This window comes from Massilia sp. CMS3.1, from assembly GCF_051262535.1.
GTDB lineage: Bacteria > Pseudomonadota > Gammaproteobacteria > Burkholderiales > Burkholderiaceae_D > Telluria.
This window is the reverse complement of sequence record NZ_JBIMES010000021.1, coordinates 1-43,036: the sequence shown is the minus strand read 5'-3', so window position 1 is coordinate 43,036 and position 43,036 is coordinate 1. Positions and strand designations below refer to the sequence as shown.

Annotated in this window: 54 protein-coding genes; 16 read left to right on the top strand and 38 right to left on the bottom strand. The window is 61.0% G+C overall.

What is annotated here, in order from left to right:
- Positions 1-175: 175 nt before the first annotated feature.
- Positions 176-412, top strand: coding sequence for a hypothetical protein (locus tag ACHAC9_RS22405; RefSeq protein ID WP_435763649.1), 237 nt, complete (start codon positions 176-178; stop codon positions 410-412).
- A 47-nt stretch (positions 413-459) separates the two neighbouring features.
- On the opposite strand, the gene ACHAC9_RS22400 is transcribed toward ACHAC9_RS22405, so the two are convergent.
- The 34 genes from ACHAC9_RS22400 to ACHAC9_RS22235 all read right to left on the bottom strand — a co-directional run bounded on the left by ACHAC9_RS22400 (position 460) and on the right by ACHAC9_RS22235 (position 32,662).
- Positions 460-708 (bottom strand): hypothetical protein, encoded by a 249-nt coding sequence (locus ACHAC9_RS22400; protein ID WP_435763647.1) that lies wholly within the window; start codon positions 706-708, stop codon positions 460-462.
- Between the two features lie 120 nt (positions 709-828).
- Complete coding sequence (locus tag ACHAC9_RS22395; RefSeq protein ID WP_435763645.1) at positions 829-1,227, bottom strand: DUF1353 domain-containing protein; 399 nt, start codon at positions 1,225-1,227, stop codon at positions 829-831.
- Entirely contained in the window at positions 1,224-1,871 is a 648-nt protein-coding gene (locus ACHAC9_RS22390; protein WP_435763643.1) for a glycoside hydrolase family 19 protein, read from the bottom strand. The genes ACHAC9_RS22395 and ACHAC9_RS22390 overlap by 4 nt, the downstream gene beginning before the upstream one ends.
- 452 nt (positions 1,872-2,323) lie before the next feature.
- Positions 2,324-2,857, bottom strand: a complete 534-nt coding sequence (locus ACHAC9_RS22385) for a hypothetical protein (RefSeq protein WP_435763641.1) — start codon at positions 2,855-2,857, stop codon at positions 2,324-2,326.
- Positions 2,857-4,146, bottom strand: coding sequence for a phage head spike fiber domain-containing protein (locus tag ACHAC9_RS22380; protein ID WP_435763639.1), 1,290 nt, complete (start codon positions 4,144-4,146; stop codon positions 2,857-2,859). The genes ACHAC9_RS22385 and ACHAC9_RS22380 overlap by 1 nt, the downstream gene beginning before the upstream one ends.
- A gap of 8 nt (positions 4,147-4,154) precedes the next feature.
- A complete protein-coding gene (locus ACHAC9_RS22375; protein ID WP_435763637.1) occupies positions 4,155-4,799 on the bottom strand; it encodes a hypothetical protein in 645 nt (214 codons plus the stop codon).
- 17 nt (positions 4,800-4,816) lie between these two features.
- Positions 4,817-5,629, bottom strand: coding sequence for a hypothetical protein (locus ACHAC9_RS22370; protein ID WP_435763635.1), 813 nt, complete (start codon positions 5,627-5,629; stop codon positions 4,817-4,819).
- Entirely contained in the window at positions 5,626-5,970 is a 345-nt protein-coding gene (locus ACHAC9_RS22365; RefSeq protein WP_435763633.1) for a hypothetical protein, read from the bottom strand. The genes ACHAC9_RS22370 and ACHAC9_RS22365 overlap by 4 nt, the downstream gene beginning before the upstream one ends.
- On the bottom strand, positions 5,967-7,949 hold the full coding sequence (locus ACHAC9_RS22360) for a hypothetical protein (protein WP_435763631.1): 1,983 nt from the start codon (positions 7,947-7,949) through the stop codon (positions 5,967-5,969). The genes ACHAC9_RS22365 and ACHAC9_RS22360 overlap by 4 nt, the downstream gene beginning before the upstream one ends.
- Complete coding sequence (locus tag ACHAC9_RS22355) at positions 7,946-9,439, bottom strand: hypothetical protein (RefSeq protein WP_435763629.1); 1,494 nt, start codon at positions 9,437-9,439, stop codon at positions 7,946-7,948. Before ACHAC9_RS22355 ends, ACHAC9_RS22360 begins: the two co-directional genes overlap by 4 nt.
- Complete coding sequence (locus ACHAC9_RS22350) at positions 9,436-14,472, bottom strand: tape measure protein (protein WP_435763627.1); 5,037 nt, start codon at positions 14,470-14,472, stop codon at positions 9,436-9,438. Before ACHAC9_RS22350 ends, ACHAC9_RS22355 begins: the two co-directional genes overlap by 4 nt.
- A gap of 13 nt (positions 14,473-14,485) precedes the next feature.
- A complete protein-coding gene (locus ACHAC9_RS22345) occupies positions 14,486-14,827 on the bottom strand; it encodes a DUF1799 domain-containing protein (protein WP_435763625.1) in 342 nt (113 codons plus the stop codon).
- Positions 14,828-14,841: 14 nt separating this feature from the next.
- The gene (locus ACHAC9_RS22340; protein ID WP_435763623.1) at positions 14,842-15,201 is read right to left on the bottom strand and encodes a hypothetical protein; all 360 of its coding nucleotides are present in this window, start codon (positions 15,199-15,201) and stop codon (positions 14,842-14,844) included.
- A gap of 72 nt (positions 15,202-15,273) precedes the next feature.
- Complete coding sequence (locus ACHAC9_RS22335) at positions 15,274-16,245, bottom strand: phage tail tube protein (RefSeq protein ID WP_435763621.1); 972 nt, start codon at positions 16,243-16,245, stop codon at positions 15,274-15,276.
- A gap of 3 nt (positions 16,246-16,248) precedes the next feature.
- Positions 16,249-16,392, bottom strand: coding sequence for a hypothetical protein (locus ACHAC9_RS22330; RefSeq protein WP_435763619.1), 144 nt, complete (start codon positions 16,390-16,392; stop codon positions 16,249-16,251).
- Positions 16,389-16,826, bottom strand: coding sequence for a hypothetical protein (locus tag ACHAC9_RS22325; protein WP_435763617.1), 438 nt, complete (start codon positions 16,824-16,826; stop codon positions 16,389-16,391). Before ACHAC9_RS22325 ends, ACHAC9_RS22330 begins: the two co-directional genes overlap by 4 nt.
- Complete coding sequence (locus tag ACHAC9_RS22320; RefSeq protein WP_435763615.1) at positions 16,823-17,119, bottom strand: head-tail joining protein; 297 nt, start codon at positions 17,117-17,119, stop codon at positions 16,823-16,825. The genes ACHAC9_RS22325 and ACHAC9_RS22320 overlap by 4 nt, the downstream gene beginning before the upstream one ends.
- A 6-nt stretch (positions 17,120-17,125) precedes the next feature.
- Positions 17,126-17,458, bottom strand: coding sequence for a DUF2190 family protein (locus ACHAC9_RS22315; RefSeq protein ID WP_435763613.1), 333 nt, complete (start codon positions 17,456-17,458; stop codon positions 17,126-17,128).
- 36 nt (positions 17,459-17,494) lie between these two features.
- Positions 17,495-19,552 (bottom strand): prohead protease/major capsid protein fusion protein, encoded by a 2,058-nt coding sequence (locus ACHAC9_RS22310; RefSeq protein ID WP_435763611.1) that lies wholly within the window; start codon positions 19,550-19,552, stop codon positions 17,495-17,497.
- Positions 19,553-19,613: 61 nt separating this feature from the next.
- Positions 19,614-19,817 carry a hypothetical protein gene (locus ACHAC9_RS22305; RefSeq protein ID WP_435763609.1) on the bottom strand — a complete coding sequence of 68 codons (204 nt, stop codon included), beginning with the start codon at positions 19,815-19,817 and terminating at the stop codon, positions 19,614-19,616.
- On the bottom strand, positions 19,817-20,152 hold the full coding sequence (locus ACHAC9_RS22300; protein ID WP_435763607.1) for a hypothetical protein: 336 nt from the start codon (positions 20,150-20,152) through the stop codon (positions 19,817-19,819). Before ACHAC9_RS22300 ends, ACHAC9_RS22305 begins: the two co-directional genes overlap by 1 nt.
- Positions 20,152-20,892: a hypothetical protein gene (locus ACHAC9_RS22295; protein ID WP_435763605.1), complete on the bottom strand. Its 741-nt coding sequence runs from the start codon at positions 20,890-20,892 to the stop codon at positions 20,152-20,154. The genes ACHAC9_RS22300 and ACHAC9_RS22295 overlap by 1 nt, the downstream gene beginning before the upstream one ends.
- Entirely contained in the window at positions 20,892-22,229 is a 1,338-nt protein-coding gene (locus ACHAC9_RS22290) for a hypothetical protein (RefSeq protein ID WP_435763603.1), read from the bottom strand. Before ACHAC9_RS22290 ends, ACHAC9_RS22295 begins: the two co-directional genes overlap by 1 nt.
- Positions 22,226-22,666, bottom strand: a complete 441-nt coding sequence (locus ACHAC9_RS22285; protein ID WP_435763601.1) for a hypothetical protein — start codon at positions 22,664-22,666, stop codon at positions 22,226-22,228. Before ACHAC9_RS22285 ends, ACHAC9_RS22290 begins: the two co-directional genes overlap by 4 nt.
- A gap of 11 nt (positions 22,667-22,677) precedes the next feature.
- Positions 22,678-23,148, bottom strand: coding sequence for a phage tail fiber protein (locus tag ACHAC9_RS22280; protein ID WP_435763599.1), 471 nt, complete (start codon positions 23,146-23,148; stop codon positions 22,678-22,680).
- A gap of 24 nt (positions 23,149-23,172) precedes the next feature.
- Positions 23,173-24,639 carry a phage portal protein gene (locus ACHAC9_RS22275; protein ID WP_435763597.1) on the bottom strand — a complete coding sequence of 489 codons (1,467 nt, stop codon included), beginning with the start codon at positions 24,637-24,639 and terminating at the stop codon, positions 23,173-23,175.
- Positions 24,639-24,851, bottom strand: a complete 213-nt coding sequence (locus ACHAC9_RS22270) for a phage head-tail joining protein (protein WP_435763595.1) — start codon at positions 24,849-24,851, stop codon at positions 24,639-24,641. The genes ACHAC9_RS22275 and ACHAC9_RS22270 overlap by 1 nt, the downstream gene beginning before the upstream one ends.
- A gap of 640 nt (positions 24,852-25,491) precedes the next feature.
- Complete coding sequence (locus ACHAC9_RS22265; protein WP_435763593.1) at positions 25,492-25,854, bottom strand: Mor transcription activator family protein; 363 nt, start codon at positions 25,852-25,854, stop codon at positions 25,492-25,494.
- Entirely contained in the window at positions 25,785-27,785 is a 2,001-nt protein-coding gene (locus ACHAC9_RS22260; protein WP_435763591.1) for a phage terminase large subunit family protein, read from the bottom strand. The genes ACHAC9_RS22265 and ACHAC9_RS22260 overlap by 70 nt, the downstream gene beginning before the upstream one ends.
- A complete protein-coding gene (locus ACHAC9_RS22255) occupies positions 27,782-28,348 on the bottom strand; it encodes a hypothetical protein (RefSeq protein ID WP_435763589.1) in 567 nt (188 codons plus the stop codon). Before ACHAC9_RS22255 ends, ACHAC9_RS22260 begins: the two co-directional genes overlap by 4 nt.
- A gap of 150 nt (positions 28,349-28,498) precedes the next feature.
- Positions 28,499-29,254, bottom strand: a complete 756-nt coding sequence (locus tag ACHAC9_RS22250) for a hypothetical protein (RefSeq protein ID WP_435763587.1) — start codon at positions 29,252-29,254, stop codon at positions 28,499-28,501.
- A 278-nt stretch (positions 29,255-29,532) separates the two neighbouring features.
- On the bottom strand, positions 29,533-31,992 hold the full coding sequence (locus tag ACHAC9_RS22245; RefSeq protein WP_435763585.1) for a PriCT-2 domain-containing protein: 2,460 nt from the start codon (positions 31,990-31,992) through the stop codon (positions 29,533-29,535).
- Positions 31,979-32,173, bottom strand: coding sequence for a hypothetical protein (locus ACHAC9_RS22240; protein ID WP_435763583.1), 195 nt, complete (start codon positions 32,171-32,173; stop codon positions 31,979-31,981). The genes ACHAC9_RS22245 and ACHAC9_RS22240 overlap by 14 nt, the downstream gene beginning before the upstream one ends.
- 45 nt (positions 32,174-32,218) lie before the next feature.
- Complete coding sequence (locus ACHAC9_RS22235) at positions 32,219-32,662, bottom strand: phage regulatory CII family protein (protein WP_435763581.1); 444 nt, start codon at positions 32,660-32,662, stop codon at positions 32,219-32,221.
- Between the two features lie 132 nt (positions 32,663-32,794).
- Here ACHAC9_RS22235 and ACHAC9_RS22230 point away from each other — a divergent pair, with 132 nt between their 5' ends.
- Entirely contained in the window at positions 32,795-33,025 is a 231-nt protein-coding gene (locus tag ACHAC9_RS22230; protein WP_435763579.1) for a hypothetical protein, read from the top strand.
- Between the two features lie 73 nt (positions 33,026-33,098).
- Here the strand turns inward: ACHAC9_RS22230 and ACHAC9_RS22225 are convergent, their stop codons facing one another.
- Entirely contained in the window at positions 33,099-33,440 is a 342-nt protein-coding gene (locus tag ACHAC9_RS22225) for a transcriptional regulator (protein ID WP_435763577.1), read from the bottom strand.
- A gap of 85 nt (positions 33,441-33,525) precedes the next feature.
- Here ACHAC9_RS22225 and ACHAC9_RS22220 point away from each other — a divergent pair, with 85 nt between their 5' ends.
- The 14 genes from ACHAC9_RS22220 to ACHAC9_RS22155 all read left to right on the top strand — a co-directional run bounded on the left by ACHAC9_RS22220 (position 33,526) and on the right by ACHAC9_RS22155 (position 40,043).
- On the top strand, positions 33,526-34,242 hold the full coding sequence (locus tag ACHAC9_RS22220) for a S24 family peptidase (RefSeq protein ID WP_435763575.1): 717 nt from the start codon (positions 33,526-33,528) through the stop codon (positions 34,240-34,242).
- Between the two features lie 39 nt (positions 34,243-34,281).
- Positions 34,282-34,857 carry a hypothetical protein gene (locus tag ACHAC9_RS22215; protein ID WP_435763573.1) on the top strand — a complete coding sequence of 192 codons (576 nt, stop codon included), beginning with the start codon at positions 34,282-34,284 and terminating at the stop codon, positions 34,855-34,857.
- A gap of 268 nt (positions 34,858-35,125) precedes the next feature.
- The gene (locus tag ACHAC9_RS22210) at positions 35,126-35,278 is read left to right on the top strand and encodes a hypothetical protein (protein WP_435763571.1); all 153 of its coding nucleotides are present in this window, start codon (positions 35,126-35,128) and stop codon (positions 35,276-35,278) included.
- Positions 35,278-35,565, top strand: a complete 288-nt coding sequence (locus ACHAC9_RS22205; RefSeq protein WP_435763569.1) for a hypothetical protein — start codon at positions 35,278-35,280, stop codon at positions 35,563-35,565. Before ACHAC9_RS22210 ends, ACHAC9_RS22205 begins: the two co-directional genes overlap by 1 nt.
- Positions 35,562-35,906, top strand: a complete 345-nt coding sequence (locus ACHAC9_RS22200; protein ID WP_435763567.1) for a hypothetical protein — start codon at positions 35,562-35,564, stop codon at positions 35,904-35,906. The genes ACHAC9_RS22205 and ACHAC9_RS22200 overlap by 4 nt, the downstream gene beginning before the upstream one ends.
- 95 nt (positions 35,907-36,001) lie before the next feature.
- Positions 36,002-36,190, top strand: a complete 189-nt coding sequence (locus ACHAC9_RS22195) for a hypothetical protein (protein WP_435763565.1) — start codon at positions 36,002-36,004, stop codon at positions 36,188-36,190.
- A gap of 56 nt (positions 36,191-36,246) precedes the next feature.
- Complete coding sequence (locus ACHAC9_RS22190; protein WP_435763563.1) at positions 36,247-36,591, top strand: hypothetical protein; 345 nt, start codon at positions 36,247-36,249, stop codon at positions 36,589-36,591.
- A 13-nt stretch (positions 36,592-36,604) separates the two neighbouring features.
- Positions 36,605-37,093, top strand: a complete 489-nt coding sequence (locus tag ACHAC9_RS22185) for a hypothetical protein (RefSeq protein ID WP_435763561.1) — start codon at positions 36,605-36,607, stop codon at positions 37,091-37,093.
- A gap of 118 nt (positions 37,094-37,211) precedes the next feature.
- Positions 37,212-37,535, top strand: coding sequence for a dATP/dGTP diphosphohydrolase domain-containing protein (locus tag ACHAC9_RS22180; protein WP_435763559.1), 324 nt, complete (start codon positions 37,212-37,214; stop codon positions 37,533-37,535).
- Entirely contained in the window at positions 37,532-37,801 is a 270-nt protein-coding gene (locus ACHAC9_RS22175) for a hypothetical protein (RefSeq protein ID WP_435763557.1), read from the top strand. The genes ACHAC9_RS22180 and ACHAC9_RS22175 overlap by 4 nt, the downstream gene beginning before the upstream one ends.
- Before the next feature lie 3 nt (positions 37,802-37,804).
- Positions 37,805-38,248, top strand: a complete 444-nt coding sequence (locus tag ACHAC9_RS22170; protein ID WP_435763555.1) for a hypothetical protein — start codon at positions 37,805-37,807, stop codon at positions 38,246-38,248.
- A 109-nt stretch (positions 38,249-38,357) separates the two neighbouring features.
- Positions 38,358-38,807: a hypothetical protein gene (locus tag ACHAC9_RS22165; protein ID WP_435763553.1), complete on the top strand. Its 450-nt coding sequence runs from the start codon at positions 38,358-38,360 to the stop codon at positions 38,805-38,807.
- Positions 38,807-39,028: a DUF4224 domain-containing protein gene (locus ACHAC9_RS22160; RefSeq protein WP_435763551.1), complete on the top strand. Its 222-nt coding sequence runs from the start codon at positions 38,807-38,809 to the stop codon at positions 39,026-39,028. The genes ACHAC9_RS22165 and ACHAC9_RS22160 overlap by 1 nt, the downstream gene beginning before the upstream one ends.
- Positions 39,003-40,043, top strand: a complete 1,041-nt coding sequence (locus ACHAC9_RS22155; RefSeq protein WP_435763549.1) for a tyrosine-type recombinase/integrase — start codon at positions 39,003-39,005, stop codon at positions 40,041-40,043. The genes ACHAC9_RS22160 and ACHAC9_RS22155 overlap by 26 nt, the downstream gene beginning before the upstream one ends.
- A gap of 847 nt (positions 40,044-40,890) precedes the next feature.
- On the opposite strand, the gene ACHAC9_RS22150 is transcribed toward ACHAC9_RS22155, so the two are convergent.
- Genes ACHAC9_RS22150 through ACHAC9_RS22140 form a run of 3 tightly spaced genes read right to left on the bottom strand, consistent with a single transcriptional unit; the run spans position 40,891 to position 42,858 of the window.
- Positions 40,891-41,481, bottom strand: coding sequence for a hypothetical protein (locus tag ACHAC9_RS22150; protein ID WP_435763547.1), 591 nt, complete (start codon positions 41,479-41,481; stop codon positions 40,891-40,893).
- 7 nt (positions 41,482-41,488) lie between these two features.
- Entirely contained in the window at positions 41,489-42,052 is a 564-nt protein-coding gene (locus ACHAC9_RS22145) for a hypothetical protein (RefSeq protein ID WP_435763545.1), read from the bottom strand.
- A gap of 8 nt (positions 42,053-42,060) precedes the next feature.
- Positions 42,061-42,858, bottom strand: a complete 798-nt coding sequence (locus ACHAC9_RS22140) for a TIGR04255 family protein (RefSeq protein ID WP_435763543.1) — start codon at positions 42,856-42,858, stop codon at positions 42,061-42,063.
- Positions 42,859-43,036: the final 178 nt, after the last annotated feature.

The following is a 43,036-nucleotide window of genomic DNA, read 5'->3' as shown; positions in this document are numbered from 1 at the left end:
AGTAGAAGAACGGCTCAACCATGCGGGCCTTAGACTGCTTTCTGCCCCACAAAAACGGTGCTTTTAACATCGTAAGAGCCACTATCCATGCGGGGCAATCCCGTTTTGTGGAGCAAAGTTCGGTATCATGACGCTTCGATAAAATTAGCTCAGGCTGAGGTGCAACGTGGACAGGATGCTCGACTATTACACGGCAGTTGCGGAGAAAGAAACGGGGTTTTGGGTCGGCCTGCCAGTTGCTACTGGCCAAATGGTCTCACGTGCTGAATGGCTGTGCCTCATGAACGACGACCCGGACCATTTCCAGCTCGTAACATTAACGGAGGAGGATCTGACTGGATACTCGCTTGCCGTCGAAGATGCCGTTGAGCGGGCAGTGTTCGTTACTTGGTCGGACGAGGAGCTGCATTAGTTTCGCTAATGCTCGGCGAGAACTGACAACTGACCGGCCTCCCTCGCTCATGCCCCAGGTGGTAGCCGCGGAAACTCTTTCACGCAGGGTTCGTCGCGCAACTTCTCCCGCAGTGCATCCAAGATGGCGCCCTGGGGGCCAGGCAGCGTAGTGAGCATGCGCTGCAGCTGATCGGCGTAGAGAACGAGCGATCGCAGGCGCGCCACCTCCCACAGCAGCGCGCGCACATCAGGGTCGGCAGCGCGGTCCTGTATCTCCTGCAACGCAGCCTTCGTCAGCGGATCCTTGAATCTCATGCCCAGCTTTCACTGTATGGATATCCAGTATAGCAGCGGGAAAGCTGACGCTCCGGCCGTCTTCAGTACTGAACAGGTGCAGGTCGCCGTTCGAAGTTGCAAGGTGGAAGTCCATTCTCATCACCACTCGATTGCAGGGTCTACGCCAGTACGCTCTGGAGCGTAGTGTGATGAACCGCCAACACGTACCCCTGCCCACATCAGCCAACGACGCCAGGCTGGCACACCGATTGCTGCCGAGGCCTCACGGAATACCGCGTCCGCCACGCTACGGGACGCGCGGCCCGAGGTGTACAGATAGTCGTGCACCACTGCTGCGCGACGGGCCACGCCCCCACAGAGGCCGTACACAATCGGCAGGCGGGGCACGCTGGCCAAGTCCGTCGGAAACCCGGCTGGAACCGTGATCACACGGCCGGCGACGTCCGACTCGTACATCAGCGGTGCGAGAAGAATCCATTTTTCATCGGCCACCCCCTCGTTATCGCGCATGTCCAGCGGCGTCAGGAACCTGCTCATGCCATCGCCTCTATGAAGCGATCCGTAATGCCGCAGCGCTCGGCAAGTCCAGTGTCACCACCATTCACGACGCGCGATATCGCAATGATTCTGCCCGCGTCGGCCAGCGCGTTGAGGCTGTTGCCAGTCCGGTTGCCCTCGTGCCAGAACCAGGCGGCCGCGAGACAGCCGACGTCCGGACGGGAAAGCAAATCGGGCGAGGTCACAAGGTCATAACCGATGGCCAGGCCACAGCGGCGGTAGTTGTCCTTGCCCGTCAGCTGGATCGGTCCGCGACCGCGGTACCGCCAGCCGTCGCCAGAATGGATGGGGCCATTGCCGAGGCGGCTGCCATAGGCGATGTTCGCGATCATCTCTTGGTCGGCTTTCTGCTCACCAGGGATGTATCCCAGTCTGTCTGCCTGGGCGCGGGTGAAACGCCCCTTGAACCCGGAGACCGTCATGAGCGCGTCAGGCCGATAGCTCAGGCTTTCAACCATCCGCGTGAGGCCTGCCGACTCGTGCAGCAGCTGGCTGACGAAGGCGGCTTGGCGCTTCGCTGTGCTGATGCTGAACCGCGCCATTGCGTTATTCAGCGGGTCGATGAAGAGAGTTGCCGTGCCTGGGCGGACGTGGCCGATGGCGATCAGTTGTTCGAGCTTCATCAGCCCCTCCAGTGCGAAATGATCCAGCTCGCTACACTCCCCAATGAGCCAGCAGCACCGCCGACCAGCATCAACGTCCGCCAACCGCCTTTGGCCTCAGCCAACTGTGCCAGGACTCGGTCGAGCTTTTCGTTTTGGTGAGCACTCGTTGCACGCAGGTCTGCCAATGCGGCCTTTAGGTGCTCAACTTCAACCTGGACGGTTGCTACCGCGATCGCGGTTTGGTGGTCGTTTAAATGCATTGGCGCCATATCTCGAAGGGATCGGAAAGGCGGCCATAAGTAGAAAAACGACGCCTCGGATTAGAGACGAGTTTACGAAATTGCCCTGTCTCAAGTCTCGGAAAATTGAGACAATCGTTCGAGCTGCGTCCTACATGCGCTCCCATTCACGCGTGGTATTCGGTCGAGATGGTGTGTGCGCCGGGTTGCACCGGCGGCTTGGTATTTTGATCAGGGATTGATGGCAAGGAGCGCAGTTTCCCCGACGTGCGAGAGCTCATCGAACAACTGCCGGCCGCACGCCCGCATAAACCCGCCAGCGAACTCATAGCAGAACCAGTCCTCCTCGTCTGCCCAGTTGCGTCCAGGCGCGAGGCCGAGGCCGAGGGCGCCGCCCCAGTCATAGTTGTTGTGCATGAGCAGCTGGGCGGCGCAGTACACACCGCATGCCCACGCCGGCACCCAGGACGCCGGCTGAGCCGTGTATGTGCACAGTTGCAATCGTGCCCATGCAATGCCGGCGTCCAGATCAGGAACCGAATGCTCGCGCCGCCGGACAATGATTTGGCCTTTGAGAGCGACGGCTTCCTCGACCTCGCGCACTCCGGCGCCCATCGTCGCCTCGAAATATCTGCCGCGCGCGAGGACGATGACATGGGACGAGAGCCCGAGGGCAAATCGGCTGCGCGGCATGGCCCAGCGGATCAGGAATGAGACCGGGTGGCTTCGGTTTCGCGTGTACAGCAGGGTGACCTGTTCTTGCATCAGACTTCCTTGAATGTGACTTTCGTTTGATAGGCCGCTGCATGCCGGATGCCTAATTCGCTCCACTTGGATGGCGTGACGTATGCCATGTAGTCGAGCTCCTTCGCAGGGTCCGCATCCGAAGGGAAGATGCTGATGAGCATCGGGTACACCGAGCTGCTGCGAGCCATTCGCATGACTGTCGCTCTCTCCTCAGCAGTCAAGCTGGTCAAGTCGATCCCGATCTCCTTCGAGATGAAGCCAGCCTCGCCCACCGTATCCCCTCCCCCCGACATGTTGTTCTGGGAGCTGTCGAGCGGTACCAGCGGTGCTGCAGACGCGTTGTACTTCGGGGACCAGTAGGGACCGGCGACCATGCACGCCGCTTCGAGGTAGCCCTGCACGTTGTCCGCCGGGTCTGCGATGTCGACTGCGAGCCCGCGCGCCTCGATCTCGGCTGGCAGCCAGTGCCGCGCGTAGGTGCCGCCACCGTAGGCGTAGGCGCTCGCCGCCTGCACCGCCGTGTAGCCGCGCAGCTTGGCCGCTGGCCACGGGCAGGCTGGCACCCAGCCGCTGTCGTAGTCGTAGCTCTGCCAGGCGTCGATGTAGCCGGCCGGGCGAGTGGCAGCAGCCGCACCGGTCGGGTAATAGCTGGTGCACACGGCGCTCGTCTCTAGCTGCGCACCCCAGACCTGAATGTCGCGCGCGGTGGCGCCGCCGTTGGTCGTGATCGCGAACACGTTGCTCGTCGAGGTTTTGCCCTGTGCCTTCAGGCGCTGCCAGGCGGTGCTGATGCCGATGACCTGGTCGACGCCGCCGGACGTCACGGTAATGGTCTGGTTTGCGACTCCCTTCACCCAGACCGAGCCGGAACAGAGCACGCCGGTGCCCAGGCCAGTGGCCTGCGATACCGATTGCCCAGTCGCCGTGAACAGGATCCGGCACGCCGCGTTCGAACCATCCGGCGCCGGGCCGTAATTGGCCGTCACCGTGGCGCCCGTCTTGGTCCATGCCGCGTTGTCGAACGCCGGGCTGTATCGCACCAGGTTCGTGGCTGCGGCCTCTTCGCTGGCGCGCACGCGGATGGTGGCCGTTGGCGACCAGTTGCAGAACGGGAAGCCGGCGAACTGGATCGGCTCGGGCGTCGCGAACAGCGCGGTGATGCGTGCAGTGGTCCCGGTGGCGCGCCAGAGGCTCGACTTCTTCCAATTCAGCAGGTTGGCCTCGACCAGGGCGCCGGCCCGGCTGGAGGCGGTGAACGATGTGGCGCGCTCGAGCGCGTTGTCAGATACGATTCTCAGGTTTGGCATGCGCCCTCTTACCAGGTGATTGCTGCGACTTGTTCAGGCGTTGTCGCGACCGCCAGCTGGTTCTTCAGAGCCTGCGAGCGCTGGAAATTATTGATGCCGGCGTCGTACATCGCACAGAAGAACGTGTCCCATTCAGCAACAGTCGAGATCGGAACATCGCTGTCGTCCATCGTTTTCCAGCCGCCTGGCCAGTTGATTGGCTTGCCCTTACGCCAGCGCGCGTCCGCGATCAGCAAGTCCACGATGTCCTTGTCGGCGGTGCGGATGGCCCTCTCGCCAAACTTGAAATGATCCGAGTCGGCCGAGAGTCGCGCGCGCGTAATCTCTGCCCGCTTGCGGGTCTTTGCCTCGGCTAGAGTCAGGGTACGGTCAATCACCACGGTACCGCCGGACAGCGGTGATGCCGGATCGCTGGTCAGCGCATGCTCAATTTCAGCAGCGATAGTTGGCTGATCCCCTGCGAGCAGGCTAGTCGGGACAGCCACGCGCCACTGCTGGGCGATGGGCAGACTGTCGAGCGCGGCTTGCTCGGAAGCGTACGAGTTGATCGTCACCGTGGCGACGTTCTCCGCGAGATTAACCACCAGCTGAAACGGCTTGTGGTATTCGATGCTGGCGCCGTTATCGGCTGTAATTTTGCGGCTGATTGCCATGTTCTTTCCCTTCGGATTTATGGGTACATCGCATTGTCGATAACGGACAGCTGCGTGTACACGGCGCGCGCGCTGCCGGAAACGTTTAGCGTGCTGTACTCGGTGGTTGAGTAGAAGCCAACGCCTATGCGGCGCGCCTGCAATTGCGACCCAGTCGAGTAATACAATGTGTTGAACTGCACAACGTCGTAGTTGTATATCCATGAACCGTCGAAGTACGTCGATGCGGTCTCGTATGGGTAGTTGAACGTACCGCGCGAATTTGCGCAGATCGATTTATTCGTCATGTCGAACGGAAGGTTGTACTGACGGTCGTACAGGTTATTTGGCTGGTTGCCCGGCGCTGGCACCTCGGCGGGTAGCTCCATTTCCAGATTGTAGGTATTGCCCGCCAGTTTTAGCATGCGCAAACCGGAGTCCCAGACCACCCGATTCATTCCGGCGCTACGGATGCGCAGTGCAGGATTCACGCCTGATCCATTCGGGTAGTTCTGGTGGACGTACCCGAACACACGCAGGTACAGCCCCTGTGCGGCGTTGCCCGGATTGGTCACGGCGATGTCGGCGTACCACTGGTTCGCCGCGTGCTGCACCACTTTAAGAATGGCGGCGCCGAATCGATTGCGCTCGCTCCCCCAGACGTTCGATCCGGTCGTATCTCCAAAGTTATGCGGAACGTTAAAGAACAACAGCGGTTGCGCCACGCAGTTGAAATAGACGCGGCCCCCGTTGGCCGGGATGGCGACCTTACCCAGATAGCAGTAGTACATGCTGTCGGAATCAATGGTGATCCCTCCAGTAGCGGTGTTGGTGGTGCGTAGGCCGATCACAGGTTTCCCCCGGTCTTGATGACGCTCAGCATCCCGTCGCACACCGGAATGCCCGGCCGTGACTCGTCGCCGAACACGGCAACGGTTGGGATACCATTTGGATAACTGACCCGACAGCTCAGGACCGACCACCCGTCCACTTCGCCGTTGTTGTAGGGGGAGTACATGAAGGCTTGGACGCGCTTCCCCGCCAGCTCCGGGAAGCTGTAGGTAACCCCGGCCCCGGTGCCGACGTTGCCGCCGTAGATAATGCCGTCCCAATGCACGGCGAGGACGTGTTCGACCGTGCTGTCGAAGGTGACAGCACCGGTCGCGACATCGCGGATGATCACTCGGCTCATAGGTTGGTGTCTCCGATTTCAACGACCGCGACACCATTGCTGGCAAACAATCGAATGATGTTGTCCTTGATCTCGGTGCGGGCGCCTGAGGAAGCCGTGCGCAGCATCCCGATCCTTGCCGTCATGGCGTCTAGCTGCACGACCGACATTTTGCTGGCCGTGACCGCGCCGTCTTTAATCAAGACCGAGTCAGATACGCGGGTGAGAGTAAAGCTTCCAAGTTCGAGATACCCCGCTGTCACATAGCTGGTGATGCGCAGCTGTACTTCATATGGGACGGTTTTACCGTCACCGCCGACAACTGGTATCGTGAACGTCTGGCCAACATCGCGCGTTCCTTTGGCACTGATGGAAGCGAATTGCGGCAGCATTCCAGTCTCGGCAAATGCCCACCCGGGGATATCTGCCGCGCCCATGTTGTACCAATTCACTTGCGGGATGTGAAGGTAAATGCCTACTTGTCCTTGGAAATCGCCTGACATAAAAGACTGATATTCCACCCGGTATGTGGCCCCAGGCGTCACTGTGAACATGGGCGTAAACGAATCCTTGAAGGCACCCTGTGACGCATTGAGCGTCGTGTCCAGTACCATCGTGCATCCGAGTCGCCAGTAATTGGCTACCCCGCCGTACTGCTGAACCGGATGGCCCGGACGGCCCCACCACGCCAAGTCCTTGAAGCGCGGGTCAGGAATGAGGTTATCGCCGTTACCAGAAACCACAAGACTGCTCGTCTTTACTGCGCCCGCCGCGATGTGCTTGGCCTGAACGGCATTGGCCGCTATGGACGAAGTCAGAATCGAGTCTGGGACGATCAACTTGCCGTTGATGACGACACCGTTGTCCACCCAGGCAGAGCCGGTCCAGCGCTTCTCCATTACGAAGGTGCCGCTCGAAATGGTGACGACGTCGCCCACGACGTTGCCGTCTGGGGTGGCCGCGTCGGCGACACCGTCCGACCAGGCGCCGCCTGCTGCGTAGTAGTGGCCAGCGCCGCGCGCGCCTGGTGTGCCGCTGCCCGTCGCGCCAGCCTTGCTCTTGGTGACGTTGAAGCGCTTCACGACGTTCGCGTGTCCGGACTTTGTCGCAGTGATGTCGACAAAGGCGGCGTCCACGCCGGCGGCCATGCCGGTGATGGTGACCGTGCCGCCGGCGGTCGTGTACGCCAAGGACGCCGCGTTGGTCACTGGAGCGAAGCTGAACGCCCAGCCGGTGTCCTCGGTGATGCCCTTGTAGATCTTCAGCGTACAGTCGGCGCCGGTGTAGCTCGAGACGGCGCCCGCGTTGTTGGCCGGCAGTGCCACAAGCTCGTTAGTCAGCACGCCGGTGATGGCGTCTATTCCATCCGCCCCCTCTCGCAATTTGGTGATCGTGACCCGGTCGGTTTGGCCGTCCTGTGCGACCTGAATGGTGACGCTGTCGGACGCCATGTTGGCGAACGTTAGGATCTTCTGCGAGCCGTTGGCCCCCGCCGTCAATGTGGCGGTACCGACCGGGATCGTGAAGTTGGGCGAGCTGCCTAAGTTCTGGCCCGACGCGGTGAGCGTGATGGACGCCGGCGAATTTGCGCCGGCCTTGGTGATCTTGAAAACCTCTTCCGACGCTTCCAGCCTGACGATCTTCGCCGTAGCGCCTGAGCTGCCGTCGCGCAGCACGGGGATGACGCACGAGCGCGTGAACTCCTCGCCCCCGCTCACCACCGTGGCGGTGACGATAGCCGTCGACCCGGTATAGGTGACGTCGACGCTCTTGCCGTTTGCGTTCGAAAGCGTGCCGCCAACGACGGAAAACGAAACTGCATCGTCCAGCCCGACCAGGTCGGCGGTAACCGTCACCACCGCCAGGTCGGCCACGCCGGTGCTCGTCAGGTGGAACCCAGGCGCGCTCGTGTCCAAGTTGATCCACGCGTTCGCTGGGTTCAAGACGCGCACGGAGGCGGCCTGCAGCAGCGCATCGCAGTCGTTCAGTACACCGCTCATACGAGAAATCCTACTTTGACGCGCCCGGTGTTCCAGTCAGGCGCGAGTGAAATGACGATGCCCGGCACGCCGGCGGCCATGCCGAAGCGCGGGTTGTAGACAGTGACGGCCTGGCCCAGCTCGAGCTGCAGCAGTTCCGGCACGCCGTCGAACTCGTACGTGGTGCGCGGCACCTTCCACAGGTCCAGGCGGCGCTGCGCTTCTACTTCAGCTTCGGCGCGCGTGAGCAGCAGCGTGTCCTGCTGGACCGGCTCGGCGTTGAGCTTGAACTTCGCCAGGGTGGCCGCGTCCGTTTTGGTCGTGGTGCGCCACTCGTTCGCGAACAGATCCTTGTGTCGATCGGGGATGCCCGCCAGCGTGCCGGCCTCCTGCACGGTCCAGTTCTTGCAGAAACCGAGCTTCACCGCGCCTACCGCGGCCGTGCGCCCGGTCGGCGCCAGGGTGCTCTCGCCCTCCTTCGTGTGCACGACGTGCTCGGACCGGATGACGAACGGCGTGCCGGTACCGGGCAGCGCAACCTTGATGATGCGGAGTAGACCCAGGCGCGACATGACGAGCTGAGCGCCCAGGCTGCCGGCCAGCATCTGGCACCCGTTCAGCACATTGAGCCGATCGGTCGCATACAGCCCTACGCCCTGCTGGTTTGCCGAGTCGAAAGTAGCCAAGCCGGACAGATCGAGGTCGGCGTCAGTGAAGCGATCGGACACCTTCCCGTACGCCGTGACGATGCGCTTGACGATCGAGGCGACCGTCTCGCGATAGCCGCCTGCGCTGTCGCCACGAAAGGACAAGGTGACAGCGCCGGCCGGGGAATCGGTCAGGGTGATAACGCCGGTTGCGGCATTGGTCGTGTATTCAACCGGTGCCGCGTTGTCGCGCGCCTCGATTGCGCCATCAATCTGGCCATGGTGGCCCTGATACTCCAGCGTCCCGGTGCTGATCCGGACTGGGGTCACGTTGAACAGCTGGCCGAACCCCACTGGGCGGAGAACGTCCTGGTTCTCAGCGGTGCCGCCCAGCTTTGCCTCGCTGATTGCCGTGTTCAGGCGCTGCAGCTTGTCGCGCAGCTTCAGGGCCAGCGTGCTGCGGCCGCGCGGTGCGATGTCGGCCACGATCCCATTGAAGATCATGCGGAAGTCGGCGCGCGGCCACCGCAGGTCGCCGATGTACGCCTTGATCGAGCGGTTCGTCCAGACATAGCCGACGCCCGCCCAGTCGTCACGCTCGCCACCGACGTTGTCCAGCTCCAGGTCGCCAGTCGACAGCGCGCCGTCACCCTCGAGCGACAGCCGCTCGGTAAACAGCGTGCCGACGGTGGCGATCGGAAGGTACGTCGTGTTCGCCGGCGCCTCGCCGGGCTTGGTGGTGAATGGTTTCGTGGCCAAGTAGACGACGGACTCCACGCCACCAATCTGCACCGCGGCCTCGATCAGGACGCAACGATACGCGGCCTGGCTTTTCAGCCAGTCCGTAAATTGAGCATCAGTCATTCTGGAAGAACCCTTGTATCTGACATGGATTTGCGGGCGGCGGACGCAAAGGCTTTGCCGATCAGGACTGCGGACTCTCCTACGGCCCCGGCAATGCCATTGATCTGGTCGCCGGTTTGCTGATGCTGATCGCTGCGCAGCAGCTTCAGCTCGGCCAGGACGGCAGCGTTGATCTTGCGCTGCTCCGAGTTCTCCTCTCGCAGCGCTTTCACTTCAGCCGCGAGCACGCCGGCGGCCTCGCTTGAGCTGGCGGCATACCGCTGCACGTCGAACAGTGGAGCAACCATCGGCATGTCAGCGGCTTGTCTGAGGATCGTTTCATGTATAGCTGCCGCAGTGTCGTTCAGCTGGGCAGTACCGACGACCTGCTTGTCGAGCGCCGCCAGCTGCCGCTGTGCGTCCGTCAGCTGCTGGCCCGCGATCGACGCCAGTTTGTCCATATCGCTTAACACCATGGACTGGTCACCGGCGAATCCGACGCTCGATGCATTAATGACCCGGCTCGCGGTCAGGAAGGCCGTAGCGGCTGCCTGGGCAGCCGACGATGCTGCGGAGTCGGATGGGTCTGCTTTCGCCTTGTTGAGCGCCTCGTTGTACTGCCGCTGGGTCTCCACGTACTTTTGCAGCGGGGTCAGCGTCGACAGCGTGCCCAGCAGCAGCGAGTCGCGGTATGCCAAGGTGCTGGCCTTAGTGGCGCCCAAGCGCTCCACGGTGCTCTTGAGCGCATCGGAGGCGGCTTCGGTAGTGGCCTTCAGGTCGCGCTGTAGCGTAATCTGGTCGAACAGTGCACGGTTGCTCGGATCGATTGCCAGGCGCGCCTTGGCGTGCAGCTGCGCCGATGTCAAGGTCAGCTCGTCCCACTGCGTTTGCAGATCGGCGCGCTCGTCGGCAATGTCCTGCGTCGATCGGGACAGGTCTGTGGCCTGCGCAGTTACTTTCGCGAAGGCGCTCTCGAGGTCCATCAGCGCGGCGAATTGCTGCCGCTCGGCCTCGTTCACCAGCTTCAGGGCCAGGACATGGTTCTTGAACTCTTCCCGGGTGTCGATATAGGCCAGGCCCAGCTTCGCCATTTGGTCCGTCACATACTTCTGGAGCGGCGCCAAGCGCTCCTGCTCGGTCAGGAAATTCTGCCCGAACGAAGAGACCTTGCTCGACAGTTCATCCATGCCGCCCATCAGGCTGATGAGTCCTTCCCTGGCAGCGATGCTGGCCAGTCCCGTCGCGCCGAAGGTCATGTTGATCGACTGCAGGCTTGCGTCCAGATTGGCGTAATTCGCCGAGATGCGCACCAGCGTCTCGAGGTGGCCTTCGCCAACCTTCTGGAACTGGGTCAACCCCTGCACGCTCCACTGCGCCATGTCGTCGGCGATCTTCGAGAACACTGACTCCAGCGCCGCCTGGATATCGTCGCCGCTCATGCCCTTGAAGCTGATCTTGCCGAAGTCAACAACGAAGCTGCTCAGACGTTGGTTGAATGCGTCACCCTCGATCCCCAGCAGGGAACCCGCTTTCTGCACGGAGTCGACCATACTGGCGATGGCGGCTGAGAATTGCTGGTTGGTGCCAGCGCCGAGGCTTTGCGTGTCGGTCCAGCGCTTGTCGGAACTAAACCAACCGCCGTCCTTCTTCATGTCGGTGTATTTCTGGGTGTTGAGGCCGCCCGATATCACGCCCGAAACCGTGGTCCGGTTGGCGGTAACCCCTGTGTCCAGGGCTTCGGTCTTACCGCCGAAGATGGAATTCCCGATCTTGCCAAGCCACCCGCCACCGATTCCCGCAGTGTCGGGGACCACGCCGTTCACGCCAGCACGGATCAGCACGCCACCGAGACCCGACAACGACGACTCGATGCTGCGCAGTGACCGCAGCATGTCGGCCGTATAGTTGAGCTCGATGTTGGAATTAGCCGCTGACAGCTCCAGCGAGCGCGCGATCGATTCCGATTTTGCGCCAGAGGCGCCGAGCACCGAGCCGGTGCCTTGGGCGGTCTGCCGTTGTTCCGACAAGCTTGGCGCGCTGCCGCCTCCGATGCCGCCCATCATCTTGGCGCCAATGGCGACGACGGCCGCCAGCGTGGCCGCGCCAGCAGCAATGTTGAGCGGGAACGGCATCGACGCGATCGCCTTGACCACAGCCGTGACGCCCCAGGCGCTGGCCTGCGTGCCGGCCATAACGGTTGACGCGGCAGTCGACGCTCCCTCAGCAGCCGTCTGGGTGGCCTTGGAGGCGACGAACAGACCGGTGAAGGCCGTCAGCAGGCCGCTCTTCTCGACCATGCTCTTGATGGACATCGCCATTTCGTATGCGCGGAACGCTTTCTCCGCGCCTTCCATGACCTTGTAGCCCGCGGTGTTTTCTTTGAAGAACCCTTTGGCGGCTTTGGCCATGTCACCGTACTGGCGTACCTGCGCGGTGGCAGCGGCCTGGGAGGCTCGGGTCTCGGCGGCCTTAATCTTGACCGGGTCGTTCTGGGCGTCCTTCTTTTCCGTCGCCAGCTGAGCGGCGATCGCAGCCTGTGCGCGCCCGTAACCACTCAAGGCGGTCGTCATATCGCCGATCGCGGAGCCGACCCGGCCGAACGACTCCGCCATGCCGGCAGCGGCCTGCCTGGTGACCTCGTCGATCGACGTCATGATGTCGAGCAGCTCCTTCGCCTTGGTGACGTCGGACCCGCTTTCCAGTTTGTCGAGCTTGCCGACGGCCGTCATGTTCCTGCGCTTTGCCGCGATCATGCGCTCCAGCTGGGCCACCTCCTGCGCGTCGAGCTCGAGCGCAACGCGCTGCGCGAGACGGTCCTCGAGACGGGCCAGTGTTAGCTGCTCGATCTGGAGCTTGGTCATGCCGTAGGTGGCGACCAGCTCCTCGTTGGCCGTCACTTCAGCCATCACCGAGGCGTAGGCGCTGTTGCGGTCGTCGTTCAGTTCCTGCACGGCTTTCTTGACGCCAGCAGCCGACACTAGGGCGGCGTCCTGGGCTTCGACCACGGCGATCTGCGCGCGCGCGGCATCGATGTGGGTTTTCGACAGTTTGTTCTTGCCGGTCCCGATCGCCGCGTCGAGCTGGATCGTCATCTTCTGGGCGTCGGACATATTCGCGTAGCCCGCCGCCTCGAGCTCGTTGGCCGCGATCTTTTCGCGGATCGACGTCATCAGCGTCGCGTACGCGCTGGCCTCTTGCTTAGTCTGTGTGGCGGCGCCCTTGTCGACATACTTGGCACGCACGAACTTTTCCATTTCCGGCGTCACTCGGCCGTACTCTTTGCGCAGCTCGGCGAGTTCGTAGGTGATTTTCTGGGCAGCGGTACCGTTCTTGCCGAGCCACTCCGCTTCCTTCGAAGCGAACGCCAGGTCCTTGCTTTTCTGCTGTGCGACAGAAAGCTGCTCCATCTCCTGGGTGACTGTGTTCAGGCGCGCGCCCCATACCCGCATCATCTCGGTCTTGGTGACTACGTCGATGTCGGTCTGCTTGCCGATGCGATTGATCTCGGCAAGGATCTGCTCCCGCTTTTTCTCGCCGTCCGTCGCCGGCGCAGCGCCTATGGTCATGCCCTTCGAAGCGAGTTCGTTGCGTTCCTTCAGCTTGTCGATTTGCCTCTGAAGGTTGCCGATGTAATCGTCGATCTCATCGGCCAGCGTACTGGTGACCTTCTTCTCCGCCTCTGCGCCTCTGTCGCCCCATATCTGCCACGCAAGCGCGCCGGCACCCAGCAAGGTGACGATCAGGCCGATAGGCCCGCCAAGGAAAGCAACGGCGCCACGCAGGATCCCCATCGCGCGCGCACCGATAGTTGCGGCTGCAGTCTGTGCGCCGATAGCCACGGTATGGGCGCCTGCTGCCACGGTCGCAGCATTGCCGGCAACAGCTTGTGCGGCCAGGGCGACGGCATTGGCTTCGGCGAGCGCGATGGCGCGGGCCTGTGCCGGAATCAGGCCGTTGGTGGCGATCGCGAGCGCGACCGTGCCCTCAGCGGCCAGCACGGACGCGCGCAGTTCAGCAACCCGGGCGTTAGCCAGCGTCATTTCCGATGCGGTCGCGCGCACGTTCGCCTGTGCTTCGGCCAGCTTCGCAGCTGCCGAAACAGATGCGGCCTCGGTCGTTGCGACTGCCGAGGCCAGCGTCGACGCGGCCAGGGCGCGGTTTGCCGTCACGGCGCCGTAGGTGCTGGTCACCATGTTGGCCAGCCAGGTAGCGAGCTTGGCGGTGGTGACTGTGGCAACGGCGCCCGCAATTAGTGAGAGGTTGTCGGCCAGCAGCCCGATCGCCCCGGTCAGGGCCGAAACGGCGCCGCTGTTTTGCGCCTGCACGCCAAAGAATTCCATGGCGTTGTTCTTCAGGACGGTGAAGGCGCCGCCGATGGTCTCGACCTGCTTTGCTTCCTCCCGCAGGCCGGCGAGTGCCTTCGGCAGCACTTCCGCCATGATTTGGGAGGTGATCAGGCCGTTCTCGGCCATTTTTTTGAGCGCACCGACAGGAACGCCGATGCCGTCGGCCAGGGCGAGCATGAGGCGCGGTGCCGCTTCATTGACCGCATTGAATTCCTCGCCGCGCAGTGTGCCCGAGGCGAACGCCTGGGAAAGCTGCAGCTGGGCTGACGCCGATTCCGATGCTGTCGCGCCGGACACCTTGAGCGCCATGTTGACGGTCTCAGTAATGTCGGCTACTTGTTTTTGGGTTGTGCCGAGCTCGCGAGTGCCATTCGCGATACGGGCGTACAGGATGCCCGTCGAAGCAAGGCCTTGCTGCGCATCGTTGGCGATGCGCTTCACATCGGCATACGCGGCCCCATACTCCCGTTGCGATTGTGTTGCGAGGCGCAGCTGGGCCGTGAACTTGGCATACTCATCCGACATCTGGACGACACCAGCGACGCCGGCGCCGATCCCGACCGAGGCGGCCAGGTTGCGCATCGCATTCTGGACCGTGTTCGACAGGTTGCTCATCGTGCGCGCGACGGTGTCGATCTCACGACGCGATTGGGCGGCGCCGTCGACGCCGATGCGGATGATTGCTCCAGGGGTCCCGCTGTATGCCATGTTTTGCCGTTACCTATCGTCGTTTGGCCCACTCATCGAGTGCGGCAAATTCCATCGCCTGGAGTGCCTCGAAATATCTCGGTCTGTCTTTTTTCTTGATGGACCGGCTGTCGATGCAGACCTGGATGCCCTGGTAGTCCAGGCGCGTGCGGATGCCGTTGTCCGTGAACCACTGCGTCTGCACCGAGAGCCACAGGCTCCAAATCCCGCAGTTTTCCGGCCAGAGGTAAAACTCGTCCTCGACCGGCGTATCGCTTTCAACCACGTAGAAGCCGAATCCTGCCGCGTCGGCATCAAGGCGCGCTGCGGCGGGCGGGTCATCGGCTGACGGGAACCGCAGCTCCCCACCGGCCAACAGCCGCGCGGCCTCTACAAGTTTTTTGCTTTAGCGGCGCTTTCCTTCATGTAGGAGGCCACGGCGATGTCCAGGACGTTGGCCGCCTTGAACATGATTTCCTTCGCTTCCTCATCGCACGGCGCCGGCTGCTTGGCCTCGTCGAGAACGAAGGTCTGGTTCGTCCAGCCTTCGGTGATCCGGATCATCGTTTCGCGGATTTTTTCGTTCGTAGTGACGCCGTCGCTGTTCTTGTTGCTTTCCTGAAATTCGTCCACATCCAGGCGTACGCAGGTTAGCGAGAAATTGAAACGCTTGATCTTTTCGCCGTCCTGGATTTCGAAGATCATCGGGACGCGAACCTTGTCGCTGACTGCCAGTTTGTATTTGCTCATGTGTTCTCGTTCGGATTGTGTGAGTGAAAAGGATGCCGACCAGGTGGCGCAGTTACCCGCGCCACCCTGCTGTTACAGGCAGATCAGGCGGATCTCGTCGTTGCCGACCACCGGGGTGAACTTCAGGTCGAAGCCGACATAGCGAATGCCCTGGACGTCGACCTTCTTCGGACTGGAAAGCTGGACGGCCGGTCCGTAGATCAGGATGCTGTTGCCTGTGATGAGGCCGACCTTGAGCGCGACGCTGATCAGTTCGCCCGAACGCACCTTGTCGAGCATGGCGACTTCCTGCGCGGCTGAAAGCTGCAGCTCGGTCGAGCCAGTGGTCTCGCGGTCGGTGATGTCGGCCTCGCTCAGGCTCAGGTTCGAATGGAACTCGACCTTGTTGCCCAGATTGCAGTCGAGACCCGTGCTCGGGTAAACGTCACCAGCCGTGATGACCCCGGCCGAGTAGGTGCCGCCGAAGGTCATGTCGACCACGTTTTCCTTGATCATGGCAACCGGCTTTTTCCATGCCGTCAGCGTCGCGGCCACGTTCGGCGTCGCACTGATCGCACCAGCCACACCGGTAAATTCATACTTCAGCGATGGCGTGCCGCCCTTCTTTGCGGACAGGGACACGTTGCCCATCGAACCAATCGCCTTGTGCAGAACGCCGTCGTCGTAATAATAGATCGTGAGGTCCTTCAGCCCGGTGGAGATCGGGGTGTATTCGACGCGCGCCGGCGTGGTCAGGATGCCTTCGGCCATTGCGCAGCCCAGGTTCAGCTTGCCCCAGGCGGGCGGCGTCGCCGCGGTGCCTGAGCCAGCCAGTGCAACCGTGATATCGATCTTCACGCTGGCCGCGCCCATCAGGTCAGCGCTCGCGCCGAAGAAGCCCCGCATGGCAGGGTTCGCGATCTTCTCGAGCTCGAGCGGGGTGATCGACATTTCCGAGACCAGCACCGCATCGGCAGCGCCGGTGGGGGCGGCATCGGTGCCGGCCGTGGTCGCTACCTTGACGAGGATGACGGTGTTACGGATGCGCCGGGTATTTGCGGCCATGGCTTATTCCTTGACAGGTTCTGCTGGTTGATCGGCGGGTTCATTCGAGACCCAGTCCCACTTCGAGCGGTCGAAGGTCCAGCTGCCACCGCTGGGAGGCGGCGGGATGTCGCGCTCGGCGACCCTTGCTTCAGTTTTGTTGGTCATGCTTGTTCCAAAGTGAAATTGTCTGTTCGGTGTTCCGCGACGTACGTGAGGCGGACCCACCCGGTTTTCTTTCCCTCGGCCGTGTTCTCAGCCTCGACGCCTACAATCGCCAGGTCACCCACGGCGCCGCCAAGAGTGGCATCAGCAGCCAAGCGCGCGAAGACGGCTTCCAGCAGTGAATCGACGGCCAGGTCGCCTGTTTCCACTACGCTGCGTGCGAAGCAATCGACGGTGATCCGCGTGCTCCAATCGATCGGCGAGCCGTGCATGACGCCCCGGTTGGGCAGTGACTGATCGAACTGCACGCTAATGGCCCGCACATCCTGCTCGGGAATAGCGTTCGACCTGGCGCGATAGATCGCGTCGCATACCGGCGGCGCCTCGGCCAGCTTGCTGATCACTGCGGCGACAATGGCCGAGAAGGCTGTCGTCATTGCGTGCACTCCAAGGTCAGCACCGTCAGTCCGGTGCCATCGGGCGCCGCAGCGACGATGATGTACGTCACGCCAGCGATCTCGATCAGCTTGTCGACCGGATCGGCCATCACTGCAGTCGATGCCACCGTCACGGTCGGGCTGGTATCGGCCGCGCCCGGGCCGAGCGCTGCAACACTCGAAGGCTTCCGGAAGATTCCCGGCACTACCACGGCCGCGAGCTTCACCTGGACATTCGCCAGGTGATTCAGCACAGCCGCGTTAGCGGTAGCTTCGAGGTTGGCGAAGAACATGGCGGATTAGCGGATGACGCCGTCGAGGCAGACACGTGCTGTGGTGTCGGTACCCGACTTCGCGGCAGCGAGGCAGCCGACGAGCAGGTTGGCGCCGACAGTGGTCGTGACACGGCGGTTGCCGTTGTCCCAATAGATTTTCGCGCCCTGAACGCCGACGTCGGCGGTGACCGCAGCGATGTCGAAAACGCCCTCGCGGTCGATCTCGACGGCGGCACCAATGGTGGCATCGCCAGCGGCAATGCCGAACAACGCGCCGACCAGAACGCCCTGGCCACCAGCAGTGGCGGCCGGAGCAATGACGGTAACGACGTTACCCTTTTGAACTTTGTTTCGCATGATCTTTTCCTAATCGTTCGTGGAAGTTGCCCGGGCTTACGCGCCGGCGCCCTTGTACAGGCCGCGGTGGTCGACCGCTTTGGCGGCGAAGTCCAGGCGGCACTTGAAGGTGACGCCATCGATCTCGAAACCCTGCTGGGTTTCGATGACCGGACCTTCGGCGCCGTCCAGGTAGCAGTACTCGACGGTGTCGATCTGGCTGTTGTTGCTGGCCATATACCAGGCGGTCGCGCTTGCGCCGTCCAGGATCGGCTCGACGATCGGCTCGACCGACGTGCGGCCGCCGCTGCGGAACTCGTTCACGTCGCTCTGCTTGGCAGGCACGTAGTTCGAGCTGGTCAACTGGTAGGCATCCTGCTCGAGCGAGGCCGGCACGATGAGGAAGTTCGGGGCGAGGTTCAGCTCTTCGCCCTGCAGGCCCTTTTGCAGGCGCATCGCAGTGCGTGCCGACTTCATCGAGCTCAGTTGCAGGGCCGAAGGTGCACCGGTGCCGAGGTTGCCGTGCGCAGCGTCGAACAGTGGGACGCCGTCGCCCATGACCGGGTTCGCGGTCAGCTGGCTGTACACCAGGCGGTTTTCCAGGCGGCTCGAGCTGGCACCGAAGGCGGAAACGAGGCGCTCGAAAGCGCGCAGGTCGTCGTTGACGATTGCCTGGCGGGTTAGGGCGACCATGCGGCCGTAGGTCACTAACGCGTAGGTGACGCCCGCGTCCTTCATGGTGCCGTACTTGAATTCGCCGTGCTCGTTGGTCTGCAACAGATCCGGCGCGCCCGACAGCTGAACGATGCTGATGTTCTTGAAGTCAGGTGCGTTTGGTGCGCGGCGGGCCCACTGCGTGTAGGTGCCGGCGCTTTCTTCGTAGCCGGCGCGCATGCGCTTGTTCGCCACGTTGGAGAACAGGTTAGCGAAGTCGCTGGTGCCGTGCATGCCCGAGCGGTAATGCAGGATCTCGGTCGCCAAGCGCAGCTTGTCCATGCCGCGGGTTTGGATGCCGCGCGATTCCAGGAAATCGCGGCCGACCTCGATCAGGCTCATGCCACGGTACTGGCGGCCGTTGTCGGTCAGCTTGGTGCCAGCTTGGATACGATGCATCATCGCTTCTTCGATACCGGCCATGCGAACTTGCATCTCGTCGCCGACGACCTGAATGCGCACGTTCTGTTGGCCGCCGGCGGCGGTGTCGCCGCGGGCCAGTTCGTTCAGCACTGCCTGGCGTGCCTGGTCGACAGAGTTGCCACCGCGGATAAGGCCGGCGGCCAAAGTACCGACATTGTGGCGCACGCACATTTCGGTGATCTCGGCGGCGCGGGTGGCGGCGTCGTCGGCCGGTGGCTGCGTCGCCGGCGGCGTGCCTGATGGTGCCGGTGCTGGAGCAGTTGGAGCGGCGGAACGGCTTGCTTCGGTAGGCACCGGGTTCGGTGCGCCCGCTGGGGTCGTGGACATAGGGTCTTCCTGTGATGGTGGGACGGACAATTGGGCGGGCGCCCGGGTAGTGAATTCGCAGTGCACGCCGCTTGCCGGCTGGCTGCGCGTGCTCGCGTCGGCGTCGGCCGGCACGGTGACAAAACTGATTTCGAACGGCTGCCAGCCGACGGCCCGGTAGAGCGCCAAGTTGACGCCGTCGGTGCGGTCGATCGCGCGGGTGATCTCGTATTTGGTGACGTTGTAGCCGAAGCTGATCGAACGGATGATGCCGGCCCGGATGTCGGCAACGATGCCCGCCATCTCGGGACGGGTGGACAGGCGCAGCGTGGCGCGCCCTTCGCCGTTCTCGATGCTGCCCCGAATCGCGATGCCGAGGATGGAGGCAACGCCGCCATGCACGCGATGCGAGTCGATCACCTGGACGGTACCCGCGTCGAAGCGCGACATGTCGACAGCTTCGCGTGTGACCGCCAGCTCTTCCTCGTAGGGGGTCTCGGTCCAATAGTCGTAGCGGCGCACGCGTGAGCCGGTCGTCCACACGACATCGACCGTGTTATCAGCTTCGTTGAAGGTGGTAGGAACCAGCGTTGCCTCGCGCGTTACCGAGGGCATCGTGCGCGGGTCAGTAGCGGACCGGCTGGCGGTGAGCGGATGGGTTGGCGTCGTCATGCACCCATTGTCTAGATTGCTCTGTCTCAATTCTCGGAAAACTGAGACAGTTTTTCCACATCTACATTTTTTGTCCCACCGCCTGATAGCGACCGTTCACCAGGATCAGATTCTTCGACGGATAGCCCAGGGCCTGCTCGGGCTGCGTCTCGTCTGATTCCTCCTGCAGGGTGGCGGCCGGCGCACCGGCCGCCGATTGCTTCGCAGCTGTAGCATCCTGTGCGAGCTGGGCCTGTACCGCGGGGAGGTCTGCAATGTTGAACATCAGGTGTCCTTCCGATTGAACCAGGTTGTCTTGTCGAACTCTTCGCCATTGGCGCATGTCACGCGTGCCTCCCAACGCCAGTCCGTCGGTGGCGCGGTGCCGGTGCCGCCCAGGAAGGCAACGACATAGGTTCGTGCGACGCCGCCGACGGTCGCAGTCTGGATCTCGGGCAGTTCAATCTGCACGACGCCGACCAGATTCAATGAGACCGATACCGCTGTGGTGGCCCGGTCAATCAGCTCCTGCGTAATATCGGCCCCGTAGTGGCTTTTCTCGTCCGGATCCCGATTGACGGTCCACTTGTCACCGATTTGGGTCGGTCCATTTTCGCTCATTAAAACCTCACTGTTTTGCTGCCGCTTCCCTGGAATGGGGTGACACGGCCGCCGCTACTATTAAAGGGGGTGACGCGACTGCCGCTACTGCCAAACGGGACGACACGGCCGCCAGATCCCCCAAAGGGAACGATGCGATTGCCACTGCCTCCGAAGATGACGATGCGCGCAGGAGAAATTGTTGATATATCGATCGGGGCGCGCGCTGCACTCAGTGCTCCCGCCGTCGACATGCGCCCGACAGCAGCACCGGCCAACGCGATCGCGGTCGAAAGCGCACCACCGGCCGAGACCTGCAGCGCCGCGGCGCCGGCCAGGACAGCGCCAGCACCAGCGAGCGACCCGGCAGCGGATACCCGGACCGAAACGGTACCGACCAAGGCGATGGAGGTATACAACGCGCCGGCAGCAGATGCGTGCAGCACGAGAGCGCCGGTGATCGGGATGGCGGTTAATAGCGAACCTGCGCTGGCGACCACGCAGGCGGCGCCACCATTCAGGCGAACTGCGGTCGACAGCGTTCCGGTCCCGACCAAGTTCAACGCGGCGCTACCAGTCAAGCGAACAGCAGTGGTCAGCGCGCCGGCGGCGGACACCTGCGCGACGGCCGCACCGTTTAGCGCGGCAGGGACAGCACCGGTCGGAGGAATATCAACATAGCCGAACCCGGGAATCAGGCGTTGCCCCGTGGAGCCCGAATCGTCCAGATAACCTACACCGGGAATCAGGCGCTGAGCCATCAGGTCACCTGAACTTTCGGATCAATAAATACGGTCGTATTCGGCCTGCCGAGAACGACACGCAGTTGCAGCGCGCCCAATTCGCGGGGGGTTACCGTGACGGAAAGGCGTTGCTTATACATCGTCAAGGCATCAGGGTTGGTCCAACCCTCAGTGCTGCCGAGATGGTACGCACTGGTCGCCAACGGCTTCACGCGATTATTTACAAACGAGCTTTTAGGAACGCCCGACGTGCCGAGATGCTGCACCTCGAGCCAGATATCGGAATTCCCCAGGATCGTAACGCCGCAGACAATCTCAAGCGACAACGTGATAGGCGCGTCGACGACATTGCTCCATGCAGTAATTTCGGGCGATTCCAGACCGACCAGGCCGGGCGTCGCGTTGCCGTTGGTTGCCATTTTCAGAGAGAAAGGCGTGACACCGTCCGACGCCCCGCCCTGCCTGTAGGTTCCCGTTTCCGAACGAATCGACCCGTTGGCGGCAACGATCCACAGCCTGTAATTCGTATCCGCCGAGTCGCAGTTATGAAGTTCCACGCGCAGGCCCGGGTCGGCAATGTCAGCCGATACAGGCTGTCCGGTCCAATTCGTCGGCAGAACGCAATTGCGGAAGATCACCTGCCCGGTGGACGAATTGAACACCAGGTGCGACGTCGACTGCAACGCAGAAAAATCCACGCCCTCGACCAGCACGGATGATCCTCGGCCCTGGTACCCAACCCGCATAACGCCGACGGGCGCGGTAGGCGGCACAATGGCGCCGCCCCGCCAAATGAAGTCCTGGCCGATTTCAAGGTACTGCTGCGTAGAGCCCAGCTTGAGCGTGCAGTTATTCCAGACAATCAGCGAACGCGCGAGGTTCGATGGTGACTGCGACCCGATGTTGACTCGCGCCGAGGCATTCGTGCCACCGTGATACAGCCCGAGAGCGCAATCGGTGTAGGTTTGCAACACGCTTGGGCTGGTCTGATTACCCATGTTGAGCGTTGCCGCGTTACCGGCGTTACCAGGCGCGATCGTAAGACCGTGCACGTTGACCGATCCCGAGAAAGAAATATGGATTGCACCCGTCGTGAGCAGTTGCCCGCCTTTGGACACCTCGCCGGGAACGGTTGTACCGTTGTCGACGCTGCAAATGGTCAGCGGGTTGTACAAGGTTCCACCCGCATAGCTACGCGTGACCGTCTGGTTATCGACGAGAGCTTTATCCACAAGGACGCGATCGCCTGCCGCGGTGGCGAGGGCCATAACCCCGTTGAACGTCTGCTTTGCGGTGGCCCAGGACAGACCATCGTTGGTATCCAAGCCAGAAGGGCTGACATAGAAGTCGGTCACATCGCCCTCGCAATCTCATCCGCACGGCCAGGCTTCAGGTCGCCCAGCGCCTGCAGGTACTGCAGGCCCGGGTAGGCCAGCGTTTTATACACGCCGCCCGAAGCACTTAGCATTTCCATGAAGTCGAGCACCATCTCGTTCACCTTCGCGCGCTGGCGGATAGCGATCCGCTCGGTCGATGTGAACAGGGACAGAAACTCGTGCTTCGTGCGGGGCACTTCGGCACCGACGACGAATTCCCGCGCGGCGGCACGCTGGGCAAGTGCGGCCCGCACCACGATCGCACGTTCCTCCATGATCATCTGCGGATCGATGGAACCGTCGGTCAGGTATTCGTAGGGGAACACGCGGCCGTCATCGGCCACATGCTGCTCTTTGACATAGAAGCGCCCGTCGGTCTGCGTTGCACCGACGCTGAATGTGGAGATTAGGTCCATGAAGCGTACGATCAGTTATCGAGCTGGACGGTCAGCGCACCGGCCGCGAATGATGGCGCGGGGTCGCCATTGTTGATTGTCTTGGGCGCGCCGAGCGGCGCGTAAAACATTTCGATCCCACCGACCGCCGAATCGTGCACGCCGAAGCCGACGACCTGCCCCCATGCGGCAGACGGCACCGGGAAGGTGACGGCCGCATTGTTCGAAGTGGTGCCGCTGGAGCCGCTCGATGCGGTCGTGGTGCCGGCGCCCTGCGTTCCAGCCCAGGCGGCCAGCGAGCACGGCACGGCTACGCGCGCATAGCTGCCGCCCGAGACCTCGGCGCCCTGCGCGTTGTCCGAGTCGGCCGCCGCCTTCAGGCTGACGAACACCTGCGTCGGGCCGGTGCCGGCGGCAGCGGATGCGCCGGCCAGGCCAATCGCCTGACCACGGAGCAGCCAGTCGACCATCTTGTTTTCGAAATTGTCGCTCGCGGCGCTCATATTTTCCTCTAAGGTGTTGGTTGTTTACTTTTCAGGCTTAGCCGCCTGGGCCTGCTCGGTTGGCATATTCCCGCGCTGCATGAACAGCATCGTGTCCAGGATGCCAAGCTCGGTCAGCTTGTCGAAATCGGATTTCCACTCAGCGAACACGACGTCAGGGTCGTAGCCGCGCTGGCGAAGCTTTTCGCTGATCGTCGACAGGCCGGCGCCGATCTCGGCCTGGTCGGCCTTCACATCCTGCTCGGGGTTCACGTAGTCCCACTTCGGCGGGCTGAAGTCGACCGACTTGTCGCGGCTTCGGACCTTACCCGACAGGTAGGCCGCTTCGACGAAAGCGGCCCACAGCGGCTCGAGCAGCTTCGGGATCAGGACCAGCCACTGCAGCTGCTGTACGGCGCGCCGGAAGTCCAGCAGGCGCACGCGCGCACTGCTGAAGTTCACGCCGGTCATGTCGCCAGTCAGCATCTCGTAGGGCACGCCGATGCCGGCTGCGATCAGGTGTAGCTGATACTTGACGTAATCGACATAGCCCGGCGCGGCCTTTGGCTCGACGACGGTGAAATTCATCCCACCTGGCATGCCGATGACGGTACCGCCGCCCAGGTCACCCAGGTCGCGGGCACCCTGCCCCGGCTCGCCGGCGCCGCCGAGTCCGGCTGGGTTTTCCATCCCGCTCATGTCGCCGCTGGCCAGCACCGACAAGCGCGTCTCCAGATTCTTACGCGCCAGTTCGGCGTCCTCGTACAGCTGCAGGTCGCGCACGCGCGGGATGACCGAGGCAAAGCGGGTGAAGCCACGTCCCTGCCCAGGGCGCGCAGGCGCAAATAGGTGCACGATAAATTCGGCCGAGACGCGTTGGCTTTTCATGGATCGCGCCGCAACGCCCTCGCCCGGGTGCTGGTCGAACAGCCAGTACGCAGCAACGGCGCCGAGCATGTCGTACTCGATGCCGTTGACGATGGTGTTGCCGTTGTAGGCGCCGCACTTGGCGTCGTCCAGCCAATCGATCTCGAGCAGCTGGAGCTGGAGCGGCACCGGCAGGTTGTCGGACGCACGCCGCCAGCGCAGGCGCACCAGCACTTCGCCGTCCTGCTCCATCGCCGTGTATGCCGCCTTAGTCATGCCGTAGAAATCGTAGCGACCATCGGCATCGCATTTCTTCGTCCATTCGGCGAACAGCTTGTTTAGGACTTCCTTGTCAAGGCCGGTGGCGCGCGGCACGATGCCGGTACCGACGGTGGCAGCGGCCAGCCCTTCCAGGCCAGCCTGGATGTACGGAACGTTCTGCACCAGGGCCCGGGCCTTGGTGCGCAGCGTGCGCGCGTCGGCGCGGTGGTCGGCATTCGCACTCGCGCCTGCGCGCCGCGGGCGCCAGGTGTCGCGCGGGCTGGCCGCCTCGTACGCACGGGCCAGCTGCTGGCGGGCGAAGTGCCGCGCGATACCGGCGTGCGGACTGACCCAGCCGACGATTCGGTCAAGAACGTTCGGCATCAGTCGCCCCTGGACGTGGTGAAGTTGAAGCGGAAGGCGCGGGGGCCGCGGTTGAGCGAGGCACCGTTGAGAACCGTCGAGACATGGTGGCGAGCGGCGATCAACTGGGCAGTGTTCTGGTAGGTGATCTTGCGCCCGTCGAATTCCACCGTCAGGGCGCCGGAGGCGATTGCGGAGTCGAGCGCTTCGAGGTCAGTTTGAGAGAGGGCCATGCCGCCAAGGGTAGCGGCATGGGTGTCTCACTTCTCGGAAAACTGAGACTGAATCAAGGCCTCGTTACGCGCAGCACCTTGTCGCAAAGCGGAGATTGTCAGTCGCATTGAGTGTTTTTCCTGACATAATAGAAGAGTCTTTTGTAATTCCTCTACTACATCCGGCTCCGCCCAACCGTAGGTCGTTCTCTTGGTTCCCGCGGTTCTCGGCTCGCTCTTTCTGCCCTTCCAGCGGGCTCCCGCCCTCCGCCATCCCTCGCTGCAGGAGCCTCCCGAGCAGGAGCCTCCCGAGCAGGAGCTTCCCTTCGCCCTGGAGTCGACCGAGGCGCTGGGGTGTCTTTATACTCCTTTGTCATCAGTTCCCTGTACTCAACTTCCTTCTTGCTTGCTTGGCCTAAGCGACCGGCGCGAGCATCTCGCTCGATCTCAATCTCCAGCTGTGCTGCTCTTGCATCACCGGCGCGTTTCTGCTCTGCAGCAGTTTGCGCCAGTGCGAGATTGGGGGATAAGACCAGGCTCGCCCCGACGATCATGAAAAACGCTTGGTAAAATTTCATAATTTCACCTTTCAGTTATTAACACCGAGTGGTGTCAGAGAACTAATCTACTCGTGGTATCTACAAATTGGAATCTCGACTGGTTACTTGGAGTGCCCTCCCTGTTGTTTAATAATCCGATATACCGTTGCCCGCCCGATGCCTAGGCGACGCGCGACTTCGGAAGCGTTACGTCCATCGAACATGGCCAGCACTTCCTTCGTGATCTGCTCGCGCTGCGCCATCGAGCGCTGCGGGATATAGATTTCGATGCCGCTGAACTCGCGCCGCACCTCTTCCTTCAGCACGGCCGCGCGCGAGGCGAAGTCGGGAAACTCGGCGGCAATGAACGAAAAGATGGCGTCGACCAGGTCGGGATTGCTGAAGACCTCGTTCGCTACCATTGCCTCCCTGCTGGCCGGCGCGGTGTGCTGGGTGTGGACGTGGGTTTCGGAGTTGGCGGCCATGGTTCGCTTTTCGTTTTTTCTGCTGGAATAGATGCTCGTGGTGTGACTGGTATTGGTGCCGGCGCGCCTTCATCGGTCGCCGGCGGTGCCGGCGCCTGCTCGAACAGGTCGGGCGTGTCCGGATCCACGAAGTCGCGCAGCACCTTCCATTGCGCCGGCGTTTTCTTGTGCAGGCCCAGGTACTGCGCGCATGCGACGCCGTACACCATCAGGTCGCCCGCCTCGTTGCGGTCGGCCTTCTTTTTTTCCCAAACGCGCACCTTGCGCCCACGTTTGAAGACGGTGACACAGTACTCGGCCGTAAGCTGCTCGTAGTATTCCTTCGGCAGGTCGCTCGGAAAGTGGATCGCGCCCGGGCCGCTGGTGAGGTGATAGCGCGCGGCCAGGTAGTCCTTCGCGGTGTCGGTACCGATGAACCAGAGCTTCGCGCCGTGCGGCATGACCTTGCCCTGCCAGTTCACGTCGACCAGCGACGGCTTCGCGCTCAAGATCGGCTTGTTCGGCGTCGACGATCCCTTGATCGCATAGATGTGCCGGTGCTGGCGCGTGCGACAGAAGTTGTAGACGTCCTGCGTATTGGCGCCGCCCGAGTCGATGAAAGCGGCGGCGATCGACAGCATGCGCCCGCCGGCGTGGCGGTACCGGCCCAGCAGCGCCTTGTCGAGCTTGTCCTGCGTTTCCTGCTCGGAAGGCGAGCCCATGATCACCTGGTAGTCGACGATCCAGCCTTCCATGCCCTCGCCCCAGGCCTTGACCTTCAGCTCGAAGCGGTCGGGCTGGGTATCGACGGTGCCGGTCAGAATCAGGCCGCCCTTCGGCACGGTGCCCATCTTGTATGCCTCGGCCCGGGCCTGCAGCGCGCCGGCCTTGGTCTGCTCTTTCTTGCGTTCCCAGCAGCGCGCCAGGCGGGTGTTGTAGAACGTGATCATCAACTCTTCGCTGCCCTCGTCCAGCTTAGCCCGGGCGGCGCGGTACTCGAGCAGCAGCGCGCTCCAAGGGATCCAGCCGTAGGGCGCAAACATGGCGTTGATCGTGAAGCTGACGGTCTCGCCATCACCAGGCACGCCATCGGACCACAGGCCGCGCGCGAACATGCGGCCCTTGTCCGTCTCGACCATGAAGGCGCCGCAGTCGATGCATGGGTAAATAGCCTGGCCGCTGTCGTCCTGCTGAAGGCGCTCGAAGACCAGCGGCTGCGCATGCCCGCAGTGCACGCATTCGGCCAGCGCCTCTTGCTGCGTACCCTGCAAGAACAGCGATTCGATGATCGACGAGCCGGTGACCGTTGGCGAGCTGGGGAAGTAGCTCTTGCGGTTGCGCTCGAACGTGGTTTGGCGCGCCTTGGCCAGCGCAACCGGGTCGCCCTCGCCATTGACGTTTGCCTCGGCGCGGTCGACCTCGTCGAACAGCACACGGCGTGCCGGGATCTCGGAGAGGTTGGCCGCGGCGCCGGCGGTGACGATATGCAGCGAACCGCCGATGTATTCCTTCGTATCGAGCGTGTTGACCGAATCGCGCGAGCGGGGCCCGGCAACGCGCTCACGCACTTCCGGTACAGCGGCAATGGTCTTGCTGACGCGCGCGCTGGTCCGCTTGGCCAGCTTCCCGGTTGGCAGGATCCACAGGAAGTTCGCTGGCGACTGGTGCACCGTCGAGCAAAACCAGTTCAGGCCGACCTGGGTTTTGAGCATCTGAGACGCGCCCATCAGCGCGACTACCTTGCACCAGTGCGAATCGGAAAGCGCCTCCATGACGGCGCGCGCATGCGGCGTGCGGCTTGTGCGGTACTTGCCGGACTCGTTCGCGCCCGACTCCTTCGGAATGATCATGTACTGATCTGCCCAGGCGTCAACGGTCATATTCGGGTCGGGCGTCATGCCGCGCGCGAACGCGGACTGGACAACCCCAGCGGCTGGCGCCAGTCCGATCATTGAAGCGCGTCCTCGAGCTGGACGGCCAACCTTTCGCCGAAGGTGTGCGCCATGCTGTCCAGCAGAGCTCGGTGCTCGCGATCGATGATGGCCTCGCACTCGTCGGCGGTGGCCAGCGGCGCGACGTCGGCGGCGATGCGCCGTGCACAGTTCATCATCCCGTCGCGCAGCGCGCGCGCAACTTCGAACACGACCGAGTCGACGTCGCTTTTGACCAAGTACAGGCCGGCCATTTCGGCCAGCTTGATCTCGGCGACCGTCGCCTCCGCCGCCTCCCTGCGCGCGCGGCTCGAATCGTAGCCTGGAATCTTTGCCGGCGCCTCCGGACCTCCGGCACCTCCCGTACCCGCCGCGCTCGAAGGCTGCGCCCCATTTGCCAGCAGGGCAGGCTTGTTGCCGCTCACACGCTTGCGGGTGTTTTTCTCGTACAGGTGCCTCGCATAGTCGGCGTCGACCTTGCCGTCGGTGACCGGGATCTCGCAGCGGGTGACGGCTTCATACCCGGACTGGCGGGAGATCCCCACCAGCTTGGCCCACTCGGCAATGGTTGTCAGGTTCGGCATGTGTTTCGGTCGGTTGTCAGGATGTTTGTCAGGAAATAGTTTTGGTTTCTGCTAGTGCGCCGTCGGGGCCTGAATTACCCTTGCTGAGGTGTTGCCAGGAAGAACCTAACCCGGGGGGGTGCCCCCGAGCAACACTGGCAAGGGGCAGGCCTACCGCGGGCGCGCCGTCGCCAGCGCCTTCGTCAGCTCAGCGTTGAAGTGCCCAGAGAAGCGAGCACGCGCTGTCGCCTCGCCCACTTCGAAGAACTTCAGGATCGGTCGGTACATCGCACGCGATGCGAAGATGAACACAGGCTTGACGGTCGTGCCCATGCCCGCCTTGCGCTTCGCGTAGATCCCGGGCTGCAGCCCACGGCGCGCCGTAGCCAGCGCGAAGTAGGTGACACCCTGGCGCGCAATCGTGCGGTTTGACGCCGCGCTGCCCGACGCCCGGGATTCGAAGCCGGCGCCCCGCTGCAGGCGCAACTGCGACAGGATCTGGACGATCTGGCTGCGCTTGACGTTGCCGTTCGCATCCAGCTGGGCGCCCACGGCTGGCACGGCCACGTAGCCAGCGGGCATGAGGCGGGCTGACTGGAGCAATCGCTCCATACCTTTCTGGCGGCGCTCGCCACCGAAGATCTGCGGCGCCAGGTAGCGGTCAGCCGGCGTGCCCTTGCCCGACGGGTTGTCCTTGAGCCAGACCCGGGCCTCCAGGTTGTCGCGCGTGGCGCGCTTGAGGAAGGTGCTGTTGAGCGTGTAGTTCGTCGGACGGTCGAATGCCCGACGCATTTCTTGCTTGATCGCCGGCTGGACATCCTGGGCCGTGCGGGTGAGCGCCACGGCGGCGGCGTACTCGCCTTGCCGGCCGAACTCGCGGATGCTGGCCGCGACCTGGGGGAAGTTGTGCTCGATGCTGATTCTCATTGGTGACCTTTACAGGGGTTATCAGGCTGAGACTGAAACCTTGTTACGTTGAAACCCGCATGGATACTGGCTCTTAACAGAGTTAACTGGGTTAACAGGGTATTGATCACACACATGAGGTTTGTTTAGGGCTTGTCCCTCTTGGTGCGAATTCGCTACGTGCGCGCGCTCGATCCCTGATAACCCTGTTAACCCTGTTAAACCCGCATGGATAGTGGCTTTCAGCGTTACAGCCGAGGCCGCTTGCCTGTTAACCCCTGTTATCGAATGGGCGAGTTTCATGCGGTGCCCTTGATGTCGGCGAGCTTGAAGAAGCGTTCACACTGCTGGCTCAGGGTTTCCGTGGGCTCGTCCTCAGGCTGGGGCACATGCAACACGGTCAGCAGTTTCTTGGCAGCGCCGCCGATGGAGACCCACTGCCGGTCTTTCTTCACCCGCTGGGCGATCAGTTCGGAGAACTTCGTCAGGGACAGTGCCTTGAACCCGAACCGGCTGCAGTAACGGCCATACATGACATACAGGTGCTCGGACAGGCAGGAGCAGTACGGCACGCTCAGGTCGCCGTCTTTCCAGGCCAGGTAGAAGGCCTCCCAGTCCGGCCGGCCGAAGTTAATCATGCGTTCCTTCGAGGCGGTCATGATCGGCTTGGTGTGCGGCGTGAAGCCGGCCAGCGGATACTCGAGCAGGAAGGCATAGAAAGCCTCGCTCAGCCCATCGGCAAGCGCAGTCTGGATCTTCGCCAGCAGCAAGGGGTCGAGGGGATTGCGCGCTTCGGCCACCTGGAAGCGACGGTCCTCTGGCTCGATCGGCACCGCCTGGAACTCGTTCGACAGCATCACCACGTTCATGTGGTTCGCTTCGGTGCGGTCGTCCTTGAACTTCTGGCTGATCGGCATGTCGCGGCCGGTGATCATGTGCTTGATCAGGCCGAAGTGGGAGTACTTGTCCTGCCTAGACAGGATCTCCTCGAACAGGACGAAGAGCTTCTGCGACCGCCAATGCGTGTACTGGGCCTCGAGCTGATGCTGGCCGCCGGTGGCGCCGTGCGCGCCGTAGATCGGTTTGACGATGCCTTCGAAGAACAGGCTCTTGCCGGTGCCCTGCTTCTCGCCGAACATCAGGATCGCCGTTTGCATCTTCGCGCCCGGGTGCTGGAGCGGATAGGCCAGCCAGCACAGAATCCAGTGGAAGATCTCGTCGCAGTTCGGCTCGCTGCTGCACAGGCTGTGCAGCAGGCCCAAAGCCAGCTGGGCCTTGGCCTCATCCTTCTTCGGCTTGAGCGGGAAGCCTTCGAACATGTTGATGTGCGTGTCCAGGTCAACGCGCTGGGTCGGGTCGAATACCAGCTTGTCGAGGTCGACCTCGCGGTGCATCGGGTGGCTGATCCAGCGCGACGCCAAGTCCGAGCTGCGCGCCAAGGCCATCGCATCGTAGGCGATCACGGTGCGCTTCTCCGCGTCCCATACGGTTTTGGTCCCGTACAACAGGGTGTACCGGTCCAGCATCATGACGATGTGGTTGTCGGCCCCCGCCCCCCCATCGTCGACGGCGACGCCGCGGATTGTCTTCGGCAGGTTGCGCGGGCTGATGTTGCGCCGCTCGTCATGCGACGACCAGGTGGCAGCCGCCGCCTTTCCCACCATGTCGACAAACGCCCCGCGCTTCATGCGCAGCTTGTTGAGCGAATCCCAGACGTCGGTCGAACCTTGCACCAGGGCGCAGTGCGCGAGCGCCCACTCCAGCGTGAAGATGCCCGACATCACTGCAGGCTCGGCCGTCTGAGGAGGGTGCGGGAGTTCGCCCTGACCCGCGGTCTCATCGGCAAAGGGGATCGGGGAATCAGCCGAGGCGTCCAGAACGCGCGGCGGCATAGGAGGAGAAGCGGAACGCGGCGGGCGCCACCCTGCGTCAACAGCCAGTTTGTAGACCGTCGCCGCAGTCACGCGCGTGCCCTCGAACGATTTCCAGTGCTTCTCGAGCTCGTGGGTTCCCGGATATTTGGCTGACTTCGAGGACCACCAGTCCCAGACGCTCAGTCCGCTCTCACCCAGGGCCGAATAGATCCCCATCCCGATGCGGAACCAGTCGTCATAGCCGCAATCCGGGCTGATCTGCGTGAGGGCAGATTCGAGCCGCGACCGCTCGTCCTGGGCGGTTGGCGCAAGCTGGGGCCGCTGTTTGACCTGTACAGCGCGCGCCTGTTCAACTGTGGCACGCAGGCGGTTCAAGACACCGGGGTCAATATCGGCGATGCCGGCCGGCGCGCCAGGGAACGGCTCTGCTGTGAAGGTGAAGAACTGGGCAGCGCAAAACACTTCCAGGCCGATTTCATTCGACTTGAACGTTTTTGTTTCGCCAGCGACGATGATGTGCACACCCTTGCGAGAAGGCGAATATTCTGTGTAGGAATTGCACGCGGTGATAATGGCGGCGGCCCGAGGCGCGACAACACCGTCCTCGTCGATGCAGCCGTCGATGTCTACGCCGATCAGCCCATCTCCTGGCAGGAAAGCGAAACCGACACCGGAATACCCTTGCCCAACGCGTTGCATGGCGACTTCGAGCGTGACCAGCTCGGCACGATCCTCGTCGCTGCCTTGCTTGCCCGTGCGGCGCTGGCCCGAGACGTAATACGGCATCTTCTTCGGCTTTTTCTCGCCTGGCTCGAACTTCCAGACCAGCCACTGCGGGCGGACTGCGAGTTCACCAGGGATAGCGCTCACATCAAGCGTTGCCATTGGCGGCCTTTTCTTGCAGCACTTCGATCAACAGGCCTTGGTAGTGGCACAGGGTACGCAGGCTTTCCTCTGGCGTACGAGGGCCTGAGCGGATATGCCGGCGGTCAAGTGATTTCTTGGTCGTATCGTGTGGACGATGGGTTTGAGGTGACGTATTTTGAAGCAGGGCGTTGTTTGTCATGGTGCTTTTGGTAGCGTGGAACGGGGCAGATTGCATCGCGCTGATTCAGCGCTGCGCCATCCCTTCGAGTCGAGAGACGACGCTCTCCAGGGCGCATTCGGCGCGGCGCACTTTTTCACGGATGCGATCGACTTCGGCCCGCGTGATGCGGCCATCGGCCAGCGCCTGATTGATCTCGGTACCGACTTCGCCGTTCGTCTGCCACACCTGGGTGATCATCTCGAGCACCGCCATGTCGCCCGCCGTTGCGCCCTCTTCCACACGCACGCACACATAGCCGTGGTTCGCCGCCAGGGCGTGCAGGATGTCGTGCACGCCAGTGACACCCATCAGGCGATCAGCCTCGTCCAACGTCGGCTTGTTCGTCGCGCTGTTCGGATTGGCCTTGTTGCGCAGGATCGCCGCCGACATGTTCATGCGCGGCGCGATCGCCTCACAGCCACCTGGGGCGCCATGGACAGTTTTGTGGAATGCGTCGAGATGGTTCATGCGGCATGCCCTTCAAAAAATGATTCAAAAAATAACTGCTAGAAATAAACTTCTGGCAACACATCAGGGTGAGGTCTCCAGTGCGATACAGTGTCAGTTCCACAACATCCACCTTTTCGCAAAGGAAACCTCATGGGCGATTCATTCAGTCTGGACAACGAAAAAATTCAGGTCCCGTGCCCGAACTGCAGCAAGGGCATCGAAGTAACGATCGGTCAGGCGAAGCGCAACCCGAGCGTGCAGTGTCGGTCGTGCAGGCAAACGGTCAAGCTCGACGCAACGCAGATGAAGAAGCAGATCGACGCGGTCGAAAAATCGGTACGCGACCTCCAGCGACAGCTGGGCAATATGTTCAAAAAGTGACCGAAGGCAGCGGATCACGCGCCGGGTCTGGCGACGATCCGCCCCGAGTCGGACCACGTGCGCGGGGGTGGGCTTACTCATTGCTGAACTCCTCGCTATCAGTCGCGCGACGCTTTGGCATGGCCGGGGCAGTCTCGGCATCGTCAACCCTCGCGGCACTCTCACAAACCTGCACGCCGCTGCTACCCGCATCGGGGCCAGGAACGAGCTCAGGCCAGATGCGGTGCCAGTCATCAGGACGGAGTTCTGGACGAGTTACTGCTCCTTCTGTCGCCCGCTCAATGTCCACACAGCGATCAGGAGGAACCGGACGTTTTCTGTTTGCCCACTGGTTGACCAGGACTGGCGTGATAGCGAGTTTCGTCGCCAGTTCGCTCTGCGTGGCGCGGGTCTTGACGTAGTCGAGTAGTTTCATAGCCCTTACTATAGCAATTTGCTTTTGATCTAGCAATAGCAATTTGCACATTCCAGACCCTAGCGTTTTGCTATTAAATAGATAGATGGCAACTTCTAAAGAACTACGACTCGAAAACTTGCGCGCGCTCGTCGCGGAGTTCAAAACGGCCGAGGCCGTGGCCAAGCAGGCGGACACCAATGCTATGTACTTGAGCCAGATCCTTAACGGAGCAAAATCGTCCACCGGGAAGGCGCGCGGTGTAGGTGATGCATTGGCACGCAAGCTGGAAGCAGGCTGCGGGAAGGATGAGGGCTGGATGGACAGGCCGCATGGTCCGGCAGCGCTGATGAACCTCGTCCCTGGTGCGATGCCAGTGCGCGCCGTCGCGCCGGACGACCCGAGCCTGACGCAGATCATGAAGGTGAAACTCACAGTGCAGGCCGGGATTACCGGCTTTCAGGTCGAGCCCGAGTACTACGATGGTGAAACGCAGGGTGTGCCGACCAGGTGGCTATTGAAGGAAGGGCTGAGCCGCGACACGCTGCTGGCAATTACGGTCAAGGGCGAGAGCATGGAACCTGCTCTTTACGACGGCGACGTCATCGTTGTAAATACTCGCGACACTTCTCTGGCCGACGGCTCGGTGTACGTCGTCAACTATGAGGGAGAAGCTATTGTAAAGCGCCTGCAGCGGGACGCCGGCCAGTGGTGGCTGACATCAGATAATGCCGACCAGCGGAAATACCACAGGAAGCTGTGCAAGGGTGCCGAATGCATTCTGATCGGCAAGGTAATTCGAAAAGAAAGCACGCATATATAAAGACGGCGTATCGGCACCATGATGAAGAATGGATATCACGTGACGAAAATTATTCTACTTGCGGCGCTATTGACTGGCAGCGCGCATGCAACATCGGCTGTTGCAACTGACCCTATTACCGTCTTTGGCCTCACTCTCGGCGCCAAGCTGAAGACGCCATTTCGCCAGTGCTCGATGAAAGAGATTGGTACAGATGTCCGTTCGCTTTGTTGGATCAGTCCTCCGTCCATGCACAAAGGGTGGAGAACAGGATCAATTCAGGTTCCTGGGGCCGACAGCCGCCCTGCCTGGGCTGTAAACGGCAGCTTCAACGCGTCTGTCGCCAAGGATGGCACCTTGGGAGAACTTGAAATTAGGACGTACCCAGCCGATAAGTTCCAAGAGATTATGAGGTCGATCGGCTTGCGGTTTGGGCCTGCAACTAAATTCACTCCACTACCTGCGTCTAAGGTTTTGAGTGCATCGTGGAGTCGGCCAGACATCAAGATCGAACTAATGTGTGGTCCCAAAATCGACTGCTATACGACGATCACATCGCCTAAAAGAGTAATCGAGTTGGCGCGTGAGCGAGATGCGCAGCGAGAGAAGGAAGCTTCGCGGCCGCTTTCAATGTAGGGTCAACTAAGGTGGTACTGGGGGGCGTTCGCTTCGGCTTACTCAGTTAATATCTGTCCGTCGACTTGCTTGCCCTGACGTGCTTTGCTACGCGATCTACACCCTCTAAGCCCCCACCTGACGGGGCTTTTTTTCACCCAGAGATCAGAGCGATTATTTTTGGATGCATCCGATAAAAGCAAATTGCTGTTGACCGCTTAAAAGCAAATTGCTATAGTCTCTCCAACGAACCGAGCTCGGCGCCTGCTGAGCCTTCCTTGGAGAGCAAATGCGTACCTTTCTCGTCACAGTCCGTACCGCCGGGCACCCTACCGAATACATCGACAACGAGTCGCAATCCGCCGCTGAGGCCGGCGAGGCTGCTGCTGACCGTTTCGCCGACGTCCCTTGCGGCATCACCGTGATGAGCGGAGGCCGCTGATGGATGCCTCGATCCGCTCACGCAATCCAGTTGCCATGCCTTCGCCGGGCCGCCGCACGACCACGCTGCGCAGTACGCCAATATTCACCGTCATCGCCCTGCGAAAAGCCATCCTAAACTGCGCGCACCAGGCCACGGCCGCGGAGCCGACCGACACCGACCGCCGCTTGCACAGCTTCATCGCGAAGCTGTCCGGCACGATGGAGGGCCTGGGCGAGCGTGAGCTGGACGCCGTCCTGTGGAACCTTATGTCGACGGAACCAGCCGCGCAGCAGGTGGGTCCATGACTACCGCCGACAAAATCCTGCGCGCCATCGAGCATGCAGTTGATCTGGCGAACCGGCCAGCCGTCTCCCCTGAATGCCGTGGACGCACCTTTACCGCCTGTCTTGCGGGAACGCTTGACGACTGCGGTCCGGACGCGGAAGCGGTCGCCGAGAAAGTATTCGCTCTCGGCCGACCCTCTGCTGTAGAACCCACGGTCGACGAGCAGCTCGGCATGGACTGGTGGAACAGCCTTACTGAGAAGCGCCGCGCGCACTGGCTGGCGAAGGCTGGATCCGCCGCGCCCTTCGCAGCCTGGCAAGCTTTTCGCGCTGCCGAAGACGACCTTGCGCAGGGAGGCTGACATGCGCTTCCTCCCTCTGTACCGCTACTACCGATTCATCGGCATGAACGTCTGGGATGCCGTTCGCACGGCGCACCGAGTGCGGAGCCGCTGACATGCCCCGCATCTCGCCCGATCGCCCTTCCCTGCAGTTCGCCCACGTGCTGCTGCACACCCCGCAGCCGCTGGACGAGATGCTCAAGAACCCCAGCCTCAAGATCATCCTCGAGGCAGTCGCCCGCCGGCACATGCAGCGCCGAGCGCGGGTCGACGTGAAGAAGCTGCAAGCCAATGACTACGACTAGAACGAAAGACACCTGACATGCGAGCTGTTGAATTCCAGCGTGGGGCGAACATCCCCATGACCACCGAGACCTATCAGCGCTTGGCCCTCCAGCTGCGCATGGCAGGCGAAGCACTAATCACCCATCCGACGCCTGACACCTACAACCAGGTGTCGAAGATGTTCTCGACCCTGGTCCGCGCTGGCATGGCCGGCGAGGCCATCGATCTTGCGAACGACACCCTGTCCGACATCTGCGATCGCTACGAAGAAATCGGCGCGATTCAAGTGCTCGACTACGAGGCCGAGCACCTCCGCCTGGCGATCGCCAGTGTCGACGACCGCCTGCCGCTCGTGCCAGTCAACCGCATCAACCTGGCAGTGCGTGAAATCGAAGTGTTTTGCGCCAGCGTCGGCGCCTGAACGGGAGCTGCACATGAACACGACCAGCACAACGAAGATCGCAGTCGAGTGGAAGCCCGCGGCCTGTGGCCTGCCGGACGATGGCCTTCTCGTCTTGATCGCACTGAATGACGATGACGTGTGGACCGGGTACCGCGATGGCGACATCTGGCGCTACGCCGACGCGATGCCGATCGCGGTTGAACGTGTCACACATTGGGCGCATATGCCCGCCCCACCTACCGAAGAGTCCGAGGCTGCGCCGGTGACCCTCCTGCCGCTTGATGAGCAGACGCGGATCATCCTGGGCCGGCCGAACTTTACGTGCATTCGCACCGCGCAGCGTATGCGCGAGCTGGGGCACAAGATCCCGAAGAAGGCGGAGGAGGAACAGGCCGCCGTCATCCACCTGCACCTGACCATGTACCAGCAGCACGGCGCGGCCTGGCTTGAGCATGCGCTCAAGTATCTCGAGCACGGACAGCTGACAGCTGCAGCGATGGACCAACAGGTGGCAGCATGAAGCGCCTGTTCGCTCCATTCGCCGCGCTGTTCGAGCTGCTACGCACCGCGCCCAGCTGCGGCGGCGATTGCCACGGCGGCCGCCGACCATGCAACTGCCGTCATGCGCTGGACAGGCCATGACCCCTGTAACTAACCAAGTCGCCGGCATCAAGTTCGACAGCGGGAAGGTGCGTTACTCCCTGCTCCCGACTGGCACCGTCAAACAGGTGGCCGAGGTTCTGGAGTTCGGCGCGCGCAAGTACGCACCCGACAACTGGAAGCATGTGCCAGATGCCCGGGCACGGTACTACGACGCCGCGTACCGCCATATCGAGGCTTGGTGGAGCGGCCAGATCCGCGACCAGGAGACCAGCAAACATCACTTGGCTCACGCGGTCTGCTGCCTTTTGTTTTTGATATGGCTGGATGACGGTGAGCCTGCACAGGGAGCCAAAGCATGAGCGCGCTCATATCGGTCGACGACATTAAGAAGCTGCGCCACATGCTCGGCGCAACCGACCAGTATAAGGCCCGCGACTACGGTTTCCGCAACTACTACGCCACGAGCGGCGGCACGGCAAGGGAAACGATGGAGAGGCTTGTCGCTGCCGGGCTCGCGACCAAAGGCCAGTCGAGCGCGAGCATGACCTACTACCACGCGACCGTTGCCGGCTGCGAACTGATCGGATTTACCAAGGCGCAGATCAAGCGTGCATTTGAGGACTGACCCATGACCACCTACAACAACGGCCCAGGCACCGTGCCCTGCCTCCCAGAATTCGTTGTCGACCAACTGGTCAACGACGCCGGCGTCAGTCGCCTTGCCCACGACGACAAGGATCAGAGCGCGCAGGTCAATCGCCTGGTGCACGACACTTGCGAGGAGTTACTCGCACGGCTGCCGGATCATCCCGCCTGGACAAAGCACAAGCCGAGGGACGAGAGCTGGCAGGTTTGGCGGGATGCAAACCCGGCCGCGGTAGCGAAGCTGCGCTCATCGCTTGTGCTCACGCCGGAGGCCGAGGCCAGCACGCGCCACCTGTTCGAGGAGGAGATGCGTGCCGACGGTGTCACGAATTTCGAGCGAACCGCGCTGGGCCGCTACAGCAACATGGTGCTCGAATGGACGTGGCTGGGCTGGCGTGGCGCCGTACGCACGGGAGCAACATCGTGACCTATATCGCCCGCCGTCCAGCCAGATGCATCGCCTGCGGGCGTCTTCAGGGAGAGCCGCACGCCGGCGGCTGCAAGTTCGCACCATTCACCATTCGGAGGGCTCACTGATGAGCAGTAACAACCAGACCCGCATCGCCAAGCAGGACTCGTTTTCGTTTGCCGCTGGCGTGCACCTTTACAAGAATGGCCCGATGCATGAGCGCGACCTGCTTGCCGATCTCGCCAGCGCGCTGCGCGCCCAGGACCAGCTTGACGCGCTGCAATGCGCGATTCAGGCTGGATGGCTCAAGATCACCAGCGACGACAAAGTCGAATGCAGCCCATTCGCGCGCGCTCACTATGACCAGCTCGAGGGCAGAATCACCGCTAAGCAAATGGGCGACATCGCACTGCCTCGCGTAGGGTTCAATGCCTACGACCGGCCGCCCCTGAGCAAGAAAAACATCCCGAATTCGCGAGGAATGCGCCTGGACATGCCGGACTGGTCGATGCGGCCGGCCGGCTTCGGTTTCAAGAGCGCCGGCGCGCGGGAATCGTCGGGGAAGGATGGTACATAATGGATACGTTTCTCACGACTGATGCGGTCGTTCGGCTCACCGGCCGGCGCCGAAAGTCGAAACAAGTTGAGCAACTGCGGCAGATGGGACTTCCATTCTGGGTGAATGCGATTGGCGAGCCGGTCGTCACAGTTGCAGCGGTCGAGGGGCGCAAGGAAGCACCGCGCGAAAAAGTATGGGTTATGCCAAGGCGGAATGATGGGCAGAAAAAACACGCGTAATTTGAACATGCCGCCGCACATGCACCCTCGAGTGCAGCGCAGTGGCAAGGTCTACTATTACCTGTACAAAAAGACCCCTGACGGAAAACGTCAGGAGATCGCCCTGGGCGACGATTTCATTCTCGCGCTGAAGAAGTACGCGGAGCTGAACGTCGTGGTGGCCCCGCACGCGGGCGCCACATTCGCCGACCTGCAACAGCGCTACCTGGTCGACGCGGTACCGAAGCTGGCCGCCAATTCGGCCAGGATGTACCGCTCGGACATCAAGCACCTGATGGAATCCTTCAGCCAGGCACCGCTCAGCCAGATCAAGCCGATGCACATCAAGCAGTTCCTGGACGACCATGCCGACAAGCCGACGACGGCAAACCGGTGCAAGCGCGTGTTCTCGACGATGTGGAACCATGCCCGCGGCTGGGGCTATACCGACCTGCCGAACCCATGTGAAGGAATTCAGGGACATTCACTGAAAAAACGGACCGTCTATATAAACGACGCGGTGTTCAAGGCTGTCTGGGATAGCGCCAACGCACCGCTACGTGATGCTATGGACATGGCCTACCTGACGGGCCAGCGGCCGTCGGACGCGCTCAGGATGACTGAACACGACATCGTTGACGGGCACCTGATCGTTACCCAGGAGAAGACAAAGCAGCCGCTGCGCATCAAGATCGTCGGCGAGCTGGCTGCGCTGATCGAGCGCATAAATGCGCGCAAGGCTGGTCACAGGATCGTGACGGCCGCGCTCCTGGTCAACCAGCACGGCAAACGCCTGACCGGACCGACGCTACGCTCGCAGTTCGACAAGGCCCGGATCGACGCGGCTAAGGCTGTGCCCGCCTTGAAGGACGAGATCAAGAATATGTGGTTTTACGACCTACGCGCTAAGGCGGCAGATGACACGGCGGATGGGCTGGGAGATGAGGCAGCAAGTAATTTACTCGGCCACGAGGACGTGAGGACGACGAGGCGCCACTACCTTCGCCGCGGAAAGATTGTAGCGCCTACGAAATAAAATCACCGCGGGTTTTCGACTCGAGCACTTCACCGGCTTTCCTATCTATCGCTGCGCATATTGTGACCTGACGAGTCGGTCTGCGACACTCATGTTCATCAATGTGGCATGAAAGTATTGTCGCAACGATGGCAGTAGAACGTTTTCTCCCACCGTTGAATCTCGCCTGGATAAACCTCTTTATTGTATTTCGCGTTAGCTTTGTATGCTGAGACTTGGGCGCTCGTCAGGCCAATGAACACTGCGAACGCACAGAGCGCGGCCAGCGCTTCACTAAAGTAGCCCAGGATTATGTACGCGCCTCCTCCTATACAAAGTCCGAGGAATAATGCCCCAGCATATGTCCCCTCACGACGGAGCGAAGGCGCCATAAATCTTTGCGCTAGCTCCGTCCTTGAGGTCGACGTAGTAGAGCCCCGCGTTGTAGCGAACGTCGATTGCTCTCCAACTACGCCAGCGGTATTTGCTCTGGTTGTGAAATATTCTTGAGTCGTCCCGCTGCTAACGATCGCAGTTATTTTTTGAGTATGAGTGCTGCCGCACTGGGTGCAGTTGTAGTCCATCGGACCCGCTTGTAAAGTTGTCGATGTTGCATTGAAACACTTTATTGCTGAGATGTCTACTTCGAAGCGCTGTAAACAGGCGTGCGCACACGGCCGCCTACCCGATTGGTGGGTGGGATCAAAGATATGTGGTTCTACGACCTGCGCGCGAAGGCGGCTGATGATACGGCGGATGGTCGGGGCGAGGAAGCAGCACGGGATCTGCTAGGACATGAGAGCGTCAAAACGACACAGCGTCACTATCTCCGAAGAAGAAAGATAGTGACGCCGACAAAATAATACTGCTAATCCTCGGCTTTTGCTTTCATTTGCTCTATGCTGATGAGCTTTCGTTTCGCCATCAAATAAAGACGAGTACGCAAGTCTACCCACTGGGCTTTACTACTCGAATTGAGACCACCCTGGCATATTTCCGCATGCGGAATATTATCCTCATCAGCAGTATCAAAAACGTATAAAGGGCGAGTCTCTGTATCCAAACAGAGCACCTCCCTTATTTCGCTTACTGTGTAAGGAATAAATCCCCACAATTTCTTTTGCTTTTTATCTGGATTTTTCAGATTAAAGTTATTTGCGCGATCCTCACCACTCGCAATAAGCTCATCTATGTTTGTATGGGCCACTCTCTGAGTGGAAAGCCCATGCGAACGACAAACATCAAAAGCCATTGGGTCAAGACCTTGCCCATTTGGAGCAATATGCGTGGGATCCACAACTTGCTGATACAGTAATTCTTCGTCTAATACTACGCCCGGCGAAAATTCAGATACTTTCTGATCTTCCCAAGACTCAAGTGCCTCCTCCTCCATTTTTTGGAGAAGCTTGCACTTTTTGGCATTTTCCTTATGCTCGTCGAAAAATTCCCGGCCTGTCATGATCACCCTACGCTATTACTGCACCTGGCTCCAACATTTTACCAATATTGGCTTCAAACCAAGCCGCATTCACTTCACTAATCTGAACTTCATCGTTGAAAGAATGCTGGCCAGTAGTTTGATCACGGAAGTACACTGAAACAGTCGAGCTCGAATCTACATCAATACTGATGTACATATGGTCATTGTCCCAATACATCCCGATCTCACCCTCATCATTACGCATAACGGTTGGAAGAGAGACGCTTCCAGGCAGTTTTTGCAAAAGCTCGTTTGTCGCAATGACGTCTTCAATTTTTGACACAGGCTCGATCGCTGGATCCTCATCACCTTTCGGAAAAAAACTCATCAGTTTTTGATACAGTTTTTCTTTAGGCGAGTTAATTCCTGCATTTGATGCAAGATTATTTGCTCGGCGATCAACCAAGGGGATAGCAGTTATTTCTCTCTTAGGAACAATTACTACATTTGAGCTTTTTTCCTCGCGAAAATTGTCTTCCCATTTCGGCCGATGCGTAGCCGCCACCAATGAAAAGGCGGTAGTTACTAAAGCGATAGTGACGGGTTCCATACAATCTCCTAGGGAACTAATTTAATTCGCTGGCAAACCTTATTAGTCAGCAACGATCTGAGCATTTTTTTATTCAAATCATGCAAATGCGTTATCATTGAGAAAAAGAGCGGCTGATTTTTTTTATGCGACTGCCACAACGGTTGCTCAAGATTTGCTTTGTGCGAACCAAGAATTTGCAAAACACGGCCACCTTGCGTATCCAGCATGTCTACATTTATGTTTTGCAACACTGTATGCAAGACAGGCTCCTGAATTTTTTCAAAATAGCCATGGTGCAAATGCCATAAGCCAGTTTGATCAAAAACGTGAGGCGGAATAACAAAGTCATTATTGAAGACTTCACGGAGGTCTAATTCCGCAGGATCATCATTCCACAAGAAACCATCGTTATATTGAAGTCCAATAGTACGGATCGCACGATGCGTTCCAACCTCCTCCAATACGACTTTCAATATTTCTTGTATGCTGGCGAAAACGCTGTCCCAACGGGTATAGTCGGGAAACATAATTGTACAGTTTTCCGCGTTCACAGACACTTGTCTGCCAGTATCTGGCTGTGGCCGCTCCGTGAACATGTAACCTATGAGACCTTGGCTTCCTTGGCTACTGCCCCCAGCTTCAAACTTAAACTCTAGCCTATTCTGCGGCAACATGTGCCCGTAGCCTAGGTTGCGAAACTTGGTTTGCAGCTTCCCAAGCGCTACGACAGAGTCCGCATTGAGGGCGCCATTCCACTCGATGACGAAGTGCACTGACTGCACTGCATGGTCAACAGCGACTGGTTGTAAGTTTTCGAAATTCATTGGCGAATTCTACATGAAGCAGAGCTCAATAGTTGACCATCGGAAAATATTAGAAGCTGTTGGGCACAGTTTGTGGAGCGCAGCTTAGATTGTGGAGCGCAACTTAGCCGCAAACCTTCTATCTTACCCTATGGAGCGGGTGAAGGGAATCGAACCCTCGTCGTAAGCTTGGGAAGCT

Coding starts and splice junctions, on each gene's coding strand:
- ACHAC9_RS22240 (WP_435763583.1), bottom strand. CDS start 32,173: ATGACAAACAACGCCCTGCTTCAAAATACGTCACCTCAAACCCATCGT.
- ACHAC9_RS22175 (WP_435763557.1), top strand. CDS start 37,532: ATGAGCGCGCTCATATCGGTCGACGACATTAAGAAGCTGCGCCACATG.
- ACHAC9_RS22365 (WP_435763633.1), bottom strand. CDS start 5,970: ATGAGCCGAGTGATCATCCGCGATGTCGCGACCGGTGCTGTCACCTTC.
- ACHAC9_RS22315 (WP_435763613.1), bottom strand. CDS start 17,458: ATGCGAAACAAAGTTCAAAAGGGTAACGTCGTTACCGTCATTGCTCCG.
- ACHAC9_RS22205 (WP_435763569.1), top strand. CDS start 35,278: ATGGATGCCTCGATCCGCTCACGCAATCCAGTTGCCATGCCTTCGCCG.
- ACHAC9_RS22145 (WP_435763545.1), bottom strand. CDS start 42,052: ATGGAACCCGTCACTATCGCTTTAGTAACTACCGCCTTTTCATTGGTG.
- ACHAC9_RS22285 (WP_435763601.1), bottom strand. CDS start 22,666: ATGGACCTAATCTCCACATTCAGCGTCGGTGCAACGCAGACCGACGGG.
- ACHAC9_RS22150 (WP_435763547.1), bottom strand. CDS start 41,481: ATGACAGGCCGGGAATTTTTCGACGAGCATAAGGAAAATGCCAAAAAG.
- ACHAC9_RS22400 (WP_435763647.1), bottom strand. CDS start 708: ATGAGATTCAAGGATCCGCTGACGAAGGCTGCGTTGCAGGAGATACAG.
- ACHAC9_RS22325 (WP_435763617.1), bottom strand. CDS start 16,826: ATGACGACAGCCTTCTCGGCCATTGTCGCCGCAGTGATCAGCAAGCTG.
- ACHAC9_RS22295 (WP_435763605.1), bottom strand. CDS start 20,892: ATGGCTCAGCGCCTGATTCCCGGTGTAGGTTATCTGGACGATTCGGGC.
- ACHAC9_RS22350 (WP_435763627.1), bottom strand. CDS start 14,472: ATGGCATACAGCGGGACCCCTGGAGCAATCATCCGCATCGGCGTCGAC.
- ACHAC9_RS22335 (WP_435763621.1), bottom strand. CDS start 16,245: ATGGCCGCAAATACCCGGCGCATCCGTAACACCGTCATCCTCGTCAAG.
- ACHAC9_RS22210 (WP_435763571.1), top strand. CDS start 35,126: ATGCGTACCTTTCTCGTCACAGTCCGTACCGCCGGGCACCCTACCGAA.
- ACHAC9_RS22300 (WP_435763607.1), bottom strand. CDS start 20,152: ATGAGCGAAAATGGACCGACCCAAATCGGTGACAAGTGGACCGTCAAT.
- ACHAC9_RS22170 (WP_435763555.1), top strand. CDS start 37,805: ATGACCACCTACAACAACGGCCCAGGCACCGTGCCCTGCCTCCCAGAA.
- ACHAC9_RS22140 (WP_435763543.1), bottom strand. CDS start 42,858: ATGAATTTCGAAAACTTACAACCAGTCGCTGTTGACCATGCAGTGCAG.
- ACHAC9_RS22200 (WP_435763567.1), top strand. CDS start 35,562: ATGACTACCGCCGACAAAATCCTGCGCGCCATCGAGCATGCAGTTGAT.
- ACHAC9_RS22380 (WP_435763639.1), bottom strand. CDS start 4,146: ATGCCAAACCTGAGAATCGTATCTGACAACGCGCTCGAGCGCGCCACA.
- ACHAC9_RS22245 (WP_435763585.1), bottom strand. CDS start 31,992: ATGGCAACGCTTGATGTGAGCGCTATCCCTGGTGAACTCGCAGTCCGC.
- ACHAC9_RS22280 (WP_435763599.1), bottom strand. CDS start 23,148: ATGAGCGCCGCGAGCGACAATTTCGAAAACAAGATGGTCGACTGGCTG.
- ACHAC9_RS22155 (WP_435763549.1), top strand. CDS start 39,003: ATGATGGGCAGAAAAAACACGCGTAATTTGAACATGCCGCCGCACATG.
- ACHAC9_RS22305 (WP_435763609.1), bottom strand. CDS start 19,817: ATGTTCAACATTGCAGACCTCCCCGCGGTACAGGCCCAGCTCGCACAG.
- ACHAC9_RS22360 (WP_435763631.1), bottom strand. CDS start 7,949: ATGAGCGGTGTACTGAACGACTGCGATGCGCTGCTGCAGGCCGCCTCC.
- ACHAC9_RS22275 (WP_435763597.1), bottom strand. CDS start 24,639: ATGCCGAACGTTCTTGACCGAATCGTCGGCTGGGTCAGTCCGCACGCC.
- ACHAC9_RS22265 (WP_435763593.1), bottom strand. CDS start 25,854: ATGGCCGCCAACTCCGAAACCCACGTCCACACCCAGCACACCGCGCCG.
- ACHAC9_RS22220 (WP_435763575.1), top strand. CDS start 33,526: ATGGCAACTTCTAAAGAACTACGACTCGAAAACTTGCGCGCGCTCGTC.
- ACHAC9_RS22355 (WP_435763629.1), bottom strand. CDS start 9,439: ATGACTGATGCTCAATTTACGGACTGGCTGAAAAGCCAGGCCGCGTAT.
- ACHAC9_RS22395 (WP_435763645.1), bottom strand. CDS start 1,227: ATGAGCAGGTTCCTGACGCCGCTGGACATGCGCGATAACGAGGGGGTG.
- ACHAC9_RS22340 (WP_435763623.1), bottom strand. CDS start 15,201: ATGAGCAAATACAAACTGGCAGTCAGCGACAAGGTTCGCGTCCCGATG.
- ACHAC9_RS22375 (WP_435763637.1), bottom strand. CDS start 4,799: ATGGCAATCAGCCGCAAAATTACAGCCGATAACGGCGCCAGCATCGAA.
- ACHAC9_RS22405 (WP_435763649.1), top strand. CDS start 176: ATGCTCGACTATTACACGGCAGTTGCGGAGAAAGAAACGGGGTTTTGG.
- ACHAC9_RS22320 (WP_435763615.1), bottom strand. CDS start 17,119: ATGTTCTTCGCCAACCTCGAAGCTACCGCTAACGCGGCTGTGCTGAAT.
- ACHAC9_RS22180 (WP_435763559.1), top strand. CDS start 37,212: ATGACCCCTGTAACTAACCAAGTCGCCGGCATCAAGTTCGACAGCGGG.
- ACHAC9_RS22165 (WP_435763553.1), top strand. CDS start 38,358: ATGAGCAGTAACAACCAGACCCGCATCGCCAAGCAGGACTCGTTTTCG.
- ACHAC9_RS22260 (WP_435763591.1), bottom strand. CDS start 27,785: ATGATCGGACTGGCGCCAGCCGCTGGGGTTGTCCAGTCCGCGTTCGCG.
- ACHAC9_RS22195 (WP_435763565.1), top strand. CDS start 36,002: ATGCCCCGCATCTCGCCCGATCGCCCTTCCCTGCAGTTCGCCCACGTG.
- ACHAC9_RS22250 (WP_435763587.1), bottom strand. CDS start 29,254: ATGAGAATCAGCATCGAGCACAACTTCCCCCAGGTCGCGGCCAGCATC.
- ACHAC9_RS22390 (WP_435763643.1), bottom strand. CDS start 1,871: ATGAAGCTCGAACAACTGATCGCCATCGGCCACGTCCGCCCAGGCACG.
- ACHAC9_RS22235 (WP_435763581.1), bottom strand. CDS start 32,662: ATGAACCATCTCGACGCATTCCACAAAACTGTCCATGGCGCCCCAGGT.
- ACHAC9_RS22225 (WP_435763577.1), bottom strand. CDS start 33,440: ATGAAACTACTCGACTACGTCAAGACCCGCGCCACGCAGAGCGAACTG.
- ACHAC9_RS22255 (WP_435763589.1), bottom strand. CDS start 28,348: ATGCCGAACCTGACAACCATTGCCGAGTGGGCCAAGCTGGTGGGGATC.
- ACHAC9_RS22185 (WP_435763561.1), top strand. CDS start 36,605: ATGAACACGACCAGCACAACGAAGATCGCAGTCGAGTGGAAGCCCGCG.
- ACHAC9_RS22270 (WP_435763595.1), bottom strand. CDS start 24,851: ATGGCCCTCTCTCAAACTGACCTCGAAGCGCTCGACTCCGCAATCGCC.
- ACHAC9_RS22230 (WP_435763579.1), top strand. CDS start 32,795: ATGGGCGATTCATTCAGTCTGGACAACGAAAAAATTCAGGTCCCGTGC.
- ACHAC9_RS22385 (WP_435763641.1), bottom strand. CDS start 2,857: ATGCAAGAACAGGTCACCCTGCTGTACACGCGAAACCGAAGCCACCCG.
- ACHAC9_RS22310 (WP_435763611.1), bottom strand. CDS start 19,552: ATGACGACGCCAACCCATCCGCTCACCGCCAGCCGGTCCGCTACTGAC.
- ACHAC9_RS22330 (WP_435763619.1), bottom strand. CDS start 16,392: ATGACCAACAAAACTGAAGCAAGGGTCGCCGAGCGCGACATCCCGCCG.
- ACHAC9_RS22190 (WP_435763563.1), top strand. CDS start 36,247: ATGACCACCGAGACCTATCAGCGCTTGGCCCTCCAGCTGCGCATGGCA.
- ACHAC9_RS22160 (WP_435763551.1), top strand. CDS start 38,807: ATGGATACGTTTCTCACGACTGATGCGGTCGTTCGGCTCACCGGCCGG.